We start from the raw sequence: 55107 nt of genomic DNA, 5'->3' as shown, positions 1-55107 counted from the left end.
GTCCGCCCAGGCCGTGGACGACATCCTGGCCCTCGCGGACGAGCACGGCATCGACATCGAGTACCGCCGCGCCACCTGGGCGGCGTTGATCCGGGACTTCCTGACGTCGGTGGTGGAGGCCCCGGGCCGCGTACAGGGGTGACGCGGTCCGGGGAGTCGCCTCCCGGGTTGGAAGGGGCGGCCCGGGAGGCACGAGCGTGGCGGTCGGCCGGCGGTCTAGCCGAGTCGGCCGCTCTCCGGGGCCCGGCCCAGGGCGACCACCAGCAGGGCGGCGAGTGCCAGGCCGCCGCCCAGCCACATCACGGCCTCGATCCCGCACCGTCCGCGGTGAGTCCGCCGACCAGGGCGCCCAGCGCGATCGCCCCGTTGAAGACCCCCACGAAGAGAGAGGACGCCGCCTCGCGGGCCTGTGGCGCGGCCGCCGGCAGCCAGGTCTGGGTGCTCACCGACACGCCGCCGTACGAGATGCCCCACACCGCGAGCAGCACACCGGCCGTCAGCAGCGAACCGCCGAGCAGCGGCAGCAACCCCACGGTGGCCGCCAGGACGAGGGCGATCAGCAGGACCGTGCCGCGCGGGGAGCGGCCCGCGCCGGCGCCTGCCGCGAAGTTCCCCAGGACGCCGGCGACGCCGTAGACGAGGAGCAGGGTGCCGATCATCGTGGGGCTGACCCCGGAGATCTCCTCCAGCGCGGGCCGTACGTACGTGTAGGCGGCGAAGTGGCCGGTGACCAGGAACGCCACCACGGCGAGCCCGGTCGCCACCCGCGGGTTGCCGACCAGCTTCAGCACACCGCCGAGCCGGATGTCCTGCTCGGCCGGGAGTGGCGGCAGCAGGGCCGCGAGCGCGATCAGGACCACCACGGCGAGGACGGCGATGACGACGAACGCCGTTTCCCAGTCCGCCAGTTCGCCGATGTACGTACCGGCGGGGACGCCCAGTACCGAGGCCACCGCGATCCCGCTGAAGATGAGTGAGGTGGCCGGGCCGATGGAGGTCCCGGACACGAGCCGCACGGCGAGACCGGCGGCGACCGCCCAGACCACGCCCATGCCGATGCCGACCAGGACGCGGGCGATCATCATCACCCCGAAGTTGGGGGCCCACGCCGCGAGCAGGTTGCCCAGCGCGAGCAGCGCCATCATGGAGCACAGCAGCACCCGACGGTCCAACCGGCCGAGCAACGGTGTCAGCAGCGGCGCGGAGAGCGCGCCGACGAGACCCGTGACGGTGAGGGTGAGCCCGGCGGTCCCCTCGCTCACTCGGAGCGCGTCGCCGATGGGGGTGAGCAGCCCCACCGGCAGCATCTCGGAGGTGACCACCGTGAACGTCGCCCCGGCGACGGCGGCGACCGCGGGCCAACCGCCGCGTCGTCCCGCCTGCCCCTCTCTTGGTGCCTTGCCTGTGACTTCCTCTGTCTGTGCCATGCAACCAGCCAACCCTCGGGGCCGTCCGGGAACAACGGCCAATCCCTCATCCTTCTATGAGTGGGATTACTCGATCGGGTTGAGGGGGCCGGGATTCCGTGAGCGGTATCGAGATCCGCGAGCTGGAGGCGTTCCTCGTCCTCGCCGAGGAACTGCACTTCGGCCGGGCGGGCGAGCGACTGTACGTCTCCCAGAGCAGGGTGAGCCAGCTGCTGCGTGCCTTGGAGGGACGGATCGGCGCCCCGTTGGTCGAGCGCACCAGCCGCCGGGTACGGCTGACCCCGCTCGGGGAGTCCTTCGTCGGCAGTCTGCGGCCGGCGTACGACGGGCTGCGCGCCACCCTGGACGAGGCGCGGGCCGCCGCCCGGGCGCAGGCGGGCGGGGTGCTGCGGATCGGTTTCCAGGGCACCGTCGACGACTACCTCGCCCAGGCGATGGCCCTGTTCGAGGAGGAGTGCCCGGGCTGCGTCCTGGAGCTGACGGAGATCCCGCTGTCCGACCCGTTCGGGCCGGTGCGCCGCCAGGAGGTGGACTGCGCGGTGGTGCTCCTGCCGGTGGAGGAGGGGGACCTGGTGCTCGGACCGGTCTTCTCCCGGCAGCCGCAGACCCTCGCCGTCTCCGTCCGGCACCCGCTCGCGGCCCGGAACTCGGTGTCGGCGGAGGAGCTGGCCGACTGCCGGCTCATCGGCGTGGGCACGGGCGGGACGCCCGGCCCCGCGCCCGCGTACTGGCGCCAGGCGCAGACCCCGGACCGCACTCCGGAGCTGCGGCCGATCCCGGCGGGTCCGCTGGTCAACACCCTTCAGGAAGGGCTGAGTCTGACGGCGGCCGACCGGGGCGCGATGCTGCTGTGCCGGTCCACGGCCGACTACCACGGGCGGCGCAACGCCATCACCTTCGTCCCGGTCGACGGACTGCCCCCCTCCGAGCTGGGGTTGATCTGGCACCGCTCCCACTTCCCCCCGACCGCCCTCGCCTTCGCACGGGCGGTGGAGAGCGTCACACGGGTTTCCTCCCCGTGAGTCCTCCGGTGGGGGCCCGCGGCGGGGCGGGCCCGGACCGGACCGCGGCACGTTCCCGGCCGCGGGTCAGGGTGTGTTGAGGAACGAGGCCAGCTCCGCCACGAAGGCGGGCGCGCCGACGGCGGTGGAGTGGTCGCCCGGCACGGTCCTGAGGGTGGCGTCGGGAAGGGCGTCGGCGAGAACCTCGGGCCGGGCGGCGAGCGGGTCGTCCTCGCCCGCGATGACGAGGGTGGGGGCGGTGATCCCGGCGAGGGCGATGGGTTCCTGGTGGATGGCCCGCGCGTGGGCGGCGAGGGCGAGGCGGTCGGCGCCCAGGGCGTCGACGAAGGCCCGGAAGCCGGCCGCGGTGGGGTCGGCCACGGTCGAGGGGTCCTCGGTGGTCAGTGCCTCCACCAGGGCGGGCCCGCCGACGACCCTGCTGTCCACTCCCCCGAGCTCGACGACCGCGGCTCCGACTCCGCCGATCGCCAGGCGGCGGATCCGGGTGTCCCGGGCGGCGGTGAGCAGGCTGACGACGGCGCCCATGGAGTAGCCGGCGAGGTCGTAGGCGTCCTCGTCCAGGAGGTCCATCAGCTCGCGCAGGTCCTCCGACATGCGGCTTTCGCCGTAGCGTTCGGGGTCGTGCGGCTTGCCGCTGCGGCCGTGGCCGCGGGCGTCGAGGGCAAGGACCCGGCGGCCGGTCTCGGTGAGCATCCGCACGATGCCGGGGGCGACCCAGTTGACGTCGGCGTCGGCGATGAAGCCGTGGTGCAGGAGGATCAGCGGCCGGTCGGACTCCGCCTCCCAGAGCTGGTAGTGGATCTCGATGTCGTCGGAGGTCTTGAAGAACGGCATGTCGGGCTCCTTCCCGGTCGGTTCGCGCAGGGCGTCGTCCCGGTGGGCCTCCGCACCGCGACCGCGCCGGAGGGCCGCGGGGACGCGGCACAGGGCTCCGGGGCGGCGGACGGCCGGCCGGTGTTCGTCATCGCCGGCCCTCCGTGGTGCGGCGCGGTCGTCGTCGGCGACCGCCCGGAGTGCCGCGCCGGGTCGGTGTGGTGTGATCGCCTGCGCGCATGCCCGAAGCCTCACACGGGCGGCCGGGCCCGCGCCGGGGTTTCGGTCAGTCGGTCCGGGCGGGGTCCAGCCGGGCGTCGAGGAGGGCGCGCAGCCGGTCCCCGGAGCCCTCCTTGGGCAGCACGGCCAGGCAGGGGGCGGCACGGTCGGCGCCGACGAGCAGGAAGAGGCGCGGGGTCTCCAGGTAGCGGGAGATCTCGGTCCAGGCGAACCTGCGCTGTTCGGCACCGGTGGTGAGGCGCACCCCCGCCTCGTCGAGACGGACCTGCTGCCCGCCGTCGGCGGCGGCCTTGGCGGCGGCGCGTCCCGCCTGGGCGCGGGGCAGGGCCACCAGGGCGAAGAACAGGTAGGCGGCGCCCATCAGCAGGGACAGGAGGGTGACCGAGCCGCCGCGGATGCCCACGGCCATCACCGCGACGGTGAGCACGAGGGTGACGGCGAGCCGTCTGCGCCCGGCCGACGTGCCGCGGGCGTGGGCGCGGTGGGCCTCGCGGAAGTCGCGGGCGGTCGGGGTGTGCCGGAGGTCCATGCGCTCCGCGCGCCGGTTCCGGGGCCGGCCGGGGGCCTGCTGGCTGCTGTCGGGGGTCACGTGCGGTTCGCTGCCTGTTCTCTCGTGCGGTTGCCGGTGGCGGGGCGTCCCGAGGGAGGGACCGGTGGAGTGAGACATGCTCACGCGAGGGAACAAATCGGGCACTCCTGCCTCACCCTCTCCTAGTGTGCCCGTGTGAGCGAGTCCAACCCCCCGCCCGTCGCGCCCGGGCCGGCCCGACGCCTCGACCGGCTCTCGGTGACCGGCCGGGCGACCCTGGCGGGCACCGCGGCCGCCGTCCTGTTGATCCTGGCCATCGTGTTCGGCAGCAGACTGCTGCGGGACTTCGACTCGGCGCTGCTGCCGTACGCGGCGGCCTCCGTCTTCCTCGTCTTCGGTCTGGTGTACCGGTACACCGTGTGGGTGTCGGCGCCGGCCGCGCGCCGCCTGTTCAAGCAGGGCTGGCGCTCCTTCTTCTCGGCGGCGAACTTCCGCCGCGCCCCCACCGCGGTGCCCCGGATGATCGCCACCTATCTCGGCTTCCAGAAGTTCCTGGGGGCCCGGTCGCACGCCCGGTGGGCGGCGCACCAGCTGGTGTTCTGGGGCTGTGTGCTGGCCGCGCTGATCACCTTCCCGCTGACCTGGGGCTGGTTCACCTTCACCTCCCCCACCGGCCCCGGCCCGTCCTACGAGTGGCGCATGTGGGGCGTGAAGCTGCTGACCTTCGACTCGCTGAGCTTCTTCGGCTGGCTGCTCTTCCACGGCCTGGACATCGCGGCCGTCCTGGTGATCGCCGGGGCGTCCTACTTCCTGTGGCGGCGGATGCGCGACCGGGGGGCGATGACCGGGCAGCGCTTCGCCTACGACCTGCTGCCCCTGATCGCCCTGGTGGTGATCTCGGTGACGGGGCTGCTGCTGACCTTCTCCGCCATCTTCCTGCACGGCCAGGGCTACGAGTTCCTGATGGTGCTGCACATGATCTCGGTGGTGTTCACCCTGATCTACCTGCCGTTCGGGAAGTTCTTCCACATCGCCCAGCGTCCCGCGGCCGTGGGGATGCAGCTGTTCAAGTACACGGCGCGGCAGGACGAGAAGGTCTTCACCTGCCGCCGCTGCGGCGAGCCGGTGGACACCGACGCGTACGTGGAGAACCTGCGGGGCACCATGCGCGACCTGCGCCTCGACTTCGACGAGTGGACCGAGTACTGCCCCCGCTGCAAGCGGGTGCTGCGCGGGTCCGCCTATCTCGAGAACGTGAAGAAGGGCTACAAGTGACCCGGCCGACCATTCCGCTCGACCCCACGCTGGCACCCCCGGGGGCGCAGGCCTTCCGTGACGCGGGTGGCATTCCCGCCGACCGGTGGCACGCGGACCAGCGGGGCGAGACGCTGGTGCCCACGCACTGCTGCTTCTGCGGCGTGCAGTGCGGCCTGTACCTGCGGGTGAACGAGGCGGGCAAGGTCTTCGGCATGGAGCCCCGCAACCACGACATCAACCGGATGCGGCTGTGCCCGAAGGGCGTCAACGCCTACCAGCAGGTCAACCACCCCGAGCGGCTGACCGCTCCGCTGATCCGCGCCTCCCGTGACGAGCCGTTCCGCGAGGCGAGCTGGGAGGAGGCCCTGGACTTCACGGCCTCGGAGATCCGGCGCATCCAGGCAAGCTACGGGCGGGACGCCTTCGGGATGCTGGGCGGGGCGAGCCTGTTCACCGAGAAGACGTACCTGGTGGGCAAGTTCGCCAGGGTCGCGCTGGGGACCCGGCACGTGGACTACAACGGGCGGCTGTGCATGGTCTCGGCGGCCGCCGCGAACAAGGCGGTGTTCGGGATCGACCGGGCCGGCAACCCGTTCGCCGACATGCTGGTGACCGACTGCCTGCTGGTGGCCGGCGGCAACATCGGCGAGTGCTTCCCGGTGCTCACCCAGTACGTGTGGGGCGGCCGGGACCGCGGCGCGAAGCTGATCATCGTGGATCCGCGGGAGACGGCGATCGCCCGGACGGCGGACATCCACGTGGCGCTGCGGCCGGGCACCGACTCCGCGTTCTTCAACGCGGTGCTGCACGTGGTGATCGCCGAGGGCCTCACCGACCAGGAGTTCGTCGACGCGCACGCCACCGGCTGGGACGAGGTCGTGCGGTGCGTGCAGGACTACCCGCCCTCTCGGGCGGCGGAGATCTGCGGCATTCCCGAGTCGCAGGTGTACGAGGTGGCGCGGATGTTCGCGGGCGCCGAGAACGCGATGGCCTGCCACGCCCGCGGCATCGAGCACCAGACCCAGGGCGTGGAGAACTGCCTGAGCGTGGTGAACCTGATCGTGGCCACCGGCAACGTGGGCCGTCCGGGCGCCGGTTACGGCACGCTGACCGGGCAGGGCAACGGGCAGGGCGGCCGGGAGCACGGGCAGAAGTCGGACATGCTGCCGGGCGGCCGCGACCTGAAGAACCCGGAGCACCGCCGGCAGATCTGCGAGATCTGGGGCATCGACGAATCGGAACTGCCGGGTGTCGGCACGTCGATGATGGAGATGGTCTGGCAGATGCAGCGCGGCGAGATCCGCGGGCTGCTGGGCGTGTGCAACAACCCGCTGGTCTCGCTCCCCAACCACGCCACGGTGAAGGACGGCTACAACCGGCTGGAGTTCCACGTCCAGCTGGACTTCTTCCTCTCGGAGACCGCCGCGGAGGCGCACGTGGTGCTGCCGGTGACGGTCTGGGCGGAGGACGAGGGGGTGACGGCGAACGCCGAGGCCCGGGTGGTCAAGCACAACAAGGCGCAGGATCCGCCACCGGGGGTGCGCACCGACACCTGGGTGCTGTGCGAGCTGGCGCGGCGGCTGGGGGCGGGCGACAAGTTCGCGTTCACCGGGTCGCGGGACGTGTTCGAGGAGCTGAGGGTGGCGACGGCGGGGGCGCTGGTCGACTACTCCGGCATCACCTACGAGCGTCTGGAGGAGACCGGCGGGATCTCCTGGCCGTGCCCGTCCACCGACCATCCCGGCACCCCGCGGCTCTTCGAGGACCTGCGTTCCTACCACCCGGACGGCAGGATGCACCTGCAGACCGTGGAGTGGCATCCGCCCGCGGACGTCCACACGGAGGAGTACCCGCTGACGCTGACCACCGGGCGGACGGTGGCGCACTTCCTGTCGGGCACCCAGACCCGCCGGCTCGGCGGGCTGGTGGAGCAGACGCCGCGGCCGTGGGTGGAGGTGCACCCCTCGCAGGGGTTCCGCAACGGCGACCCGGTGCGCGTGGTGACCCGGCGCGGCAGCGTGGTGTTCCCGGCGCTGGTGACCGAGGCGATCAGGCCGGACACGGTGTTCGTGCCGTACCACTGGCCGTCGCCGGTGGCGGCCAACGTGCTCACCGTGGACGCGCTGGATCCGCGGTCGCGGATCCCGGAGTACAAGGTGGCCGCCGCCCGGCTGGAGCTCGCCGAACGCCTCGACGAGGTGCCGGCGCCGCCGGTGCCGCCCGGCCGGGAGAGCTACGAGGAGGTCCAGGCCGCGCTGTCGGACGTCCTGCCGCCGTCCGCGTCCCAGGGCCGCGGTACCTCGGAGAGGAGCTGAGCGCCGCCATGATGGGCCGCACGATCTTCATCGACCCGGGGCGCTGCATCGGCTGTCAGGCCTGCGTCTCGGCCTGCCGCGAGTGCGACTCGCACCGCGGCAAGTCCCTGATCCATCTGGACTATCCGCAGGAGGGGCAGTCGGTCGCCGCGCTGCCCACCGTCTGCATGCACTGCGAGGACCCGGTGGCGCCGTGCGCGGAGGTCTGTCCGGCCGACGCGATCCTGGTGACGGCCGACGGCGTGGTGCAGGAGGCGGACACCACGCGGTGCATCGGCTGCGCGAACTGCGTCAACGCCTGTCCGTTCGGTGTGCCGAAGATCGACCTGACGGCGAAGCTGCAGCTGAAGTGCAACCTCTGCTACGACCGCACCTCGTTCGGGCTGGCGCCGATGTGCGCGACGGTCTGTCCGACCGGCGCCCTGTTCTACGGGACGGTGGAGGAGTTGCGGGAGGAGCGGCCCGGGGTGGAGGTGGTGGACGAGTTCACCTTCGGGCGGAGCACCGTGCGCACGGGGGTGGCGATGGTGGTCCCCGCCGAGCGGGCCCGGTGGCCGGTACCGGGCGGGCTGCCGGTCGTGGAGGTGAACGGGGTGGACGTGCGATGAGCGTGACCCAGCAGGAGCCGGAGCCGGGGGCGGACCCCGTGGCGGGCCCGCACGCCGACCGGGAGCACGACGCCGCGCAGGAGGCCATGCGGGACCGGATCACGGCCCACTCCCTGACCACCCGCCGGGACTGCCTGCGCCTGGTGGCGACCGTCTCCGGCGGCCTGGCGGTCGGCGGGGTGGCGGTGGCGGCGGGGGTGCTGCACCGGCACGGGGACAGCGGGAACGAGCAGCCGCCGAGGGTGCGGATCGCGGACCGGATCGAGCCCGGGCAGTCGGTGGCGTTCCGCTACCCGGAGGAGGAGGACCGGGCGGTGGCGGTCCGGCTGGGCGACGGGACGCTGGTCGGCTACTCCGCGGTGTGCACGCACCTGGCGTGCGGGGTGATGTGGCGGGCCGACCGGGGCGACGAGGGCGAGCTGTACTGCCCGTGCCACGAGGGGGTGTTCAACGTGCGGACCGGTGAGGTGACGGCGGGGCCTCCACCGCGGCCGTTGCCGAGGGTGTACCTGACCGAGGAGCCGGACGGCAGCGTGTGGGCGTTCGCGACGGCCCGGTCGGGCGAGAACGTGACCGACGCGCTGTGCCGGCAGTTCCGTCAGCCGGATCTGCGGCGGCAGCTGGGCTGTCCGGGAGAGGGTGAGGACGGGTGAGCGAGGACGCGTCGAGGCGCCGCTCGATCGGGTTCGGGCGCGAGGGCTACCGGCCGGGCAGTGCCCGGCCGTGGCTGAACCGCCCGGTGGACGAGCGCTATCCGCAGATCAGGCCGACCAGCGGGTACGGCGACGGCCGTGTCAGGCACACCGGTCCGGGACCAGGCGCCGGCAGTGAGCAGGAACCGGAGCGCGCGTCGAAGCTGACGGCGCGTCTGGTGCTCGCCTTCTCGGTGCTCGCGGGCCAGCTGTGGGCGCTGACGGTGGTGGTGAACGCGTGGATGGCCGGCCGGGTGGGGACCGCCTGGTGGGGCGCGGCCTTCCTGGTGCTGTCGTTCCTGGTGGTCCTCGGGCTGTGGTGGCTGGACCCGGAGGACCGCTGAGCGGCCGGGCGGGTGACCGCCGTCCGGAGTACTCCGCCGGGCGGGCGGGGGCGGGCGTTCCTAGCGTGGAGGCGTGAATCGATCGAAGGGGCCCGCGCGGGACGCGGCGCAGACGGCCGACCCGGTTCCCGGGGCGGCGTACCGGAATCTGCTCACGGCGACGGTCGGGTTCGCGCTCACCTTCTGGGCGTGGAACCTGATCTCGCCGCTGGCGGGCGAATTCGGTCGGCAGCTGTCGCTGTCCTCCTTCCAGCAGTCGTTCCTGGTGGCGGTGCCGGTGCTGGTCGGGTCGCTGGGCCGGATCCCGGTGGGCGCGCTGACCGACCGGTACGGGGCGAAGGTGATGTTTCCGCTGGTCTCGGCGCTGACGATCGTGCCGGTGCTGCTGGTGATCCCGGCGCGGGACTCCTTCCTCGCCATGATCGCGGTGGGCTTCCTGCTGGGTCTGGGGGGCACCACGTTCGCGATCGGCATCCCGCTGGTGAACTCGTGGTTCCCGCCGTCCCGCCGGGGTCTGGCGCTGGGCGTCTTCGGCATGGGCATGGGCGGTGTGGCCCTCTCCGGCTACTTCACGCCGCGGATCGCGAAGCAGGGCGAGACGCTGCCGTTCCTGGTGGTGGCGGCGGCGCTGGCCGTGTACGCGGTGGCGGCCTTCTTCCTCATCAGCGACCACCCGGGCCGGACCGTGCCGACGGCGTCGCTGGCCTCCCGCCTGGGGCAGGCCTCTCGGCTGCGGGTCACCTGGGAACTCTCGGCGCTGTACGCGATCGGTTTCGGCGGGGTGGTGGCGTTCGGCGTCTACCTGCCGTCGTACCTGAAGACCTGGTACGACCTGAGCCCGACCGACGCGGGCGCCAAGGCGGCCGGCTTCGCCCTGGTGACGGTGGTGTTCCGGCCGTTCGGCGGCTGGCTCTCGGACCGGGTCCATCCGGCGATGGTGACGGCCGGGGCGCTGGCGGTGGTGGCGGTGTTCGCCGTGTTCCAGGCCTTCGACCCCCACCTGTACCCGATGGGCACGATCTGCCTGCTGGTGATGGCGGCGGGTCTGGGCACCACCAGCGGCAGTGTGTTCGCGCTGGTCTCCCAGGTGACGCCGCAGCAGCAGGTCGGTTCGGTGACCGGTGTGGTGGGCGCGATGGGCGGGCTCGGCGGGTTCGTGCCGCCGCTGCTGATGGGCGCCATCTACAGCTCGAAGGGTTCCTACTCCATCGGGTTCATGCTGCTGTCCGACCTGGCGCTGGCGGGCTGTGTGTACGCCTACGGGCGGATGCGGACCCTCAAGCCGTCCGCGTAGGCGGCCCCGGCCCGACGGTCCGTCGGTCAGGCCGGCTCGTCGTCCAGGAGGGCCTGGAGGGTGGTGCGGGCCAGGTTCGACATGACCGGGTTGGTCTCGCGGTAGTACCAGAGGCAGCCGATGGCCTGGGCGAAGGCCCAGCCCTTGCCCCGGTCCCAGGTGGCGTCGTCGACCCCGAGCGCGGCACGGAACGCCTCCCGGGCGGCGGGGGCGAAGTAGTTCCACGCGGGCTGCAGGTCGAGCGCGGGGTCGGCCACGTCCGCCTGGCCGACGTCGATCACCCCGGCGAGCCGGCCGCCGTCGGCGAGCAGGTTGCCGGGCATCAGGTCGCCGTGCGACCAGACGTCCGGCCCGCTGCGGGGGGTGTCGCGCAGACGGTCCCAGAGGCGGGCCAGGGCCTGGGTGTCGATCAGTTCCCGGCTCTCCTCCAGCCCCTGGGCGACGTAGTCGTCGTGGTCGGTGAGGAGCCCGCCGCGGCCCCGGCCGCGGAAGACACGGCCCTCGGCGTCGATGGCGCGGACCTCCCGGACGAAGGCGGCCAGGTCCTCGGCGAAGGCGGTGGAGTCGTGCGCGTCCGACGCGGTGGCGGGGGTGCCGGGGATCCAGCGGTAGACGCTCCACGGGAGGGGGTAGCCCGGTCCGGGCTCGCCGAAGGCGACGAAGCCCGGCGTCGGGATGGTGGTGGCGGCCTCGATCGCCGCGGCCGCCTCGGCCTCCCGCCGGATGTCGTTCAGCGTGGCGTCCGGGTCGTCCCCGAGCAGCCGGAGCCTGGCGACCAGGTCGTCACCGATGCGGAACAACGCGTTCTCGGTTCCGTCGGACGGACAGGCCCGCACCGGCAGGTCCTTCCAGCGGGGGAACCGGGTGGCCACCAGAGCGGCCATCTCCGTCTCGGAGACGGTGAGTTGACCTGTGTGCATGGCGGGTGAGGCGGGCATGGGGGCATTCTTCCGCAGCCGGGGTCACGGGCGCCCCGGGTTTTCCCGCCCTCGGTCCGGGGCCGGGAACCGGCTCGACCTCGACAGGAACGAAGCGGCGGACGCGGTGACGCCGGACCGTCCGGCCGGCGGCCTGTGCGGCGGGCGGGGTGACTGAGGCCCCGCCCGCCGCTTGCCGTGACCGAGAACCGGGTTGCCGCGCGGGCGGCGGTCAAACGGGGGATCTCGGGCGGGGTGCCGGGCCGGCCGGGCGCGGGTGTGCTGCGGGGGGCGGTCGCCGCCGGCCGCCCGGTGCGGCGTGATGGCGTCCTGACGCCCCGTTCGGCCCTCTCCGGGCTGCGGGGTCCCGGGGGTGGTGCCGAGCATGAGGGAATGATCAAAGGCTTCAAGAGCTTCCTCACCCGCGCCGACGTGGTCACGGCAGCGGTCGGCCTGATCGTCGCCCTGGCCTTCTCCACGTTGATCAAGGCCTTCACCGACTACGTCGTCAACCCCGTGGTCGCCCGGTTCCAGGGCGGCACGTCCATGGGGCTGGGCTGGCAGCTCGGTGAGAAGGGGAACGAGTCGACCTACCTGAACCTGGGTGAGTTCATCTCCGCCCTGATCTACTTCGTGATCTTCATGGCGGTGGTGTACCTGTTCATCGTCGTGCCCTACCGGAAGGTGCAGGCCCGGCGGGGTCTCGAGGCCTTCGCCGAGGACAAGCCGGTGAAGACCTGCCCGGCCTGCCTGCAGGACGACATTCCCGAGGCCGCGGTCAAGTGCAAGTACTGCGGCACGGAGCAGCGGGTCGACGGGACCGTCTGAGGGGTACGTTCAGGACGATCAGGGTGAGGTGATTCCCCGGGCCAGCAGGTCCCAGAGCGCGTCGGCATCGGCGTCGGCGTCGCGGGCCTCGTGGTCGGTCCCGCCGACGGCCAGGGCGAACGGGTGGAACAGCACGGCCTGAAGCAGCGTGCCCGCCACGAGGCGGTGGTCCAGGCCGGGCCGCACGGCGCCCTCCCGGGCCGCGTCGTGCAGGATCTCCTCCAGCAGGAGCCGCAGCGGGGCGAACGCCCGCGCCGCTGCCCTGGGGTGGTCGGTCAGCAGCCGTCGTGCGAGCTCGGCCGGGGCGCCGCCGCCCTCGGCGTCGGCCCCGTGCTCGCGGTCGGCGGGACGGGGCCGGCACAGGCGGTGGTAGTCGCGGGTGAAGCGGCGCAGCCGGGCCGCCGCGTCGGGTTCCTCGGCGGTGACCTCCCGGAGCCGGTCCGCGGTTCTGCGCGCCGACTCCTCGAGGAGGGCCAGCAGCAGCTCCTGCTTCCCGTCGAAGTACTGGTAGAAGCTGCGCAGGGACTGGCCGGAGGTCCTCACGACGTCCTGGACGGTGAAGTCCTTGCCCCGTGCCCCGGTGACCAGTTCCAGCGCGGCGTCCAGGAAGCGCCGCACCTTCTCCTCTGCCCGGTCGCGGACCGGGTCGTCCGACCGGGCGACCGCGAGCTCCCGCCGGCCGGGGGTGGGGGTCTGCGGCGACGGGGGCTCCGCTGCTGGGTGGTCCGCTGCCATCCGGTCATTCTCGCACGCGGGGGCAGAGCGTTCCCGGTGTCGGGCCGCCGGTTCCGGCGGGTTTCCGAACGGCCGCCGGCCGGTCCTCCGGCGGCGTGGGGCGCCCGGGCGCGGTAGCGTGCCGGTGCCGGACGTCCCTGCTCGTACTCCTCGGAGGGCAGCATGTACGACCCCGTTCCGCACCCGGCCCTGCGGCGGCTGGAGCCCCTGATCGGGATCTGGGAGATGTACGCGCGCGGCGAGGACGTGGGGCCGGTGCGCACCGAGATCGCGTGGCTGGAGGGCGGCGCCTTCCTGCACCAGCGCGCCTTCCTGGGGCCGGAGACCGTCCTGCCCGAGGACTGGCAGGCGCACGCGCCGTTCCCGACGTCGTGCGTCACCGGTTACGACGACACCGCCGACGAGTTCACCGTGCTGTACGCCGACGGGCGGGGCGTGGCCCGTGTCTACCGGGCGGACCTGGTGGACGGCGTGTGGCGCCAGTGGCGGGCCGCGCCCGGTTTCCACCAGCGGTTCGAAGCCGTCGTCGACCCGGAGGGCGGGACCGTCACCGGGGCCTGGGAGTTCTCGGAGGACGGTTCCTCCTGGCGGCGCGACGTCGAGGTCACCTACCGGCGGGTCCGCTGACGGTCCGTCCGCCGTAGGCTGGTCGGGTGCATCTCACGTTCGTCTGCAGCGGAAACATCTGCCGGTCCCCCTCGGCCGCCCTGGTGGTCGGAGAGCGACTGCGCCGGGCCGGCCTCGGCGACCGGGTCCGGGTGACCAGTGCCGGCATCGGCGACTGGCACGTCGGGGAGCCCGTGGACCCCCGTTCGGGCGCCGCGCTGGCCGGGCGCGGTTATCCGACGGGCCACTCCGCGGCCCAGGTCGGTGCCGAGCATCTGGACGCCGATCTGTTCGTCGCCATGGACCGCACGCACGAGAAGGCGCTGCGCGGTCTGGTGGACGACCCCACCCGGATCCGGCTGATGCGCTCCTTCGACCCGGAGGCCGTGGCGGCCGGCGACCTCGAGGTGCCCGACCCCTACTACGGCGGGGAGCAGGGCTTCGAGGACGTGCTGGACATGATCGAGGCCTGCGTGCCCGGGCTGCTCGCCTGGGTCCGCGAGCGCCTGGACGGATGAACGCCGCCGACGGGCCCGCGGCGGCCGCGGAGCGCCTGACCGGCCGACGTGCGGTGTCCGAGGACCGTGGGGCGGCGGGCGCGCTCTTCGTGGTCGGACTCGACGACGGGCGCCGGGTGATGGTGAAGCGCGGCGACGACGCCCGCGCGGTGCTCGCCGAGGCGGCCGGGCTGCGCTGGCTCTCGGAGGCGGGCGCGGTCCGGGTGCCGGTGGTGCACGGCTGGGACGAGCGGTGGCTGGTCAGCGACCGTGTGCCGGAGGGCGTTCCGGACGCGGGGGCGGCGCTGCGGTTCGGCCGCGGCCTGGCCGCGCTGCACACGGCGGGCGCTCCGGCGTTCGGGACCCCGCCGCCCGGTGGTCCGGTGGACGCGTACATCGGTGCGGCTCCCATGCGGAACGTCACCGGTGAGGAGTGGCCCACCTGGTACGCCGAACAGCGGGTGCTGCCGTACCTGCGCCGGGCGGTGGACGACGGCACGCTCGAGGCGGCGGAGGCCGCCGTGGTGGAGCGGGTGTGTGCGCGGCTGCCGGAGCTGGCCGGGCCGCCGGAGCCGCCCGCCCGGCTGCACGGCGACCTCTGGAACGGCAACGTGCTCTGGGGGGCCGACGGGGAGGTCTGGCTGATCGACCCGGCCGCGCACGGCGGTCACCGGGAGACGGACCTCGCCATGCTGGCGCTGTTCGGCTGCCCGCGTCTGGACCGGGTGCTGGCCGGCTACGACGAGGCCGCGCCGCTCGCCGACGGATGGCGGCGGCGGGTGCCCCTGCACCAGTTGTTCCCGCTGCTGGTGCACACGGTGCTCTTCGGACGCGGCTACGCGGAGCGGACGGTGACGGCCGCCCGCGCGGCGCTGGCGGGCTGACACGTCGCCCCGGTGGACACGCCGTGGCGTCCGGCCCGCCGCGCGTGGCGGACCGCCGGGAGTCGGGCCGTGAGGATCAGGGCTGTCGGCAGGCGGGCCGCCAGCGGGCGTGCCGTCAGGAGCAGGGCCGTCAGCAGGCGGCCGTCTTCAGGCGGGCCGTCAGGAGGCCCGGCGGTAGACGGCGGCGGGGCCGATGACCGTGGGCCCGAAGCGGTTCCGGATGCCGTCGGCGGCCTCCTCGGCCGCCAGCCGGGCCTCCCGCGCCTCGTCCAGGCTGATCTGGCGGGCGACCCGCTCCGCGTCCACCAAATCCTCCGCCCTGAGCCCGATCCCGGTCAGCCGCCCGCGTTGCAGTCCGGCCGCGTCCATCAGCTGGTAGGCGAGGGTGCGCAGGTCGTCGTCGTGTCCGGAGGGCTCGGGCAGGCGCCGGGTCTTCTCCCAGACGCCGCCCGCGGCGAACCTCAGCGTCAGCCGCAGACCGCGCGCCGCCTGGCCCCGCCCGCGCAGCAGCAGGCCGAGCCGGACCACCAGGTCGAGCAGGGCCGCCCGGACCTCCGCCCCGTCCAGCGTCTGCCGCGGGAAGGAGTGGCTCACCGCCGCCGAGGCCGGCAGCTCGCGCGGCACCACCGGCCGGGGGTCGACGCCCCGGGCCCGCTCCGACGCCGCCCGGCCGGCCGTGCCGCCCAGCAGGCGCTGCACCGTGGCCGGCGGCAGCTCGGCCAGCAGGCCCACCCGGTCGACGCCGTAGTCCCGCAGCGCCGCCGTCTGGCGACGGCCGATGCCGTGCAGCGCCTCCACCGGCAGCGGAGCCAGCCACGCTGCGACGCCGTCGGGTTCCACCGCCACCACGCCTCCCACGCCGCCTTCGCCCGACGCCTGCCCCGAGGCGGTGGCCGCGACCGCGATCGTGGGGCCTATCCCGATCCGCAGGTCGACGCCCAGCCGGGAGATCGAACGGATGCGCAGCACCTCTCCGAGCCGCCGCACCTCCTCGATCCGGGCGCCGTCCACACCGTGGCACCGCAGCGCTCCCCCGAGGTCCACCAGCGCGGCGGAGGGGGGCGACGCCTGCACGACCGGCGACAGGTCGCCCAGCAGTTCCAGGACCTGCCGGTAGACCGCCTCGGGCAGCCGCTCGGGGCAGCGCACGTGCATCACGCACCCCGTACCGGTCCCGCTCCCGCCGTTGCTGGTCATCGTTCCCACCTCCCCCATCACGTTATCGAACTAAAATTCGAACACGCGAATCACTTACCTCGCCCAGAAGTCGATCTCCTTGCTCTCCACGGTCCCCGCGGTGCGCCCGGGCGCCTTCTGGAAGGACCAGTAGAGGTTGGTGTGGGCGATGACCTCCGCCGGCTCGGGGGCGCCCCACTGCGAGAGGTCCTCGGTGGTGTGCGCGTCCGCGACGAGCATCGCGTCGTACCCGCGGGCCAGGGCGCCGTGCAGAGTCGAGCGGACGCACATGTCGGTCTGCGCCCCGGTCACGAAAACCCGGCCCACCCCCCGCTCGGCCAGCACCGTCTCCAGCGGGGTGTCCTCGAAGGAGTCCCCGTACTCCTTCTCGACCACCGGCTCGCCCTCGGCGGGCCTGAGCTCCGGCACGATCTGCCAGCCGTCGCCGCCCGCCGGCATCCCCTCGTCGTGATGCCGGACCCAGACCACGGGGACCAGCTCCGCGCGCGCCTTCTCGACCAGGGCCCCGATGGCCCCCACCACCGCGTCCCGCTCGTGGGCCTTGGCCACCACGTCGTTCTGCACGTCGATGACCAGCAGCCCGCTCTTCGACCGGCCCTCCAGAGTGCTCATGACGGCAACCCACCTCGACTTCCACGTTCCGATGTGACACTCACCACGCTACTGGCCACCACTGACAACGCGACGGAGCCGCGACGCGTCCTCGCGTCGCGGCTCCGGCCTCTCCTCCGTCAGCGCCCGGAGGCCATCACCAGCGTCCACCAGGGCCCGCCGTTCCCCCGTGCCACGCCGACACCGGCGTGGGTGTACCGGCAGCCGAGGAGGATGGCCCGGTGCGGGGAACTGCGCATCCATGACCGGACCGCCGCGCGCGGCCCGTCCGGACCGGCGACGACGTTCTCCCCCACCATGGAGGGCCGGTACCCGGCGGCGCGCACCCGGTCCCCGGGCGAGCTGCCGCCGCGGCCCCGGTGGCTGAGCCGTCCGATCCGGGAGAGGTGCGCGCTGTGCGCGCCGGCCGCCCGGTGGAGCGCCCCGCGCCCCCGAACGGGGCGGCAGCCGGCCCGGCCGCGGTAGTGGTTGACGGCCGCGATGACCCGGCCGCGCGCGGACGCCCCTTCCGGCGCCTGCGGGCGGGGACGCGAGGGTCCGGCGCCCTCGCCCGGGCGGTACCGACCGTCGTGGTCGCCGCCGAGCAGCCACGGGAGCAGGTGGTGGGGCGTCCACAGCTGCGCGTGCGGCGGGGGCGGCGGCTCCGCCACGGGCCGCGCCGCCCACGACGGCGTCGCCGTCAGGGTCAGCAGCGTCAGCGCGACCCCCACGGCCGCTCCCGCTCTCCATGCACCGGCCATCTGGTCCCCTTCCACCTGTCGTCACGTCCCTCGGATCCGGCCGAGCACGAGGTGGTCGACCGCCGTCCTCCCAACGGCCGGGCCCTGACCAGGTAACGGGCCGTTCCGCCGTCGGAGGGTCGGCACGACCCGCCGGGGTGACGACCAGGGCCAGGAAGCGGCAGCGGTCCGTGACCGTCCCGCCACGTACGGACAGGTGTGCGACCTGGTGACGAGGCGGGTACTCGGGGCGTCGTCCACGGGACCGTCCCGGAACCGTCGGGAGGAGAAGCGATCATGACCACACTCGACTTCCACCGCCACCGCTCCAACGGGCACCGCACCGATACCCGCTCACAGCCCGGCTCCGCCGACGCGCACGCCTCGGTGGGGCATCTCGTGCAGCAGGCCTCGCGGCAGCTCACCGATCTGGTGCGGGCCGAGATGCGGTTGGCGCAGACCGAGATGACCCAGAAGGGGAAGCGGTTCGGCGCCGGCGGAGGCATGCTCGCGGCGGCCGGGGTGTTCGGGTTCCTGGCACTGGCGACGCTGGTGACGGCGGCCATCGCGGCGATCGCCATGGAGCTGCCGCTCTGGGCGTCGGCGCTGATCATCGCCGGAGCGTTGCTGCTGATCACCGGCGTGATGGCACTGGTGGGCAGGTCGATGATCCGTAAGGCGACCCCGGCGGCGCCACGCCGCACCATGGCGAGCGTGCGCACCGACGTGGCCGAGATCAAGGAGAGGAGCCGGCGATGAGCAACACCCACACCCATCACCACTCCCACACCCATGAGGGGCCGCACGGCCCGCACTGCGAGGACGAACTGCGCCGGGACGTCGAGGAGAAGCGGGAGGAACTGGGCCACACGGTCGAGGAACTGGCCGCGCGCGCGGATGTGAAGGCACGGGCCCGGACCAAGCTGCGCGAGACCCGGCAGCAGGCGGAGGCCCGGCGCACCGAGCTCCGGGACCGCGCCGTGCAGGCGAAGGAGCGGGTGCGCAGCAGGTCCTCCTCGTCCGACGACGTGGTCGAGGCCGGCTACCAGCCTTCCGGCATGACGGGGTCCGGCGCCTACCGGGCGGACCAGATCGAGGAGAGCGACCGCCGCAAGCAGCTGATGGCCGTCGGCGGGGCGGCGCTGGCCGCCTACGCGGCGGCGGTGCTGATCCGCAGGAGCGGTCACTCCCCCATGGCGGGGCACACCATGGGCGGACGCCACATGGGCGGCGCCATGGGGAAGCACACCTTGGGCGGTCGCACCCTGGGCAAGCTGCCCGTCGGCGGGCGGTCCATGGGCCGCCACACCATGGGCAAGCACGGCATGGGCAAGTCTTCCCTGGGCGGGCACACCATGGGCAAGCTCCCCATGGGCGGCCACACCATGGGCGGGCACACCATGGGCGGGCACACCATGGGGAAGCACATGGGTGGCCACGCCATGGGTGGCCACGCCATGGGCGGGCACGCCATGAGGTCCATGCACGCCCTGGGGAAGGGCGGCCACCACGGCGCACCCGGCGGGTCGGCGATGCGCGGCATGGCCCTCAAGAAGGGCGCCGCCATGACCGGTGGCGCTCCGCTGCTGGGCGCGAAGGTCGCGCAGCGGGGCGTGTCCATGGGCGGCGCGCTGATGCGGGCCGGCACGGGCGCCGGCGGCGGCCGGTCCTCCGCGACCGGGCTGACGCACTCCCTGGCCCACTCCCTCGCCCAGGACCAGGGCTTGGCCCACCGGCTGGAGCACGCCCTGGGCCACGGCCACCGTCACCACGGTCCCGCGGGCCTGTGGCACTGAACCGGCGTCCTGACGAGGGAGGCGACATGACGGTCCGGCCCGCGATGGCCGCGCTGCTGGCGGCCGCCGGCGCCGCGGCGGGTGCCCGTGCCCGGCTGGCCGCCGTCCGGCGCTCCCGTCACGCGGCGAGCACCGCCCGCACCCCGTGGCGCCGCACCGCGCCGGCCGGGCCCACCGGGCACGCGCCGCCCGCCGGGCCCTCCGGCCCGGTGAGCCGCACCACCGGCCGGGCGGCGCTTCCGGCCCGCCCGGCGACGTCCGCTCCGGCGGCCCCGCCCGCCGCCGGGTCCCCCGCGGACGCGGACGCGCGCCGGGGACCCGTGGATCACGCGCCGCCCCGGCGCGAGACCCCGGAGGTCCAGGTCCAGGACGACCGACAGCCCCAGGAGGCGCGGGAACCGCAGACGATCGAGGAGGTGGGCCAGGACCTGCGGCGGTACTGGGACCGGATCCGGCCCCTGTACCCCCGTCAGTGAAACGGATCCGGGCGACCGGAGCCCGACCCGGCATTCCGGGCCGCCGGGTCGCCCGCCCCCTCCCCCACGACGACCGCGAAGGAGTCAGCGGACTCCTTCGCGGTCGTCGCCGCTCCGGTCCACGACGTCCCGCCGGCCCTCGTTCTCCCGCTCCTCCAGCGCCGAGTGGCGCGGATGGTGCATGTCGAAGGCGGGCGAGTCGGAACGCACCTGGGGCAGGGCGACGAAGTTGTGGCGCGGCGGTGGGCAGGAGGTGGCCCACTCCAGGGACCGGCCGTATCCCCAGGGGTCGTCGACCTCGATCTTCGGCGCGTACCGGGCGGTCTTCCAGACGTTGAAGAGGAACACCAGGGTCGACGCGCCCAGGACGAACGAGCCGATGCTGGACACGGTGTTGAGGGCGGTGAACCCGTCGGCGGAGAGGTAGTCGGCGTAGCGGCGCGGCATGCCCTCGGCGCCCAGCCAGTGCTGTACCAGGAAGGTGGTGTGGAAGCCGGCGAAGAGCGTCCAGAAGTGGATCTTGCCCAGCCGCTCGTCGAGCATCTTCCCCGTGAACTTCGGCCACCAGAAGTGGAAGCCGCCGAACATCGCGAAGACGATGGTGCCGAAGAGCACGTAGTGGAAGTGGGCCACCACGAAGTAGCTGTCGGTCACGTGCCAGTCGAGGACCGGGGAGCCCAGGACGACGCCGGTGAGGCCGCCGAACAGGAAGGTGACCAGGAAGCCGGTGGCCCACAGCATCGGTGTCTCGAAGGACAGCGAGCCGTTCCACATGGTGCCGATCCAGTTGAAGAACTTCACGCCGGTGGGCACCGCGATCAGGAACGTCAGGAACGAGAAGAACGGCAGGAGCACGGCCCCGGTCGCGAACATGTGGTGGGCCCACACCGTGGCGGAGAGGGCGGTGATGGCGATGGTGGCGCCCACCAGCCCCATGTAGCCGAAGATCGGCTTGCGGGCGAACACCGGGATGATCTCCGTGACCACGCCGAAGAACGGCAGCGCCAGGATGTAGACCTCCGGATGGCCGAAGAACCAGAACAGGTGCTGCCACAGCAGCGCCCCGCCGTTCTCCGGGGCGAAGACCCGGGATCCGAACTGCCGGTCGGACATCAGCGCGAAGAGCGCCGCGGCGAGGACCGGGAAGGCCAGCAGGACCAGCACCGAGGTGAGCAGCACGTTCCAGGTGAACAGCGGCATCCGGAACATGGTCATGCCCGGTGCCCGCATGCAGATGATGGTGGTGATGAAGTTGACGGCGCCGAGGATGGTGCCGAAGCCGGAGAGCGCCAGGCCCATGATCCACAGGTCGGGGCCGAGGCCGGGCGTGCGCTGGTCCAGGCTGAGGGGGGTGTAGGCGGTCCATCCGAAGTCGGGGGCGCCCTGCGGGGTGAGGAAGCCGCTGATCGCGATCAGCCCGCCGAACAGGAACAGCCAGTAGGAGAACATGTTGAGCCGCGGGAAGGCCACGTCGGGCGAGCCGATCTGCAGCGGCATCACCGCGTTGGCGAACCCGGCGAAGGTGGGTGTCGCGAAGAGCAGCAGCATCACCGCCCCGTGCATGGTGAACGCCTGGTTGTACTGCTCGTTGGAGAGGAACTGGACTCCGGGGCGGGCCAGTTCGGCCCGCATCAGCAGGGCCAGCACACCGGCGAGCAGGAAGAAGGCGAACGACGTGGCGAGGTAGAGGTGCCCGATCCTCTTGTGGTCGGTGGTCGAGGCCCAGGTGATGACGGCCCGGCCCCGGCCGCGGTGCCTGCGGGGCGCGGGGGTGACCGGTTCTGTCTCTGTCATCGACGTCCTTCGCGTTCGCGTCGCTTCGGGTCCGGCCGGGCCGGGCGCGGACCGGCCCGTCGGCCGCTCCTCAGCCACGGCGGCCCGTCCGTCCCTCCCGCGAGCCGGCGTAGGCGGCGACGCGGGCGGCGCGCAGCGTGCGGGTCGGGCGCAGACCGGGGAGGCAGTGGGCGTACGGCTCGTAGGAGACGGTGTGTCCGGCCGGTTCGGGCCCGGCGGGACCGAGGGTGAGGGTGGCGAACATGCGCCGGGGTTCGCCGGTGGCCTCGGTGCACAGCCGGAACCGGACGTCGCCCCGGTCGAGCGCCTGCCGCAGCCCGGCCAGGGTGACCGGTGTGCCGGCGGGTCCGCCCGCGGGGGTCACGGGGTGGGCCGTCAGCACACGGTCCCGGTCGCCGACCCGGTAGGCGGTGAGGCTGGAGTACGGGCCGTCGAGCGCGTCCCGGCGCGGGAGCGGCAGGCGGCGGCCGAGCCGGCCGCGTCCGCAGGAGGTGAACAGCAGGTCGAGGGTGGCGCCCGCGCCGTCGGCGTCGTCCACCCGGAGCGCGAGGCCGACGCCGTCGGGCAGGCCGCCGGGGAGGCCTGCCGCCCTCGACCAGCGCACGGTGACCCGGTGCACCGCGGGACGGTCCAGCCAGGTCACCTGCCAGCGGCCCTCCGGGTCGCCGGGGACCTCGAGCGTCCCGGAGCACATCACCCCGGCCGGGTGCAGCGCGGGCGCCGCCCGCACCCGTGCCACCCGTCGGGCGACGGCGTACAGCGCGCTGCCGAGCAGCTTGGTCATCTCACACCCCTCTCCCGGCCGGACGACGGCCGGTCTGCGTACCCACCGGGCGCTCCCGGAGACGACTGCGCGGCGGCGGGGCCGGTGGGGCCCCGTCGCCGCGCGACGGCTCAGTGGCCGCCCATGGCCTTGCGCACCGCGTCCCTGGTGCGGTCCATCAGCGCGGCCAGCGGTCCGGCCGCCATGTTGGCGGCACCCGACTCCACGCCCGGGTGGGGGTGGGTCGGCGCCGTGGCCTCGGCCGCCTTCACCGCCTTGGCCATGGCGGCCAGCCGGGCGGGGTCGGCGGTGCGCAGGATGTGCGTGAACTCGTACCGCTCCTCGGCGCGGGCGTGCAGTTGCACGTCCGTCCGGAGGGCCAGCAGCTTCGGCAGGAAGGCCGGGTCCTCCGGGTCCATGCCGTCCAGCTCGGCCAGCGTCTCCTTGGCGAGCCGCTCCTCCTCGAGCCGCTCGGCGACCACCTGCTCCCCTCCGGTGACGTTCCGCCGGGCGAAGGGGTGCACGACCTCCTCCTCGGCGGTCTCGTGGACCGCGAGCAGGCGGACCAGGCGGCGGAACGCGTCGCGGCGCGCGTCGCCGGTGGTCGCCTCGACCTCGTCGAAGAGGTTCCGGATGTCGCCGTGCTGGCGCATCAGCAGGTCGACCACGTTGTCGTCGGGGGCGTTGTCGTCGCCCGCGTGCGGGGTGCGGGCGCCGCTCGTCCCGGTCTCGCTCATCCCGTTCACCCCTGCCGCATCGCCGGGTCGGGGTGCTCGCCCTCGGTCTCCAGGCGGTACTCCCGGCCGAACATCTCGCGGTGCTGGTCGATGACCCGCTCGCTGGCGGGCGCCTCGCCGCCGTGGATGCTCTCCTGGAGCTTCTCGAACCGCTCGTGGGCGTCGCGCACGTAGCCCGCGCCGAGGGTGGTGAGGTCCATCTGGGTGGCGAGGAGTTCCCGCAGGTAGGCCTTGTTGGGCTCGAAGGTGAGGACCGGGGGCAGCTCGGGCGGCAGGACCTCCTCGGGCTCGCGTCCGTCGTGCCGGCGCATCAGGTCGCAGGCGATCCGCAGGTGCTCCAGCTCCATGTTGAGGTGGAGCTCCCAGACCGCCTTCACCTTGGGGTCGGACTCCTGCTCCATGAAGGAGTGGTACAGGTAGCACTCGTTGTACTCGTGGTTGACGAGCTGCTCCCACCACGTCTCCCCCGGGTCGACCAGCGACTCGTAGTGGGTGACGTGCTCCTCCTCGATGAGGCCGATCTCCTGGTAGAGCTGCCGGGCGATCGGCTCCATGTAGGTGGGGCCGACGTTCATGTAGAAGTTCATGGTCTGCTGCTCGGCCGACATGACGGTCAGCGCGTGCAGCTTGGAGAGCGGGTCGGTCCGCGTGCGGTCGTACGGGTCGCGGACGTTGTCGGCCGGGTGGCGGTGGTGGTACTTGGTCGGCCGGCCGGGCATCACCTCGGTGAGCCGGTCGACGATCGCTTCCGCCTTGCGGTGCTCGATGATCTCGTAGAGATTCGCGTACCGGTACAGGTGGTCGAAGTCCTCGAGCACGCCGAACTGGTAGGCCTGCTGGAGGTACGGATCGGGCTCCATCCGGGCGATCCAGGCGGTCAGGTCGACGGCCACCTGCTCGTAGGCGATGGTCGTCTCGAGGACCGAGGCGACTCCGGGGAGCAGCCAGTTGACGGCCTTCTGCTGCTGGGCCTCGATGTAGCGGGTCTCGGCGAGCTGTCGCTTGACCTCGGGGTCGGGGCAGTGCCGGGCGAGCTGGTGGCTGAAGAGGATCGCCTCCACCTCGATGCCGTTCATGGTGATGACGCGGCAGCGGGTGTAGGGGTCGCCGTGGTCCGGGTCGACGGGCTCGACGTCGAGTTCCCGCCAGTTGCGCAGCTGCCGGTCCAACGGGATGCCCCGTTGTTCGAGCGGGTTGAAGCTCACGCGTGCTCCTGGTTCGGGGGCGGTGCCGCGTCCCGGGGAGGGAGCGGGCCGGTCGTCCGTCATGCTCCGTGCCGGGTCCCGCCCCGGCGCCGGTCCACGCCCCGGGCGACCGGTCGTTCATCCGTTCAGGGCACCGGTGCCACGTCCGTGTGGCCGCCCGGTCCCAGGGCCGTGGCGCCGGGGTCCCGTGGCGCCGGGGCTCCGCGGGCGGGCGTCCCGGGGGGAGCGTGCCGAGGAGCGGGCGGTGGGCGGCGCGGCCGTCACCGTCCGCCGTTCGGCGGGCGGTGCGGGGGCTGCGCGGGGGTGGGGCGGTGGACCGGGTTGGGGACCGGGCGGACCACGGGGCCTCCGCCGTTGACCGTCACCCGGACCGGGGTGCCGTGGTGGGTGATGGTCATCGGCTTCCCGCTGACCAGTTTGTACGCCGCCGTCTCCTGGGTGATCTCCACCTTCAGGCAGCGGCCGAGGACCTGCAGGGTGAAGGCGAGCCGGCTGAACTTCTCCGGCAGCCGGGGCGAGAACTCCAGCCGGTCGCCGCGCTGGCGCATCCCCCCGAACCCGGCGACCAGGGCCAGCCAGGCTCCGGCCAGGGAGGCGATGTGCAGGCCGTCGCGGGCGTTGTGCTCCAGGTCGTCGAGGTCCATCAGGGCGGCCTCGGCCGTGTAGTCGTACGCCAGCCGGAGGTGGCCGGCGCGGGCGGCGATGACGGCCTGGCAGCAGGCGGAGAGGGAGGAGTCGCGGACGGTCAGCGGCTCGTAGTAGGCGAAGTTCCGCGCGATCTGCTCCTCGTCGAACATGTCGTCGCACGTGTACATGGCCAGCACCAGGTCGGCCTGCTTGATGACCTGCTTGCGGTAGAGGTCGAAGTAGGGGAAGTGGAGGAGCAGCGGGTACTGGTCGGGGCCGGTCTTCTCGAAGTTCCAGCGCTGGTGGCCGGTGAAGCCGGCCGACTGTTCGTGGACCTGCAGTTCCTCGTTGTAGGGGATGTGCATGGCACCGGCGGCGTCCCGCCAGCCCGCGCTCTCCTCCTCGTCGACGCCGAGCCGGGCGGCCTCGTCGGCGTGGCGCTCCACGGCGTCGGCGGCGGCGAGGAGGTTGGCCCGGGCCATGAGGTTGGTGTAGGCGTTGTCGTCGACGACCGCGCTGTACTCGTCGGGGCCGGTGACGCCGTCGATGTGGAAGTTGCCGTGGTGGTCGTGGTGGCCGAGCGAGCGCCACAGGCGGGCCGTCTCCACCAGCAGTTCCAGTCCCACCTCCCGCTCGAAACGGGTGTCCCCGGTGGCGGCCACGTAGCGGACCACGGCGGCGGCGATGTCGGCGTTGACGTGGAAGGCGGCGGTGCCGGCCGGCCAGTAGCCGGAGCACTCGGAGCCGTCGATGGTCCGCCAGGGGAACGCCGCCCCCCGCAGGCCCAGCGTGGCGGCGCGCTCCTTGGCGACGGCCAGGGTGTTGTAGCGCCAGCGCAGCGCCTCGGCCACCGCCTTGGGCGAGGTGTAGGTGAGCGGGGTGAGCACGAAGGTCTCGGTGTCCCAGAACGCGTGCCCGTCGTAGCCCGATCCGGTGAGTCCCTTGGCGGGGATGGCGCGTTCCTCGGCCCGGACGCCCGCCTGGAGGACGTGGAAGAGGGCGAAGCGGACGGCCTGCTGGATCTCCTCGTCGCCGTCGACCTCGACGTCGGCGCGTCCCCAGAAGTCCGCGAGGAACTCCTCCTGCTCCTGGAGCAGCCCGTCCCAGCCGCTGTGCCGGGCGGCGGCCAGGGCGGCGTCGACCTGGTCGCTCATCGCGGGCAGCGAGCGGGTGCGGGACCAGCCGTGGGCGACGACCTTGTGCAGCACCAGCCGCTGCCCGGGCTCCAGCACCGAGGTGACGGTGAGCCGGGCGAGGTCGTCCTCGCTCTCGCTGTCGGTGACGACCGGCTGGTGCCCGCTGATCACGTGGTCGGCGGCGACGGCCACCCGGATGCCGCTGCGCCGCGTGCGGTGCACCAGACGCAGCCGGTTGCCGGAGGCGAAGTTCTGCTCGGGCTCCAGCGGCGACTGGAGCGCCTTGGCGGCCCGGGGGTCGCTGCCGGTGCCGTCCGGCAGCTGCTCGTTGGCCACCAGTTCCGACTGGAGGACGACGCGGACCCGGGCGTCGACCGGTTCCACCTCGTAGGAGACGGCGGCGATGGCGCGCTGGGTGAGGGAGACCAGGCGGGTGGAGCGGATGCGAACCCGCGAGCCGGCCGGGGACACCCAGTCGCAGCTGCGTTCGAGGACGCCGCGGCGCAGGTCCAGGTTCCGCTCGTGGGCGACCAGCCGGCCGTGGCGGAGGTCGAAGGGCTCGTCGTCGACGAGCAGCCGCAGCACCTTGCCGTTGGTGATGTTGATCGCCGTCTGGCCGGACTCCGGGTAGCCGTAGCCCGCCTCGGCGTACGGCAGCGGGTGGAGCTCGAAGACGCCGTTGAGGTAGCTGCCGGGCAGGCCGTGGGGCTCCCCCTCGTCGAAGTTGCCGCGCCAGCCGACATGGCCGTTGGAGAGTGCGAAGACCGATTCGCTCTGCGCCAGGACGTCCAGGCTGAGCTCGGTCTCCCGGACGGTCCAGGGCTCGACGGCGTACGAACGCTGGCTGATCACCTCTCACCTCCCACGGTGCGGGTCGCCTCCGCGGGACCGGCGAGTTCGGCCAGGTCCTGGACGACGACGTCCGCGCCGTGCGCGCGCAGCGCCTCGGCCTGCCCCACCCGGTCCACGCCGATCACCCGGCCGAAGCGTCCGGCGCGCCCCGCGTCCATGCCCGCCAGCGCGTCCTCGAACACGGCGGCCTGGGAGGGTTCCACGCCGAGGTCGGCGGCGGCGGCGAGGAAGGTGTCCGGCCGTGGCTTGCCCGGCAGCCCGCGCTCGGCGGCGACCACGCCGTCGATGCGGACGTCGAAGAGACCGACGGCGTCCACCGCGCGGAGTACGTCGAGGCAGTTCTTGCTGGAGGAGACGATCGCGGTGGCGAGCCCTCGGGCGCGGACCTCGCGGATGTACTCGAGGGTGGTGTCGTACGCCTCCACCCCGCCCTCGCGGATCTTGCGCAGCACCAGGTCGTTCTTGCGGTTGCCGAGTCCTTGCACGGTCGTGGCGTCCGGCGGGTCGTCGGGCGACCCTTCGGGGAGCGTGATGCCGCGTGAGGCGAGGAAGGAGCGCACGCCGTCGGCACGGGGCAGGCCGTCCACGTACTCGTCGTAGTCGTGCGCCGCGTCGAAGGGCCGCTGGCCGCCTCCGCCGTGTTCCCTCAGGAAGGTGTCGAAGGTCTCCTTCCAGGCCGCCGCGTGGACCACGGCGGTCCGGGTGACGACACCGTCGAGGTCGAACAGGCAGGCGCGGATCTGTGCGGGGAGGCCGAGATCGCTCATGCCGACCACCTTCCCACCGGGCGCCGAACCTTGCCTGCCGGCTTTCGTCGGGGTGGGTGAAAGGGAACCCGGGGAAGGTTTTCGGCCGAACCCGCCCCCGGAGGCGGACGGGGGGATTCCACACTGCCCCGGCACGGGGCGGGGCACCAGGGCCGAAGGTCCCTCATGGATGCGCTGACGTGGGCGTCCGCGTGATCCGGCCGCACCGGATGTGCCATGCTCATCACGTGACAACCGATCCAGCCCGTTCCGCCGAAGCAGGCGCCGTCCCCGACGTGGTGGCGCCCGAAGCCGTGCTGGAGCGTGCCAAGGGTGTGGTCATGGCCCTGACCGGCGTGACGGCCGACGCGGCGCACGCGGAACTGCTCCGCCGGGCCCGCGACGCCGGTCGTACGCTGCTGGACGAGTGCTGGATCACGCTGGACCGGGCCATGGACCGTCCTCCTGTCGCCGCGGCTTCCCGCCGTACCCCCTCCATCCCCTCCCCCGCCTCGCCCGGCCGCGATTCCTCGCCCGCCTCCTGGGGATCGGCGCCCGCGCCCACCGAGGACGCGGGCGCCGCGCTGCTGCGGCAGGTGGGGCGCGCGCTGGTGAGTGTGCGCACCCCGATGGAGCTGGCCCGTCGCCTGCGGGAACACCTGGCCGGCTCGCTGGGCGTGGAGGCCGTGGCGGTCTTCACGGCCCTGCCGGGCGGAGGGCTGGAGCTGAGCGGACACGCGGGCGTCGCGGGCGAGTTGGCCGACCGCTGGCGTGAGACCCCGCCGCCCGAGGGGTCCCCGGTGGCCGCGGTGGTCGAGACCCGCGAGCCGTACTGGCCGGTCGGCTCCGCCGGGGCGGCGCCGTCGCCGCGGCCGGGCGACCCGGCCGGCGCGTGGGACTCCGGCGCCTGGCTGCCGGTCGGCACGGGTGACCGGCCGGCGGCCGCGCTCGGTCTGCTGCCGCACGCCGGGAGGCCGTTTCCGCCGCGGACGCGCGAGCTGCTGCGCGCGGTGGCCCGGCTCTGCTCCGGCGCGCTCGGCGCCTCCGGCCCCCGGACGCGGCTCTCCGAGGACGCCTCACGGCCGACGGTGCAGGCGGTGCTGGGCGCGCTGCCGGAGGCGGCGCTGGCCCTGGCCCCGCTGCGCGCGGCGTCCGGGCAGGTCGAGGACTACCGCATCGAGGCCGCCAGCCCCGCGGTCGTCGGCCTGACCGGTCTCGGCGGCCAGGACCTGGTGGGGCTGCGGCTGCTGGAGTCCTTCCCGGCGCTGGCCGACGAACACACCTGGCAGGGACTGCTCCACGCACTGGCCACCGGGGAGCCCTTCGAGGGCGACCCGATGGCGTACCCCTCGCCGGACGGCGACTCGGCGGAGCTGCCCACGTTCGCGGTGCGGGCCCGGCGGCTGGGTGACGGCCTGCTGCTCACCTGGTCCCGCTACGAGATCGCCGAACGGCAGGAGCAGCGGCTGTCCGACGTGCAGCGCCTGGGCAACCTGGGCTGGACCAACTGGAACCTGCTGACCGGCGAGGTCAACTGGTCCCCGCAGGTCTTCCGGATCTTCGACCGCTCCTCCGCCGACGGCCCCGTGCCGTACCACGAGCTGCCCGACCAGGTGCTGGCCGAGGACCGGCCGGCCCTCGGCCGTGCCGTGCGCTCCCTCGCGTCCGAGGGTGAGGCGTTCGACGTCCCCTTCCGCATCCGCACCGCGCACGGGGTGCGGCACCTGCGGGCGGTGGCCGAGGCGGTCACGGACCCGCAGGGCACGCCGGTGGAGGCGCACGGCTTCGTGCAGGACCTCACCGCCCAGCGCAGCGCCGAGCTCGCCCTGATGGAGAGCGAGCGCATGATGCTCACCCAGCACGGCATGCTGCGCGCCGAACGGAGTCTGGCCGGCCGGCTCCAGCAGGCGCTGCTCCCGCTGCCGCACAAGCCGGTGCGGCCCGCGGGCCTGCGGGTGGACGTCGCCTATCTGCCCGCGCAGTCCGGCATACAGGTGGGCGGTGACTGGTTCAGCGCCATCGAGCTGCCCGACGGGGACGCGCTGTGCGTGGTGGGCGACGTGGCCGGGCACGGCATCGACGCGGTGGCCACCATGGCGCAGCTGAGGTTCACCGCCAAGGGCATGGTGATCACCGGTTCCTCGCTGACCGGCGCCCTGTCCCGGCTCAACGCCCTGCTGCTGCACACCGGGGAGCCCCGCGCCACGGCCACCATGGTGCTGGCCCGCTACAACCCGCGGGAGCGGAAGCTGGTGTGGGCGCAGGCGGGTCATCCGCCGCCGCTGCTGCTGCGCGACGGCGAGGCGCGGTTCCTGCAGCGCCCGACGGGCATGCTGCTGGGCGCCGTGCAGAGCCCGCCGTTCCAGGAGGCGGAGTGCCTGCTGGAGCCGGGCGACCGGATCCTGCTGTACACCGACGGGCTGATCGAGCGGCCCTCGGAAGGCATCGACGCCGGTCTGCAGCGGCTCGCCGCCGCGGCCGCCGGGCACGACGAGCAGCCGGGGTCCGCGTCGCTGGGGCCGCTGCTCGCCGAGATGCTGGAGGGCGAGCGGCGGGACGACGTCTGTGTGCTGGACATCCGGGTGGAGCAGGAGCAGGAGGAGCGGCCGGACGTCTGATCCGCGCGGGCCGGGGTGCCGTCCGGGCGGGCGGGCCGGTCAGGCCGGGTGCCCCGGCTCGATGTCCAGGGCGTCTCCGAGCCTGAGGAGACTGCCGCGCCGTCCGGGACGCTCGCCGCTCTGCTCGGGCGCGAGCACATGGGCCACGTGGTCGCCGGTGTCCAGCCGTTGTTCGACCAGACCGACGGTCCAGGCCGCAGCACCGGTCAGCACGACGCTGCCGCCGGGCCCCTCCCGCCAGTCCACGTCGGCGAACTTGTCGACGTCGTCACCGGTCCGGCCGCCGAACAGGGCGGCCAGGTCGTGCTGGTCCCGGGTGAGCAGGTGGACGGTGAGACGCTCGGCCCGTCGCGCCACGCGGTAGGTGTGGTTCGCCTTGGAGATCCAGACGGTGAGCCGCGGCGGGTCGATGGAGCACTGGGCCCAGAACCCGACGAGGCAGCCGGAACGCTCCCCGTCGGCGGCGGCGGTCACCACGCACATGTCGGGGTCGATCCGCTTCATGAACGCGTCGGTGGATCGCATGCGTGCCCTGCTGCCCCGGAAGCCCCGGTCCAACCCACTCCTCCTCCGGACCCGTGGCCGCACCAGGGGCGGCGGGGCGCGGCGGGTCCGGCGCCGCGCGCCGGGGCGCGGCGGCCCGGCGCGGGTCAGCCGCTGCGCAGGAGCCGGTGCAGCGCGGCCCGGAGGGCGTCGACGAAGGCATCGCGGCGGTCGGCGGGGACCGCGTCGAGGGAGAGGTAGGGGTTGAGGTCCTCGAGTTCGACCAGCAGCAGCCTGCCGTCCCCGTCCCGGCAGGCGTCGACGCGCTGGATGCCGTGGGAGACGGTGTTCCACTCGACGAAGCGGCGCGCGAACGCCAGGTCGGCGGGCGTGGGCTCGTAGGGGACCAGTTCCCAGCGCCGGGCGGGGTCGGGGGCGTACAGGGCGTACTGGAAGTCGTGGTCGACGAAGTAGAACGACACCTCGTACGCGAAGTCGACGCGGGGCTGCACGAGGACGTCGCCGTACTCGACGCCGTCGAGTTCCTCCGGGGCGAGGACGCGCAGGCCCACGGAGTCGGCGCCGAGCCGGGGCTTGACCACGTAGGCGTCGGCGGCGGGCAGGCGGCCGAGGTCCTCGGGGCGGTCGACGGTGGGGATGACGGGGTGACCGGCCGCGGTGAGGTCGAGCAGGTACTGCTTGCCCGCCATGTCGCCCCTGCCGGTGAGCTCGTTGTAGACGAGGGTGCCGGCGGCGAGCGCGCGTTCCCGGAAGTCCTGGTAGGCGTCCCGGTGGCCGAGGACGGGGCCGCTGTTGCGGACCAGTACGGCGTCGAAGGAGTCCATCAGGGCCGCGGCCTGGCGGGGGTGGCAGAGGGCGACGTCGAAGTCCTCGGCCAGCCGGGCGGAGAGGTGGATGTCCTCGTCGCAGTAGCGGCGGCCCGCGGCCGGGTAGGCGAGGTCGGTGACGTGCAGCAGGCGGGGACGGGCGGCGGGCATGGGCTACTCCTCGGGCGGGCGTCGGCGCAGGTCAACCTAGCCGGTGCACTCCGTACCCCCACGGAGGGGACGCGGTGCCGCGGGTCCGTGGGCGGTGCTACGTTCGCGGCATGAGTTTCCCGTCGAAGCCGCCGATGCGTGACGCGCTGGTCGAGGCCGCCTTCCGGCTCTTCCTGGAGCGGGGGTACGAGCAGACGACGGTGGAGGACATCGTCACCCTGGCCGGGGTGGGCCGTCGTTCGTTCTTCCGGTACTTCCCCTCCAAGGAGGGTGTGGTCTTCCCGGACCACGAGCGCCGGCTCGCCGAGGTGACCGAGTTCCTCGCGGGGGGCGACAAGGGCGAGGACCCGGTGGCGCGGGTCTGCGAGGCGGTCCGGCTGGTGCTGCGGCTCTACACCGACAACCCGACCTTCTCGGTGCAGCGCTACCGGCTGACCAAGACCGTCCCCGGCCTGCGCGCCTACGAGTTGTCGGTGGTGTGGCGCTACGAGCGGACCTTCGCCGGGTACCTGCGGGACCGGCTCTCCGACCGCCCGGACGGGGCGCTGCGGGCGGACGTGATCGCCGCGGCGGTGGTGGCGGCCCACAACAACGTGCTGCGGTCGTGGCTCCGGTCGGAGGGGCAGGGCGACGCCTGGGAGGCGGTGGACCGGGCGCTCGGGTACGTGCGCGAGGCCTTCGGGGACGGGGCGGACCGGGACCGCCCGGACGACGACGTGGTCGTGGTGGTGGCGCGCCGGAGGGCGCCGATGTGGCGGGTGGTGCGGGAGGTCGAGTCCGCGCTGGAACCCCGGCCGGAGCACCAAGAATGACGGTACGCAGTACCTTTACGTGTGACACTGGGTGCCATACGCTGTGCTTCGCGCGCGGGGGCGCCGCGCGCTTCGGATTCCGTCCGAGCGCAGGGAGATGACAGTCGTGTTCCAGTCAGGATTCGCCTCTCACGCGGCCACCGGCTCCTCCGCGACGGGTGTGCTCGATCACGGCACCCAGGAGACCGAGGCCTTGAGCTACCAGCGGTGCACCTGGTGCGGTACCGCGATGTACCACCGGCTGCTGTGCCCGGTCTGCGCGGGGAGCGACCTGGTGACGGAGCGCAGCGCGGGCGCCGGAACGGTACTCCGGTCGACGGTGGTCCACCGGAACACCCCGTCGGCGCGGAACGTGTCGCTGATAGAGATGGCCGAGGGCTTCGTGGTGCGCGGCCGGGTGACCGGCCCCCCGGCGGGTGTGCACACCGGTGACCGGGTCCGGCTGGTCACGGCGAAGGATCCGGTGCGGGGCGAGCCGGTCTTCCAGCTCTCGGAGGACACGCACCGGTCCTGGCACTGACGCCCTGCCGGTCCTGGGGCCGATACCGGACTCCCGTGTCCCCGCGGGGCGGGAACACGGGCAACGGACACGAAGGGTTCAGGAGGCGCGGGCCGGGCGGCGGCGGGGCTTGGGCCGCGGGGTGGCGGCGGCCCACTCCCCCACCAGGCGCTGATACCTGCGGCGCTGCTCGTGGTCGAGCCGGCCGCCGGACTTCATCAACAGGTCCCGGATCTCCTCGTTCACCTCTGCCGCCGTACGCCGGCGGGCGGTTTCAGGAGTGGTGGACATGTTGTGAAGCATACGGGGAGAGCCGCCGGGACAATGTGAGCAATCCGGCGAAAACGCACTTGTCCGACGTGGCAATGATCACGTGCCGGGTTTGCGGCCCCAGACGAAGACCTCGTCGCCGGTCCGCAGCGAACTCCAGTACTTCTTGGCGTCCTTGGGCGTCATGTTGACGCATCCGTGCGAGCCGGGCGGGGCCCAGACGCTCATGGTCACCGAGTGGAAGGCCTGGCCGCCGTCGAAGAACTGGCTGTACGGCATGGGCACGTGGTAGATCGTCGAGACGTGGTCGATGTTCCGCCACGAGATCTTCTTGAGCCCGGTGCGGGTCTCGTAGCCGTCGCGGCCGGTGCGCACCGGGACGGGGCCGTACACCAGCTTGCGCCCGTCCTGGATCCAGCTCAGCTGCCGGGTGAGGTCGACGCAGGCGATGCGGCCCTTGTCGACCGGGCAGCGCCCCGCCGCGTTGGGGTTCTTTCCCGCCGCCCGCTGCCGGTTCATGAGGTCCATCACGCGCCACGTGATCGGGCCCGCGTAGCCCGCGCTGGGGGTGATCAGGTGCTTCTTCTGGAAGGCGCGGACGGCCTCGCAGTCGGCGCGCGACTGCCGGCCGTCCACGGGGCGGCCGAGGAAGCGCTCGGCCTGCCGCTGGTAGGGACCCGCGCCGGCGGTGCAGGCGGCGGCGGCGACGGGCGCGGTCTCCGCCGCCCCGGCCGGTGCGGCGCCCACGGTGAGGGCGAGCGGTGCGGTGAGCACGGCGGTGAGCAGGGCCGCGGCCCGTCTGCGGATGTCCCCCATGAGCCGGAGCCTTCCTCTGTCGGTGTGCCGGGTACGCCGACAGGGGTCCACGCCCCAGGAGCGCCCGGGGGTGGGAGACGTCGGTGAGGAAATGATGACATCACCGGCACCGTCACCGGAAGCCCGGAGACGAGCGCCACGCCGCGAGGGCGTGCCGCGCTCACCGTCCCGGCCCCCGGGTGACGGGGGCGCCCTGTGCCGGCCGGTGCCCCGGCCGACGAGGGCGCCGTGTGCCGGTCAGTGCCCCCGGGCGATCCATTCGTCGAGGTGAGGGGCCTCTTCGCCGATGGTGGTGGCGTCGCCGTGGCCGGTCAGGACCTTGGTGTCCGGCGGCAGGGTGAGCAGTTTCCCGCGGATGGATTCGATGATGTCCGGGAAACTGGACCAGGACCGGCCGGTGGCTCCCGGGCCTCCCTGGAAGAGGGTGTCGCCGGTGAGGACGACCCCCAGGCCGACGGCGCGCAGGCAGACGGCGCCCGGGGCGTGGCCGGGGGTGTGGATCACCTCGAGGTCGGTTCCGGCCACCTCGATGCGCAGGCCGTCCTCGAGCCAGGCGTCGGGGAGCCGGTCGGGGTGGGTCTGCTTCCACAGGTGCAGGTCGTCGGGGTGCAGCCAGATCGTGGCCCCGGTGCGCTCGGCGAGCTCGGGGGCGGCGCCGATGTGGTCGTTGTGGGCGTGGGTGCAGATGATGCCGGTCAGGCGGCGGTCGCCCACGGCCCGCAGGATCGCCTCCGCGTCGTGCGCGGCGTCGATCACCACGGCCTCGTGGTCGTCGCCGACGATCCAGACGTTGTTGTCCACGTCCCAGGTGCCGCCGTCCAGGCTGAACCGGCCCGAGGTCACCAGGTGTTCGATGCGGGCGACCATCAGAGGACCACCACCGAACGCAGGACGTCACCCTGGTGCATCCGCTCGAACGCCTTCTCCACGTCGGTGAGTTCGATGGTCTCGGTGACGAACTTGTCCAGCGGCAGGCGGCCCTGGAGGTGCAGGTCGACCAGCATCGGGAAGTCCCGGGACGGCAGGCAGTCGCCGTACCAGGAGGACTTCAGCGAGCCGCCGCGGCCGAAGACGTCGAGCAGCGGGAGCTCGAGCTGCATCTCCGGGGTGGGCACGCCGACCAGGACGACGGTGCCGGCCAGGTCGCGGGCGTAGAAGGCCTGCCGGTAGGTCTCCGGGTGACCCACGGCCTCGACGACCACGTCGGCGCCGAAGCCGCCGGTGAGCTCGCGGATCGCCTCCACGGGGTCGGCGTTGCGGGAGTTGACGGTGTGGGTGGCGCCGAAGGTGCGGGCGGTCTCCAGCTTCCGGTCGTCGATGTCGACGGCGATGATCTTCGCGGCGCCGGCCAACTGTGCCCCCGCGATGGCCGCGTCGCCGACGCCGCCGCAGCCGATCACGGCGACGCTGTCGCCCCGGCCGACGCCGCCGGTGTTGATGGAGGCGCCGATGCCGGCCATCACGCCGCAGCCGAGCAGGCCGGCCACGGCCGGGGAGACGGCCGGGTCCACCTTGGTGCACTGGCCGGCCGCGACCAGGGTCTTCTCGGCGAAGGCGCCGATGCCCAGGGCGGGGGTCAGTTCCGTGCCGTCGGCCAGGGTCATCTTCTGCCGGGCGTTGTGGGTGTCGAAGCAGTACCAGGGGCGCCCGCGCAGGCAGGCACGGCACCGGCCGCACACCGCCCGCCAGTTGAGGACGACGAAGTCGCCCGGGGCGACGTCGGTGACGCCCTCGCCGACGGACTCCACGACGCCGGCGGCCTCGTGGCCGAGCAGGAAGGGGTAGTCGTCGCCGATGCCGCCCTGCTTGTAGTGCAGGTCGGTGTGGCAGACCCCGCAGGCCTGCACCTTCACCACGGCCTCGCCCGGGCCCGGGTCGGGCACCAGGATGGTCTCGACCCGCACCGGCTCGTTCCTGCCGGGGGCGACTACGCCGCGTACTTCCTGCGCCATGGAGTGACCTTTCGTGGGTGACCTGACCAGCCGTCCAACGGTACGTCACGCGGCCTCCCACGAGGCGCAGCGGTCGGGCCCGTCGCACGGATCGCCGTGGGCCGGGCCGCCCCCGGAGTGGGGGGCGGACCGGCACGGCGGGAGGGGCTAGAAGGGGTAGTGGGCGTGCTCGGTGGCGACGGTCACCCAGCGGGTGGCGGAGAAGGCCTCGATGCCCCAGCGCCCGCCGAACCGGCCGTAGCCGGACGCCTTGACGCCGCCGAAGGGCGCCTGCGGCTCGTCGCCGACGGACTGGTCGTTGACGTGGACGATGCCGGTGCGGATCCGCCGGGCGAGGTTCAGGCCGTGGGTGGCGTTCTCGGTGATGATGCCGCAGGTGAGCCCGTTCTCGGTGTCGTTGGCCAGTGCGACGGCCTCGTCGTCGGTGGTGAAGGTCCGTACCACGCACACGGGGCCGAAGGCTTCCGCGTAGTAGAGGTCGGCGTCCTCCGGGACGTCGGTGAGCACGGTCGCCGGGTGGACGGCGCCCTCGGGTTCGCCGCCGCCGGTGAGGACGGTGGCGCCCTTGTCCACGGCGTCCCGGACCAGGGCGGCCACCCGGCGGGCGGCGTCGGCGGTGACCAGCGGGCCGATCACCGTCTCCGGGCGGGTCGGGTCGCCGGACGGCAGCGAGGCGACCTTGGCTGCGAAACGGCGGCAGAACTCCTCGGCCAGCGACGCGTGGACCAGGACCCGGTCGCCCGACATGCAGATCTGGCCGGCGTTCATGAAGACGCCGAAGGTGGCGGCGTCGACCGCGTAGTCGAGGTCGGCGTCCTCCAGGACGATCACGGCGTTCTTGCCGCCGAGTTCCAGGACCGCGGGCTTGAGGTGGCGGGCGGCGTGGGTGCCGATGATCCGGCCGACGCCGGTGGAGCCGGTGAAGTTGACGGCACGCACCCGGGGGTCGGCGATCAGCGTCTCGGCGATCTCGGCGGCGTCCTCGCGCGCGTTGGTGACGACGTTGAGGACGCCGTCCGGCAGGCCGGCCTCGCGGAGCACGTCCGCGACGAAGAGGGCGCAGGCGACCGGGGCGTCCTCGCTGGCCTTGACCACCACGGTGTTGCCGGAGGCGAGCGGCGCGGCGACGGCCCGGACGCCGAGGATGACCGGGGCGTTCCAGGGGGCGAAGGCGGCTATGACGCCCAGCGGCTCGCGGACCGCCATGCCCAGCACGCCCTCCTGCTGGGAGCTGAGGACCTCGCCGCGGGGCGCGGTCACCGCGGCGGCCGCCTCGCGCAGCATGTTGGCTCCGAGACCGGCGTTGAACATGGCCCAGGGGCGGGTGCCGCCGGCCTCGTCCGCCATCATCGCGGCGACCTGCTCCGCCTTGCCGTCCATGATGTCGGCGGCCTTGAGCAGGATGGCGCGGCGGGCGAAGGGCGGGAGCGCGGCCCACGACTCGAAGGCGGCGTCCGCCGCGTCCACGGCGCGCCGTACGTCCTCCGGTCCGGCGGCGGCGACGTGTGCGTACACCTCACCCGTGTACGGATTGACGTCCTCGGTGGTCCGCCCGGAGGCGGCGGGCACGTCCTTGCCGCCGATCAGCAGGTCACGGGTGAGGGTCATGGTGCGGTTCCCCATCGTTCGTGGATGTACGGAGCGATCGGGTGAACACGTGTTCACCCGTCCAGGCATGCTCCGTGTACTGACGATCGGAAGTCAAGACGTCACCGCCTCCGACCCCGGCATCGTCCACGCCGCGCCACCGCCCGCACACGGGCGGTGAGCGTCCGGGCCACCGGAACCCCGGTCCAGGAAATCTGCACACCCGCTGCCCGAAGCGGGCACCGCCCGCGCCTCCCCCGCACCGCCCGCCGCGGGCCGCGGCCCGGAATGACCCGTTCCGGGAAGACCACGTACGAAGGGTCCGCGGCCATGGCGTGCCGCTTGTGGGGATGCGATCACCGAGCGGTGACGGCGGGTTCACGCTTCCCGCCGACATCCGGCCGAATGCCCAGCTCAGGGGGGATGTTGATTGGAGGGCGGCGTCGGCGCCGTGCTTTGATCCCACCGCGCCGCAGGTCCCCGCCGGCTCCGTCCGGGCGTCGGCGGACGCGGTGCGATTCCCCCTGTGAAGGTCCTTACGAAGGGAAGTCCCTCATGAGCTTCGTCCCCCAGGTCGAGACCGCCGAGATCTCCGACGCCGAGCTGGACAACGTCTCCGGCGGCCTCGTCGGCGAGACCCTCGGCGCCGTGACGGGCATCGTGGACGGCATCGTGCCGGTCTCCGGCATCCTGAACACCGCTGTCGCCACGCTCGAGGGCGCCACCGGCCTGAACACCGCCCCGATCACCGGCCTGGTCAACGGCCTCTGATCGCACCCGGTGCCGCCGGGTCCCGGAGCCGCCCCGCGGTTCCGGGGCTCCCGGCGTTCCGTCCCGGTCCCCCGCACGGGGGCGCCGGTTCCGTACAGGCGAAAGAAGTCCCGTGCAGTTCCGCCAGCAGGCTCTCGACAAGCTGCGGTCACCGGAGGATCTCGAGCTCCCCGCCCGGCTCGCCCGCCCGCAGGGCCGGCTGGCGCTCTCGGTGACCCTGGCCGTGATGGCCGCCGCCTCCGTGTGGGCGGTGACCGGATCGGTCACCACCACGGTCGGCGCGCCGGCCGTGCTCTCGCACGGGCGGGGAAGCTACGTCCTGCAGAGCCCCGTCACCGGACAGGTGACCGAGGTGCTCGCCGGGGAGGGCGACCGGCTCGCCGCCGGGGCGCCGGTCCTCGAGGTGCGCACGGCCGGGGGCGACGCCCTGGTGCGGGCGGTCGAGGCCGGCCGGGTCACCGCCCTCGCCGTGACCGCCGGGGCGGTCCTGCAGACCGGCGCCGACGTGGCCGCGGTCGAGAAGGTCTCCGACCCGGACGCCCCGCTCCTGGCCACCGTCTACGTCCCGGCGGGCAGGGCCGCCGAGGTCCGCGAGGGCGACCGGGTGGACCTGACCGTGCAGACCGCCCCCGCCTCCCGGTACGGGGTGCTGCGCGGGACGGTGACGTCGGTGGAACGGCGTGCCCGGTCCGCGCGGGCCGTCGCCTCCTTCCTGGGCGACGCGCAGCTCGCCGCGCGGCTCACCGAGGACGGCGCGCCCGTCGCCGTCACCGTGGCGCTCACCCGCTCGTCCTCGACGCGGAGCGGCTACGCCTGGTCCACCGAGGACGGCCCGTCCTTCCGGCTCGACTCCATGACCCCAGCCACCGCCTCGGTCCGCGTCGCCGACCAGCACCCCGTCGATTGGCTCCTGCCGTGACCGCCCCGCCCCGGAACGAACCGGCGCCGCCCGTCCGCGGCCGGCGCCGGGCCGCCCCGAGGAAGCCCCCGGTCCGCCGGTCGCGCCGCCGGCCCGTGCGCACCCCCACCGTGCTGCAGATGGAGGCCGTCGAGTGCGGCGCCGCCGCGCTCGCCATGGTGCTCGGCCACCACGGTTGCCATGTGCCGCTCGAGGAGCTGCGCATCGCCTGCGGTGTCTCCCGTGACGGCTCGCGGGCCGGCAACCTGCTGAAGGCGGCCCGGAGTCATGGCATGACCGCCAAGGGCATGCAGATGGACACCGCGGCCCTCGCCGGGGTCGCGGCCCCGGCGATCCTGTTCTGGGAGTTCAACCACTACGTCGTCCTCGACGGCATGGGCCGGCGGTTCGGCAGGCGCGGGGCGTACGTCAACGATCCCGCCGAGGGCCGGCGGTTCGTGCCCCTGGAGGACTTCGACACCAGCTTCACCGGCGTGGTGCTGGTGATGGAACCCGGCCCGGACTTCCGGCGCGGCGGTCGCCGTCCGGGGGCGCTCGGCGCGCTGCCCGCCCGGCTGCGCGGCACCGCGGGGGCGCTGCCGGCCGCGGTGCTGGCGAGCCTGCTGCTGGTGCTGGTCGGCGCGGCCGTCCCGGCCCTCGGCCGCACCTACATCGACACTTTCCTCATCGGCGGGCAGACCTCGCTGCTGGGCGTGCTGTTCACGTCGATGGGGGCCTGCGTGCTCCTCACCGCGGTACTGACCTGGCTCCAGCAGGGCAACCTGCTGCGCGGGCGGATCATCTCCTCCACGCTCTCCAGCGCCCGGTTCCTGCGCCATCTGCTGCGGCTTCCGGTCACCTTCTTCTCCCAGCGCGGCCCGGCCGACCTGGTGCAGCGGCTGGAGTCCAACGACTCGGTGGCCGAGACCCTCTCGCGGGACCTCGCCTCCGCGGGCGTGGACGCGGTGGTCGTGGTGCTCTACGCGGTGCTCCTCCACACCTACGACCCGCAGCTCACCGCCGTCGGCGTCGGGGTGGCCCTGCTCAACGTGGTCGCCATGCGGGTGGTCGTCCGGCTGCGGGCGACCCGCACCGCCAAGCTGCGCGCCGACTCCGCCCGGCTCACCAACACCGCGTACACCGGGCTCCAGCTCATCGAGACCATGAAGGCGACCGGCGGCGAGGACGGCTACTTCCGCAGGTGGGCGGGGCAGCACGCCATCACCTTGGAGGAGCAGCAGCGCCTGGGTGTCCCCACCGCCTGGCTCGGCGTGGTGGCGCCGACGCTCGCCACCCTCAACAGCGCCCTGATCCTCTGGATCGGCGGCCTGCGGGCGGTGGAGGGCCACATCACGGTGGGTCTGCTGGTGGCCTTCCAGGCGCTGGTCACCCGCTTCACCGCGCCGCTGACCCGGCTCAACGGGGTGGCCGGGCGGATCCAGGACTTCGCGGCCGACGTGGCCCGGCTGAAGGACGTGGAGAACTTCGCGCCCGATCCGCTCCACACCCGCGGCGGCGAGGACTCCACCCGCCGCCTGCGCGGGCACGTCGAGCTGCGGAACGTCGCCTTCGGCTACAGCCCGCTCGACGAGCCGCTGCTCAGCGGGTTCGACCTGACGGTCGGCCCGGGGCGGCAGGTGGCCCTGGTGGGCGGGTCCGGCAGCGGGAAGTCGACGGTGGCGCGGCTGCTGTCGGGGCTGTACGCCCCCTGGGAGGGGGAGATCCTGATCGACGGCCGGCGGCTGGAGGACATCCCGCGCGGCGCGCTGGCCGCCTCGGTGTCCTTCGTCGACCAGGACGTCTTCCTCTTCGAGGGCACGGTCCGTGACAACGTCGCGCTGTGGGACCCGTCGGTCCCCGACGAGGCGGTGGTCGACGCCCTGAAGGACGCCGCCCTGTACGACGTGGTGATGCGCCGCCCCGGCGGCATCCACAGCCCGGTCGAGCAGGACGGCCGGAACTTCTCCGGCGGTCAGCGGCAGCGGCTGGAGATCGCCCGCGCCCTCGTCCGCCGCCCCAGCGTCCTGGTCCTCGACGAGGTGACCAGCGCGCTGGACGCCGAGACGGAGCTGGTCGTGATGGACAGCCTGCGCCGCCGCGGCTGCGCCTGCGTGGTCGTCGCCCACCGGCTCAGCACGGTCCGGGACAGCGACGAGATCGTGGTGCTCCGGCACGGCGCGGTCGTGGAGCGCGGCACCCACCACCGGCTGGTGGCCGCCGGCGGGGCCTACGCACAACTGGTCAGGGAGCGGTAGATGACGTCCGTGAACGACGGGGACCACGCCTTCCGGGACACCGGTCTCGCGGCGCTCGACGGTCTGGGCGCCCCCGTGGACTGCTCCGGCCCCCGGCTCGACCTGGAGGGTCCGCAGGTGCTGTGGCTGGTCGCCGCGGGAGCGCTCGACGTGTTCGCGGTGGACGCGGTGGGCCAGGGCCACTGGCACCACCTGGGCCGGCTGGAGGCCGGCTCGCTGCTGCTCGGACCGGTCCCCGGCCCCCGGCACACGCTGGTGGCGCGGCCCCTGCGGGACTGCGCGGTGCGCCGGATCCAGCTGCGCGAGCTGTACCAGCCGGTCACCGGGCGGACCTGGACGTACGACGAGTACGGCAATCCGCTCCACCTGAGCCCCGGGTACTCCGCCGCCGACGCGGGCCCGCTGGAGCACGCCCTGGCCCTCGGCGTGGGACGGGGCCTGTCGGTGCTCTTCCAGGCCCCGATGGCGGCGGTCCTCACCGCCGAGTTCACCGAGGGCTTCTCCACCGGGCCGGACTTCCAGCAGGCCGCGGAGCACCTGGCGCGCAGGGCCGACGAGGACGTCCTCTGGATGCACGTGCCGCCCGGCGGTGTCGCCCCCGGTTCCCTCTACGGCGCGGAGGCCGCCGCCGACCTGCTGATGGACCCGTCCCTCTGGCAGGGCATGGTCGACCGGCAGTTCCGTCTGCTCTCCGCCCTGGACCGGTGGATCGAGCAGCGGGAGAGGACCCACGAGAGCCGGGCGGCGGCGGGCATCAGAGCGGGCCAGGAGGCCCGCGACCGGGCCGACCGCACCCTGCTGGCCTCCCTCGGCGGCCGTTCGCGCCGCCGGATCACCGACGTCGACGAGGACGCCACCTGGGCGGCCTGCCGGCTCGTGGCCGGGGCGGCGGGCGTCACGCTGACCGATCCGGCGCGCGGGGACGCGGGCGCCGAACGGCTGGACCCGGTGGAGCGGATCGCCGCCGTCTCCCGGGTGCGGACGCGGACCGTGCGGCTGGGCGGGGGCCGCTGGTGGAAGGAGGACGTCGGGCCGCTGCTGGGCTTTCGCGCGCTGTCCGGCGCGCCGGTGGCGCTGCTGTGGCGGCGCGGGGGCTATGCCGCGGTGCATCCGACCACCGGCCGGGAGACCCGGATCGGCGCGGGGAACGCCGGCGACTACGACACCCGCGCGGTGATGTTCTTCCGCCCCCTGCCCGAGCGGCGCACCACCCCGCTGCGGCTGGCCCGGTTCGTGCTGTCCGGCGCCCGGGGCGACCTGGCCGCGCTGCTGCTCGGCGGGCTGGTCACCGTCGCCGTGGGCGTGACGGTGCCGGTGGTCACCGGCAAGGTGCTGGGCGCGTACGTGCCGCAGGCGCGGACCGACCTGATCGCCCTGGCCTGCACCGCCGTGCTGGTGGCCGCGGTGGTGTCGGCGGTGTTCCTGCTGCTGCAGAACCTCACCATGCTCCGCCTGGAGGGCCGGATCGAGGCCGTGCTCCAGCCCGCGGTGTGGGACCGGCTGCTGCGGCTGCCGGCGGGGTTCTTCACCGGGCGCTCCACCGGCGAGCTGGCCGGCGCGGCGATGGGCATCAGCCGGATCCGGCAGCTCCTGGCGGGCGTGGGCCCGGTGGCGGCCCAGTCGCTGACCGTCGGCACCGTCAACCTGGGGCTGCTGCTGTGGTACGACGTGAGGATGGCGCTGGCCGCGATCGGCCTGCTGCTGGTGCTCGCCGCGGTGTTCCTGGCGCTGGGCCTGTGGCAGGTGCGGTGGCAGCGCCGGCTGGTCCGGCTCACCCACAGGCTCAACAACCAGGCGTTCCAGACGCTGCGCGGCCTGCCCAAGCTGAGGGTCGCGGCGGCCGAGAACTACGCCTACGCGGCCTGGGCGGGCGAGTTCGCGCGCAGCCGCGAGATGCACCGGCGGCTGGGCGGCATCAAGAACCTCAACGCGGTGCTCGGCTCGGTGGCCCTCCCGGTGTGCTCGCTGCTGATGTTCATGCTGCTGGCGGGTCCGGCGCGGGGTTCGATGCCGCCCGCGGACTTCCTCGCCTTCAACACGGCGGTGACGATGCTGCTGGGCTCGGTCACCCAGCTGACCGGCGCGGCGGTCTCGGTGGTGGCGGCGCTGCCGCTGTTCGAGGAGCTGCGGCCGGTGCTGGACGCGGTGCCGGAGGTGCGGCGGGCGAGCACCCCGCCGGGGCGGCTCTCCGGGGCGATCGAGGCGCGGCGGCTGTCGTTCCGCTACTCCGACGACGGGCCGCCGGTCCTCGACGACGTGTCCTTCGAGGTCGGTCCCGGCGAGTTCGTGGCGATCGTCGGTCCTAGCGGCTGCGGCAAGTCGACGCTGCTGAGGCTGCTGATCGGCTTCGACCGGCCGGCCTCGGGGAGCGTCCTCTACGACGGTCAGGACCTGGCCGCGCTGGACCGGGCGGCGGTGCGGCGGCAGTGCGGGGTGGTGCTGCAGCACGCCCAGCCGTTCACCGGGTCGGTGCTGGACGTCGTCCGCGGGCACGAGCCGTACACCCCCGAGGACGTGATGGAGGCGGCGGAGCTGGCCGGGCTGGGCGACGACATCCGGCAGATGCCGATGGGGCTGCACACCCTGGTGGCCGGCAGCGGATCGCTCTCCGGCGGTCAGCGGCAGCGCCTGATGATCGCCCAGGCGCTGATCCGGCGGCCGCGGATCCTCTTCCTCGACGAGGCCACCAGTGCCCTGGACAACGAGACCCAGCGGCGGGTGATCGAGAGCACCCGGGCGCTGCGGGCCACCCGGGTGGTGATCGCGCACCGCCTGTCCACGGTGATGGACGCCGACCGCGTGATCGTGATGGACGACGGGCGGGTGGCGCAGACCGGGTCCCCGGCGGAACTGCTGGCCGACACCGGCGGGCGTCTGCACGAGCTGGTGCGCCGCCAGATGGCGTAGCCGGAGGAGTCCGCGCCTGTTCCCGGCGGTGCCGGGTACCCGCAGGTCCGCCCCCTCCGGGGGCACGACACGCAGACACCTGTGAGACCGAGGAGACGACGGTGAACCATCACCACAGCGACCGCGACCGCGAGGACGACCAGCCGCGCACCGCGCTGGCCGAGGCGTTCCGGGAGGCCGAGGAGGCCGCCGCCCGCGCGGACGGCCGGAGCCAGGACGGGCAGGAGCGCTCCGGTGAGGCCGGCGACGCGACGTCACCGAACCCCGCCGCCCAGGAGCAGGCGCGGCAGGAGCGCTGACCTGGCGGTCCGCCCGGGTACCCGGCGTCGCGGCGGGTACCCGGGCCGCATGAGTCACGACCGCGACGATCTTCACGACCTGCACGCACCCGCGTTGCCGTCCTCCCGGGGCCCGCTGTCCGCGGGCGTCCTCGCCCTGCTGCGCGGCGAGGGCCCGCCGCCCCCGACGGCGCTCGCCGAGGAGGCCGACCCGTACGGGGACGACCTCCAGCTGGCCCTCTACTGCTGCTACGAACTCCACTACCGCGGCTTCGCCGGGGTGGACCCGGCCCTGGAGTGGGACCCGGACCTGCTGGCCGTGCGCCGGGCGATGGAGAACCGGTTCCTCGCGGCGCTGCGCCGTGACGTGCCGGTGCACGGGGACGTGCGGTCCGCCGTGAAGGAGCTCCTGGTGGAGCCGTCGGAGGGCACGGGGGTCACCTGGTTCCTGCGGGACGAGGGCGAGCTGCGCCACCTGCGGGAGTACGCCGCGATGCGGTCGGTGTACCACCTGAAGGAGGCGGACCCGCACGCCTGGGTGCTGCCCCGGCTGTGGGGGCGCGCCAAGGCGGCCATGGTCTCGGTGGAGTTCGACGAGTTCGGCGGCGGCCGTGCCGAGCGGGTGCACGCCAAGCTCTTCGCCGACCTGATGGCGGACCTGGGCCTGGAGACCGCCTACGGCCGCTACCTCGACCCCGCCCCCGCCCCCGCCCTGGCCGTGGTCAACCTGATGTCGCTGCTGGGCCTGCACCGCGCCCTGCGGGGCGCGCTGGTGGGCCACTTCGCGACCGTGGAGATCACCTCCTCGCCCGGGTCGCGTCGCCTGGCGGAGGCCATGCGCCGCACCGGCGCCGGACCGGCCGCCGAGTTCTTCTACGACGAGCACGTCGAGGCGGACGCGGTGCACGAGCAGGTGGTCCGCCACGAGGTGATCGGCGGCCTGCTGGAGGAGGAGCCGTACCTGGAGGCCGACGTCGTGTTCGGCATCGACGCGACGGTGTTCCTGGAGGACCGGCTGGCCGACCACGTCATGGACCGCTGGCGCGGGGACCGCACGGCGCTGCGTTCGCCGCTCGCCGAGCCGGTCGGGGCTTCCGCGTGAGCGGGGCGGTGGCCGGCGCGGGCCGCGCCGAGGGACGGAACCGGCCGGGTGACGGTGACCCGGAGTTCGGCCATGCACCGGCCCGACCTGGGTATTCGGCCCGTGTGAAGCGACCTTTGGTGATCCCCGGCGTGTACGCGCCCCAGGACGACACCCGCCTCCTTCTCGAGGCCCTGGACGACGAAGCCCTCTCCCCGGGCGCCCGTGTGCTCGACGTGGGCACCGGCTCGGGCGCCCTGGCCCTGGCGGCCGCCCGGCGCGGCGGCGAGGTCACGGCCGTGGACGTCTCGCGCCGCGCGGTGGCCGGTGTCCGGATCAACGCCCTGCTGCACCGCGTCCGGGTGCGCGCGGTCCGCGGCGACCTGTTCGCACCGGTGCGGGGCCAGGCGTTCGACGTGATCACGGCCAATCCCCCGTACGTGCCGACGCCCCCGGGCGGTCTGCGCGGGCGGCCGCGCGAGGCGCGGGCGTGGGACGCCGGGGACGACGGCCGGCTGGTGGTCGACCGGATCTGCCGGGAGGCCCCGGACCTGCTGCGTCCGGGCGGCGTCCTGCTGATGGTGCACTCCGCGCTGTGCGGTCCCGCCGCCACGGAGGAGCGGCTGCGGGCGGCCGGGCTCAAGGCGTCCGTGACGCTCCGGCGGCAGGTGGCCTTCGGGCCGGTGCTCCGTGACCGGGTGAACTGGCTGCGGCACCGGGGGCTGATCTCCCCGGAGCAGGCCCGTGCGGAGCGGGAGGAACTGGTGGTGGTCCGTGCCGAACGACCCGAGTGAGCAGACCGGCGCCCCGGCCGCGGACGGCCGGACGGCGGACGGCCGGACGGCGGACGGCCGGACGGCGGCCGGGCGGGCGCCCGAGGCGCGACGGATCGTGGTGCCCCGCCGGGGGCCGATGCTGGTCGAGGGACCGGTGGAGGTGGAGCTGGAGGACGGCACGGTGGCGTCCTCGGACCGGTTCCGGGTGGCCCTGTGCACCTGCCGGCTGAGCGAGCGCTACCCGTGGTGCGACACCAGCCACCGAAGGCGGCGCTGACCGTGGCCCGCGCCGCCGCCGGGTCACAGCTGCCACTCCCGCAGGCGGTCGGCGGCGGCGTAGACGTCGGCCTTGCCCGTGACCAGGTCGCGGGCGAGGTCGACGAGCGCGCCGTACGGCGGGTCGATGCCGGCGCCGCTGGCGTACATGTAGGCGACCGCGGTGGCGCAGGCGAACCGGGCGTTGGAGGCGGGCAGCGGCCTGAGCACGACGAGCGTGTGCAGCAGGGCCGCGGCGCGCCAGGCCGGGTCGGAGTCGACGCCGAGGCGCGGCGGGTCCACCCGGTGCCGGGCCACGGCGGCCACCAGGGCGGAGAAGTCGGTGATGGTCGGCTGGTCCGGCAGCACCTCCTCGTGGCGCTGCAGCAGCCAGGGCACGTCGATGTGGAGGACGGCGGCCATGGGTCAGGCGGCCCGCCCGGCTCCCCGCAGGGGCGGCTCGTCGTCGGGGAAGGCGGCGGCGAACTCGGCGGCGTGGGCGGTGAAGAAGCGGCGGAACGCCTCGGCGCCCTCCTGGAGCGCCCGGTGACGGGCTATGTCGGCCGCCGCCGCCTCGCGGACCAGGGCCTTCATGGAGGTACCGCGCTCCTTGGCGATCTGCCGCAGGTCCTCGAGCTCGCGGTCGCTGAACTCGACATTGAGTGCTGGCATGGCGCCAAGGTACCGCCGACCCGACCGGCCGTAAATATCCGCAGGTCAGAGCAGTGGGAACGTCCTTTCGAGCCGGTACCGCGAGGAGGACGGCCGCGGGGCGCCGCGGCCGCCCGCCGCCCGTGCGGGGACCGGACCGCCGCCCGCCCGGCCCAAGGCGGCGGCACGCGCCCGTGTCCGAACGACTACGCTGGGACCGACGTGACGCGACGGTCACGGAATGTGCCCTCGATGGAGTGCCGACCATGAGCCCGGTCAATCCGCTCGACGATGCCGCGACGGCACGGGTCGTCGTCGACGACGACGGCGTCGTGCTCGAGTGGAACGAGGGAGCCACGCGGCTCCTCGGCCACACCGCGAGCGACGTCGTGGGCGGCCCGGTCTCCGCGCTGTGCGCCCCGGGGGGCGGCTGCGGCGGCCTCCTCACCGGCGACGCGGCCTCCGAGCAGCGGCTCGTCTCGACGGTCCCGGTGCGCCACTGTGACGGCCGTACCGTGCCGGTGGGCCTGATCGCCCACCGCAGACCGCCGCGCGGCGACCGGCCGGGCCGGTGGGTCATCGTCGCCCCGGTCGGCGAGACCTCCCGGCCGCTGCAGCCGGACGACCCGCTGGCCACGGTGGAGCTGGTGCAGTCACCCTGCGCGATGGCGGTCTTCGACGCCGGTCTGCGCCTGCGCGCGATGAACACCGACATGGCGAGGGTGATGGGCGCCCCCGCCGAACGGCTGCGCGGTCTGCGGGTGACCGAGATCGGCGGGCGCGAGGAACTGGCCGAGGTCGAGCAGACCATGCGCCAGGTCCTGGACACCGGCAAGCACTACTCGGTGCGGACGTACCTGCCGCAGCTCGGCGGGAGCGGGGTGATCCGCGCCTGGCTGACCAGCATGGCCCCGGTCCTGAACGGCTCGGGGGCGGTCTGCGGCGTCTCGCTCGCCGCCCACGACTTCACCGAGCAGCTCAGGGCCCGGGAGCGTCTGGAGCTGGTCAACGAGGCGAGCACCCGGGTGGGCACCACGCTGGACGTCCGCCGGACCGCGCAGGAGTTCGCGGACGTGCTGGTGCCGGCGCTGGCCGACTTCGTCAGCGTGGACCTGCTCGACCCGGAGCACGGCGGCGACCCGCCCTCGGAGCCGCCCTCGCCGGGGGTGCCGGTGAAGCTCCGCCGGGCGGCCGACCGCTCGGTGCTGGGCCGGGCGGACGCCTTCCCGGAGATCGGCGAGCTGGACTCCTACCCCGGCACCACCCTGCAGTCCGACGCGCTCAGCCAGGCCAGGACGCTGATCGTCACCGACACGCCGGAGGGGATGGCGCGCCGCTTCGCCTACCGCGACGGCCTGGCCCGCCGGGTGGTGGAGGTCGGGCTGCACTCGGCGCTGGCGGTGCCGCTGCGGGCCCGCGGCATGATCCTCGGCGTGGCCCTGCTGGCCCGCCACCGGCACCAGGAGCGGTTCTCCCGCGACGACGTGCTGCTGGCCGAGGAGGTCGCGGCGACGGCCGCCGTCTGCATCGACAACGCCCGCCGCTACTCGCGGGAGCGGGAGGTGGCGCTGGCGCTCCAGCGGAGCCTGCTGCCGCGCTCGCTGCCGGTCACCGCCGCCCTGCAGGCCGCCTCGCGCTATCTGCCGGCGGCCCGGGCGGGCGGCGTCGGCGGCGACTGGTTCGACATCATCCCGCTCTCCGGCATGCGGGTGGCGATGGTGGTCGGCGACGTGGTGGGCCACGGCGTGCAGGCGTCCGCCACCATGGGCCGTCTGCGCACCGCGGTGCGCACCCTGGCCGACATCGACCTGGCCCCCGACGAGCTCCTGACCCATCTGGACGACCTGGTCGTCCGCCTCTCCGAGGAGGCGGGCAACGACGGCAGTCCGGGCGAGGTCGGCGCGACCTGCCTGTACGCGGTCTACGACCCGGTGTCCCGGCGCTGCTCCATGGCCCGCGCGGGGCACCATCCGCCCCTGATCGTCCGCCCGGGCGGCCTGCCCGAGCCGGTCGAGATGCCGGCCGGCCCTCCGCTGGGGGTGGGCGGGCTGCCCTTCGAGGTGGCCGACCTGGAACTGCCCGAGGGCACGGTCCTCGCCTTCTACACCGACGGTCTGGTGACGCATCACGGTCAGGACGTCGACACCGGCCGCGCCCGGCTCCAGGAGGCGCTGGCGGAGCCCGCGGAGTCCCTGGACGCCAGTTGCGAGCACATCCTGGCGCGGCTGCTCCCCAAGGGCGACGTGGCCGACGACGTCGCGCTGCTGCTGGCCCGCACCCGCGGCCTGCCCTCGTCCAAGGTGGCCACCTGGGACATCCCCGCCGATCCGGCCCTGGTCGCGGCGATCCGCAAGCAGTCGGTGAAGCAGCTCGAGCACTGGGGGCTGGAGGAGGCGACCTTCACCGCCGAACTGGTCGTCAGCGAGCTGGTCACCAACGCCATCCGGTACGGGGCCCGACCCATCCGGCTGCGGCTGATCCACGGCGCCTCCACCCTGATCTGCGAGGTCTCGGACACCAGTCACACCGCCCCGCACCTGCGCCGCGCCCGGACCTTCGACGAGGGCGGCCGCGGTCTGCTGCTGGTGGCCCAGCTGACCCAGCGCTGGGGCACCCGGCACACCCCGGAGGGCAAGACGATCTGGGCCGAACTGACGCTGCTCGAGGGCGAGTAGCGCGTCCCGGAGGCGGTCTTTCCGAATCCGGTCCTCGGGAGGACGATGACGGGACATCCGTCCCGACGTTCTCCGGGGAGTGTGGACGACCATGGGCATCTCGCGTGCGAAGCGGTACCGCGGCGCTCTGTGGACGGCGGCCGCCCTGCTCCCGGCCCAGCTGCTCCTGGCGGGCTGCCGGGGCGGGGAGTCCGAGGCGTCGCCGGCCGGCCCGGCCGCGGCGACCGGCTCGGAACCGGCCGCCGTCACCACCCGGTGCCGCACCTCCGGCCTGTCGGCGTCGGTGGGCCCCGGCGACGCGGGAGCGGGGCAGCGCGCCTTCTCGGTGGCTCTCACCAACCAGTCGGGCAAGGCCTGCTTCCTGCGCGGCTACCCCGGCGCGGCGTTCACGGACGCCGGGGGCGGGCAGCTGGGGCCGGACCCCGAGCGGATCCCTGACGCGCCGGCGGCCAGGGTCACCCTGGCTCCCGGGGAGAGCGCCTGGGCCGCGCTGTCGTACTCCAACCCGGAGCTCACCGACGCGAGGACCGCCGTCCCGGAGACGCTGCTGATCACCCCTCCGGACGAGCACAGGCCGCTGAGCGTGCGCTGGGAGGGCGGCAAGGTGCCGGTCTCGGGCAGGACGACGCTCTCGGTGACGGCGTTCACCTCGCGGACGGGCCGCTAGCCGGGGCGCCGGACGGGACGGTGTGCGCGCCTCGGCGGCCCGTCGTTGGTGCCCCCAGGTGAGGGGGCGGCGTGTCCGGTGCCCGGCGGCGGCCCGCGGGGCACCGGGGGGCCATGCTCGTCGGCGGACCCGACGCCGCTGACCCCCGGAGGAACCGGTGCCGACATCGCCGACCCCGCCGTCCCGTACCCCGCTCACCCGGCGGGCCCGTGTCGCGCTGACCGTGGGAGCCGTGGGCCTCACGCTGACCGCGGTCGCCCAGCTGCCGGGCTCCCCGCCCGCCGACGGCCGCGGGCCCGCCCGCGCGGCGGCGCCCTCGCCCTCCGCCACGCCGACCGCCCCGGGCGCCGCGGCGCCCGCCCCGGAGACCCTGTGCGCGCCGGCCGGAGTGCTGGAGGGCGCGGGCGGCCGGAGCGCCTCGGTCTCGCTGTGCACCTCCACCGGCGGCCCCTCGCTGGCCCTGTCCGCCCCCGCCTCCTGCACGGCCGGCGGGGAGACGCGCGCCTGCCGCACCTCGGGCACCTGGACCGCCCGCCGCGACGGCGAGGTGGTCGCCCGGGGCACGCTGCCCGGCTCCGCCGACTACCCCGGCCCGGGCACGTACGAGATCACCGCCGAGGTGCGGGTGCGCTCGACGCCCGAGGGTGTGGACCTGGCGGGCGACGTGAGCGCACCGCTCACCCTCACCCAGCCGCTGCGGGAACCGACGCACCGCATCGTGGTGGACCGGGAGCGGCTGCGCCCCGGGCGCACCACGGTGCTGACGTACACCGTCCACCGGGACAGCGAGGCGGGTGACGGCAGCGGACGGTTCGGGCTGATCGGCGAGGAGGAGTCCGGTGTCCGCCTCACCACCGAGGACCCGCGGTGCGTCAACCCGCTGATCGGCCGCCACCCGTCGAAGAAGCGTCTGAACCACGCGCTGGACTGCGCGCTCACCGACCTCCAGCCGGGCAACCCCTCCACGGTCGTCGTCCGGGCCACCACCACCGGCACGTGCTCGACCGTCGTGTCGAAGCTGGGGTACTGGATGCCCCAGGGCCAGACCTTCCGCACCGGGGGCATGGTGGCCGGGCCCACCGTCACCTGCGCCGGGTGACCGCGCGCCTTCCGGCCGGGTGTCGCCCGCAGGGGTGATTTCCGGCTGTCCCCGGGTTTTCCCCGGGGCCGTCACGCATGAAGCCCTGAGGGCGGGGCAGACGCTTGTCGGGTCCCGCCGCGCTCCCCCGTCGTGGCGGGGCCCACCAGCGTCTGCGCCCGCTCCTCGCGCGGCGGCCCCCGGCGCCTCCTCCCCTCCCCCGCCTCCCGCGGACGCCCCTCGGCCGCGGGCCGGCCCGGTTCCCCGTCGCCCCGGCACGGTGCCGATCACGAAAAAGGGGGAACGCGTCCCTGGGAGCGGACCTGCCGGTCCGCGGAGGCCACCCGGGAAGGCGGACGCAGATGGGCGAGGGGAACGCCGAGTACGGCCGCAAGAAGTTCAAGCGGTCGCGAAGCCACTTCGCGGACCGGATCACGGCCGACGGCGCGGACGGCTGGCCGGTGGAGCCGGGCCGCTACCGGCTGGTGGTCAGCCGGGCCTGCCCCTGGGCGAGCCGCGCGGTGATCTCCCGGCGCCTGCTGGGGCTCGAGGACGCCGTCTCGCTGGCGGTCACCGACCCGATCCAGGACGACCGGAGCTGGCGTTTCACCCTCGACCCGGACGACCGCGACCCGGTGCTGGGCATCCGGTTCCTCCACGAGGCCTACGACCGGCGCGAGAGGGACTACCCCGGCGGCGTCAGCGTCCCGGCGATCGTCGACGTGCCGAGCGGGAAGCTCGTCACCAACGACTTCCAGCAGATCACCCTGGACCTCGCCACCGAGTGGACGGCCCACCACCGGGAGGGGGCGCCGGACCTGTATCCGGAGCCGCTGCGGGCGGAGATCGACGAGGTCATGGAGGGCGTCTACCGGGACGTCAACAACGGTGTCTACCGGGCGGGCTTCGCGACCACGCAGGCCGACTACGAGGAGGCGTGCCGCGCGGTCTTCGACCGGCTGGAGCGGCTCGCCGGGCGGCTGGAGCGCCGGCGCTACCTGGTGGGCGACACCGTCACCGAGGCCGACATCCGCCTCTTCACCACACTCGTACGTTTCGACCCGGTCTACCACGGTCACTTCAAGTGCAACCTGTGGAAGCTGGCGGAGAACCCGGTGCTCTGGGCCTACGCACGCGACCTGTACCAGACCCCCGGGTTCGGCGACACGGTCGACTTCGACCACATCAAGCGGCACTACTACGTGGTGCACCAAGGCATCAACCCCACCCAGGTGGTGCCACTCGGACCGGACCTGTCGGCCTGGCTGACCCCGCACCACCGGGAGCAGCTCGGCGGCCGGCCGTTCGGCGACGGAACGCCCCCCGGCCCGGTGCCGCGGGGCGAGGAGGTTCCCCCGTCGGGGCGGCCCTGACCGGCCCGGCGACCTCGGACACGACCGCGAGAACACAAGGAGAGACCTCTTGGCCACCTACGCGCAGAAGAAGCAGACGCTGCCCACCGTCTACAAGCCGCTCGGATTCGCGGTCAGCTGGGGCGGTGGACGGCTGGCCACCGCCGCCTTCCAGAAGACGTGGAAGGCCATCAAGCACGAGGACAACGCCCCCGACGCCCTCGACCGGGACCGCCGGTGGGGCGAGATCCTGCTGGCCGCCGCGATCCAGGGCGCCATCTTCGCCCTGGTGCGGGCGGTCATCGACCGGAGCAGCGCCCAGGCGCTGGAGCGCAGGACGGGCGTGTGGCCCGAGAAGGCGAAGGGCCAGGGCCGGGACTGACACCGGCCCGCCCGCCCCGCCGCCGGGGCTCCGGGACTCGTCCCGGGGCCCCGGTTCCTCGTGTTCGGGGGTGCGTTCTCTCTTCCGGCATGTGACGCGCGAGAGTGATCCGGGTCACATGTCCGAGGGGTATGCGCGCCTGACCGGAAGGGCAGCTTCGAAACGGCTCGCGTTTCAACTTGGCCGATTTGAAACGCACTTGAGCCCCCTTCCGTCCCGAAAGGACCCCCCATGCCTCAGGACGTCACGTTCGACCTCCCCTTCTCCACGCCGGTCAGCCCGCACCTGGAGTACGCCAGGGAACGGCATCTGCGCTGGGTCCGTGACCGGGGGCTGGTCCGCAGCGAGGCGGGGTTCGAGGAGTACTGCTCGTGGGATCTGCCGCAGGCGGCGGCGCGTACCTATCCGTACGCCTCGGCCGAGGACATGACCGTTCTGATGAACTGGTTCTCGCTGGCCTTCCTCTTCGACGACCAGTTCGACGCCAACCGGCCGGACCGGGCCGACCGGATAACCGAGGTGGCGCGCGAGCTGATCGTCACGCCGCTGCGCCCCGCCGGGACGGCGCCGCGGGTGGTGTGTCCGATCACCGAGGCGTGGGCGGAGGTCTGGGCGCAGCTGTCGCGCGGCATGTCCCTCACCTGGCAGACCCGGTTCGCCGCCTCCTGGGGCAGATTCCTGACCGCCCACTGCGAGGAGGTCGACCTGGCGGCCGCCGGCCTGGAGGGCACGCTCGGGGTGAAGGAGTACGCGGAGTTCCGCCGCCGCACGGTGGGCATCCACCACAGCATCGACGCGGGTGAGCGCAGCCGCGGCTTCGAGGTCCCGGCCCAGGTGCAGGCGCACCCGGTCATGGAGCGGATGCGGGACCTGGCCGCGGACGTCATCGGCTTCATGAACGACATCCACTCCTTCGAGCGGGAACGGCGCCGGGGGGACGGGCACAACCTCATCGCCGTGCTCCGCCGGGAGCAGGGCTGTTCGTGGGAGGAGGCCGCCGACGAGGCGTACCGGATGACCGCCGCCTGCCTGACCGAGTACCTGGCGCTCGAGGCCCGGGTGCCCGCGATGTGCGACGAGCTGGCGCTGACGGAGGACGAGCGCCTGCGCACCCGGATGGGTGTCGAGGCCGTGCAGCACTGGATCAACGGCAACTACGAGTGGGCCCTGGTCACCGGCCGCTACGCGGCGGACAAGGACACCCTGGCGGCGGCGGCCGAGCGGGCGGGCCGGGGCTCGGTGGACGACCTGCTGTCGGTGGGCTGACCCGCCGGTCGCCGAGGGGTCCGGCACCGCGGACGACTCGGCGGGGGGGGGGGGGGGGGGGGGGGGCCGGGGGGGGGCCCCCCCCCCGGGGGGGGGGGGGCGGGGCCCGCAC

Annotated in this window: 54 protein-coding genes and 1 pseudogene (1 of these 55 only partly in view); 32 read left to right on the top strand and 23 right to left on the bottom strand. The window is 73.9% G+C overall.

Translation table 11 applies throughout. From position 1 onward, the window contains the following. Positions 1-142: the 3' portion of an FAD-dependent oxidoreductase gene (locus ABZ836_RS20680; RefSeq protein WP_361144164.1), read on the top strand. It extends 227 nt beyond the left edge of the window; only the last 142 of its 369 coding nucleotides appear in the window; its start codon lies off the left edge, out of view; the stop codon is at positions 140-142. Between the two features lie 74 nt (positions 143-216). On the opposite strand, the pseudogene ABZ836_RS20675 reads toward ABZ836_RS20680, so the two are convergent. Continuing rightward, a pseudogene (locus ABZ836_RS20675) lies at positions 217-1427 on the bottom strand (MFS transporter). A gap of 98 nt (positions 1428-1525) precedes the next feature. Here ABZ836_RS20675 and ABZ836_RS20670 point away from each other — a divergent pair. Further along, positions 1526-2449 (top strand): LysR family transcriptional regulator, encoded by a 924-nt coding sequence (locus ABZ836_RS20670; protein WP_356133270.1) that lies wholly within the window; start codon positions 1526-1528, stop codon positions 2447-2449. Positions 2450-2515: 66 nt separating this feature from the next. Here ABZ836_RS20670 and ABZ836_RS20665 read toward each other — a convergent pair whose 3' ends face one another. Together ABZ836_RS20665 and ABZ836_RS20660 are read right to left on the bottom strand one after the other, a co-directional pair. Continuing rightward, positions 2516-3283 carry an alpha/beta hydrolase gene (locus tag ABZ836_RS20665; RefSeq protein WP_361144161.1) on the bottom strand — a complete coding sequence of 256 codons (768 nt, stop codon included), beginning with the start codon at positions 3281-3283 and terminating at the stop codon, positions 2516-2518. Positions 3284-3548: 265 nt separating this feature from the next. Beyond that, positions 3549-4091, bottom strand: coding sequence for a YcxB family protein (locus ABZ836_RS20660; protein WP_361144158.1), 543 nt, complete (start codon positions 4089-4091; stop codon positions 3549-3551). 135 nt (positions 4092-4226) lie between these two features. On the opposite strand from ABZ836_RS20660, the gene ABZ836_RS20655 reads away from it, so the two are divergent. The 6 genes from ABZ836_RS20655 to ABZ836_RS20630 all read left to right on the top strand — a co-directional run bounded on the left by ABZ836_RS20655 (position 4227) and on the right by ABZ836_RS20630 (position 10541). After that, positions 4227-5306 (top strand): MFS transporter, encoded by a 1080-nt coding sequence (locus tag ABZ836_RS20655; protein WP_361144155.1) that lies wholly within the window; start codon positions 4227-4229, stop codon positions 5304-5306. Continuing rightward, the gene (locus ABZ836_RS20650) at positions 5303-7603 is read left to right on the top strand and encodes a molybdopterin oxidoreductase family protein (RefSeq protein WP_356133262.1); all 2301 of its coding nucleotides are present in this window, start codon (positions 5303-5305) and stop codon (positions 7601-7603) included. Before ABZ836_RS20655 ends, ABZ836_RS20650 begins: the two co-directional genes overlap by 4 nt. An 8-nt stretch (positions 7604-7611) precedes the next feature. Beyond that, entirely contained in the window at positions 7612-8211 is a 600-nt protein-coding gene (locus tag ABZ836_RS20645) for a 4Fe-4S dicluster domain-containing protein (RefSeq protein WP_361144152.1), read from the top strand. Then, the gene (locus ABZ836_RS20640; protein WP_361144150.1) at positions 8208-8864 is read left to right on the top strand and encodes a Rieske (2Fe-2S) protein; all 657 of its coding nucleotides are present in this window, start codon (positions 8208-8210) and stop codon (positions 8862-8864) included. The genes ABZ836_RS20645 and ABZ836_RS20640 overlap by 4 nt, the downstream gene beginning before the upstream one ends. Beyond that, positions 8861-9247, top strand: coding sequence for a hypothetical protein (locus tag ABZ836_RS20635; protein WP_356133256.1), 387 nt, complete (start codon positions 8861-8863; stop codon positions 9245-9247). The genes ABZ836_RS20640 and ABZ836_RS20635 overlap by 4 nt, the downstream gene beginning before the upstream one ends. A 73-nt stretch (positions 9248-9320) precedes the next feature. Continuing rightward, entirely contained in the window at positions 9321-10541 is a 1221-nt protein-coding gene (locus ABZ836_RS20630; RefSeq protein WP_356133254.1) for an MFS transporter, read from the top strand. 26 nt (positions 10542-10567) lie between these two features. On the opposite strand, the gene ABZ836_RS20625 is transcribed toward ABZ836_RS20630, so the two are convergent. After that, positions 10568-11479 (bottom strand): aminoglycoside phosphotransferase family protein, encoded by a 912-nt coding sequence (locus tag ABZ836_RS20625; RefSeq protein ID WP_361144146.1) that lies wholly within the window; start codon positions 11477-11479, stop codon positions 10568-10570. A gap of 372 nt (positions 11480-11851) precedes the next feature. Here ABZ836_RS20625 and ABZ836_RS20620 point away from each other — a divergent pair, with 372 nt between their 5' ends. Next, positions 11852-12286 carry an MscL family protein gene (locus ABZ836_RS20620; protein WP_356133251.1) on the top strand — a complete coding sequence of 145 codons (435 nt, stop codon included), beginning with the start codon at positions 11852-11854 and terminating at the stop codon, positions 12284-12286. An 18-nt stretch (positions 12287-12304) separates the two neighbouring features. On the opposite strand, the gene ABZ836_RS20615 is transcribed toward ABZ836_RS20620, so the two are convergent. Continuing rightward, entirely contained in the window at positions 12305-13021 is a 717-nt protein-coding gene (locus ABZ836_RS20615; protein ID WP_361144143.1) for a TetR family transcriptional regulator, read from the bottom strand. Between the two features lie 162 nt (positions 13022-13183). Between ABZ836_RS20615 and ABZ836_RS20610 the strand changes: the two genes are divergently transcribed. From ABZ836_RS20610 to ABZ836_RS20600, 3 genes are read left to right on the top strand one after another with little or no spacing between them, the layout of a single operon-like run. Next, positions 13184-13648, top strand: coding sequence for a hypothetical protein (locus ABZ836_RS20610; RefSeq protein WP_361144140.1), 465 nt, complete (start codon positions 13184-13186; stop codon positions 13646-13648). A gap of 26 nt (positions 13649-13674) precedes the next feature. After that, positions 13675-14145: a low molecular weight protein-tyrosine-phosphatase gene (locus tag ABZ836_RS20605; RefSeq protein WP_356133247.1), complete on the top strand. Its 471-nt coding sequence runs from the start codon at positions 13675-13677 to the stop codon at positions 14143-14145. Then, the gene (locus tag ABZ836_RS20600) at positions 14142-15008 is read left to right on the top strand and encodes a fructosamine kinase family protein (protein ID WP_361144136.1); all 867 of its coding nucleotides are present in this window, start codon (positions 14142-14144) and stop codon (positions 15006-15008) included. Before ABZ836_RS20605 ends, ABZ836_RS20600 begins: the two co-directional genes overlap by 4 nt. Before the next feature lie 159 nt (positions 15009-15167). Here ABZ836_RS20600 and ABZ836_RS20595 read toward each other — a convergent pair whose 3' ends face one another. From ABZ836_RS20595 to ABZ836_RS20585, 3 genes are all read right to left on the bottom strand, one after another. After that, a complete protein-coding gene (locus ABZ836_RS20595; protein ID WP_361144133.1) occupies positions 15168-16205 on the bottom strand; it encodes a hypothetical protein in 1038 nt (345 codons plus the stop codon). Between the two features lie 54 nt (positions 16206-16259). After that, positions 16260-16817 (bottom strand): cysteine hydrolase family protein, encoded by a 558-nt coding sequence (locus tag ABZ836_RS20590; RefSeq protein WP_361144130.1) that lies wholly within the window; start codon positions 16815-16817, stop codon positions 16260-16262. Between the two features lie 119 nt (positions 16818-16936). Then, positions 16937-17527, bottom strand: a complete 591-nt coding sequence (locus ABZ836_RS20585) for a CAP domain-containing protein (protein ID WP_361144127.1) — start codon at positions 17525-17527, stop codon at positions 16937-16939. 306 nt (positions 17528-17833) lie between these two features. Here ABZ836_RS20585 and ABZ836_RS20580 point away from each other — a divergent pair, with 306 nt between their 5' ends. From ABZ836_RS20580 to ABZ836_RS20570, 3 genes are read left to right on the top strand one after another with little or no spacing between them, the layout of a single operon-like run. Continuing rightward, the gene (locus tag ABZ836_RS20580; protein ID WP_356133240.1) at positions 17834-18295 is read left to right on the top strand and encodes a phage holin family protein; all 462 of its coding nucleotides are present in this window, start codon (positions 17834-17836) and stop codon (positions 18293-18295) included. Beyond that, positions 18292-19332, top strand: coding sequence for a DUF3618 domain-containing protein (locus ABZ836_RS20575; RefSeq protein WP_361144124.1), 1041 nt, complete (start codon positions 18292-18294; stop codon positions 19330-19332). The genes ABZ836_RS20580 and ABZ836_RS20575 overlap by 4 nt, the downstream gene beginning before the upstream one ends. Before the next feature lie 26 nt (positions 19333-19358). Further along, positions 19359-19808 (top strand): hypothetical protein, encoded by a 450-nt coding sequence (locus tag ABZ836_RS20570; protein ID WP_361144121.1) that lies wholly within the window; start codon positions 19359-19361, stop codon positions 19806-19808. A gap of 84 nt (positions 19809-19892) precedes the next feature. Here ABZ836_RS20570 and ctaD read toward each other — a convergent pair whose 3' ends face one another. From ctaD to ABZ836_RS20540, 6 genes are all read right to left on the bottom strand, one after another. Beyond that, positions 19893-21602, bottom strand: a complete 1710-nt coding sequence (gene ctaD, locus ABZ836_RS20565; protein ID WP_361144118.1) for a cytochrome c oxidase subunit I — start codon at positions 21600-21602, stop codon at positions 19893-19895. A 70-nt stretch (positions 21603-21672) separates the two neighbouring features. Further along, complete coding sequence (locus ABZ836_RS20560; protein ID WP_361144115.1) at positions 21673-22386, bottom strand: phosphodiesterase; 714 nt, start codon at positions 22384-22386, stop codon at positions 21673-21675. Between the two features lie 110 nt (positions 22387-22496). Further along, entirely contained in the window at positions 22497-23102 is a 606-nt protein-coding gene (locus tag ABZ836_RS20555; protein ID WP_356133230.1) for a hemerythrin domain-containing protein, read from the bottom strand. Between the two features lie 5 nt (positions 23103-23107). Beyond that, positions 23108-24307 carry a hypothetical protein gene (locus ABZ836_RS20550; RefSeq protein ID WP_361144112.1) on the bottom strand — a complete coding sequence of 400 codons (1200 nt, stop codon included), beginning with the start codon at positions 24305-24307 and terminating at the stop codon, positions 23108-23110. Between the two features lie 260 nt (positions 24308-24567). After that, entirely contained in the window at positions 24568-26922 is a 2355-nt protein-coding gene (locus ABZ836_RS20545) for a glycosyl hydrolase family 65 protein (RefSeq protein ID WP_361144109.1), read from the bottom strand. Continuing rightward, entirely contained in the window at positions 26919-27689 is a 771-nt protein-coding gene (locus ABZ836_RS20540) for a beta-phosphoglucomutase family hydrolase (protein WP_361144106.1), read from the bottom strand. The genes ABZ836_RS20545 and ABZ836_RS20540 overlap by 4 nt, the downstream gene beginning before the upstream one ends. A 227-nt stretch (positions 27690-27916) precedes the next feature. Between ABZ836_RS20540 and ABZ836_RS20535 the strand changes: the two genes are divergently transcribed. After that, the gene (locus tag ABZ836_RS20535; RefSeq protein WP_361144104.1) at positions 27917-30286 is read left to right on the top strand and encodes a SpoIIE family protein phosphatase; all 2370 of its coding nucleotides are present in this window, start codon (positions 27917-27919) and stop codon (positions 30284-30286) included. Between the two features lie 39 nt (positions 30287-30325). Here ABZ836_RS20535 and ABZ836_RS20530 read toward each other — a convergent pair whose 3' ends face one another. Both ABZ836_RS20530 and ABZ836_RS20525 read right to left on the bottom strand, forming a co-directional pair. Continuing rightward, the gene (locus tag ABZ836_RS20530; protein WP_356133220.1) at positions 30326-30811 is read right to left on the bottom strand and encodes a flavin reductase family protein; all 486 of its coding nucleotides are present in this window, start codon (positions 30809-30811) and stop codon (positions 30326-30328) included. Between the two features lie 125 nt (positions 30812-30936). Next, complete coding sequence (locus tag ABZ836_RS20525; RefSeq protein ID WP_356133218.1) at positions 30937-31767, bottom strand: hypothetical protein; 831 nt, start codon at positions 31765-31767, stop codon at positions 30937-30939. Positions 31768-31877: 110 nt separating this feature from the next. Here ABZ836_RS20525 and ABZ836_RS20520 point away from each other — a divergent pair, with 110 nt between their 5' ends. Beyond that, on the top strand, positions 31878-32579 hold the full coding sequence (locus tag ABZ836_RS20520; RefSeq protein ID WP_356133216.1) for a TetR family transcriptional regulator: 702 nt from the start codon (positions 31878-31880) through the stop codon (positions 32577-32579). A gap of 97 nt (positions 32580-32676) precedes the next feature. Continuing rightward, positions 32677-33099 (top strand): OB-fold domain-containing protein, encoded by a 423-nt coding sequence (locus ABZ836_RS20515; protein WP_361144099.1) that lies wholly within the window; start codon positions 32677-32679, stop codon positions 33097-33099. Between the two features lie 78 nt (positions 33100-33177). On the opposite strand, the gene ABZ836_RS20510 is transcribed toward ABZ836_RS20515, so the two are convergent. The 5 genes from ABZ836_RS20510 to ABZ836_RS20490 form a co-directional block, all read right to left on the bottom strand. Next, positions 33178-33381, bottom strand: coding sequence for a hypothetical protein (locus ABZ836_RS20510; RefSeq protein ID WP_356133213.1), 204 nt, complete (start codon positions 33379-33381; stop codon positions 33178-33180). 66 nt (positions 33382-33447) lie between these two features. Next, positions 33448-34164 (bottom strand): L,D-transpeptidase, encoded by a 717-nt coding sequence (locus ABZ836_RS20505; RefSeq protein WP_361144096.1) that lies wholly within the window; start codon positions 34162-34164, stop codon positions 33448-33450. Positions 34165-34401: 237 nt separating this feature from the next. Further along, entirely contained in the window at positions 34402-35031 is a 630-nt protein-coding gene (locus tag ABZ836_RS20500) for an MBL fold metallo-hydrolase (RefSeq protein WP_356133209.1), read from the bottom strand. Further along, positions 35031-36116 (bottom strand): S-(hydroxymethyl)mycothiol dehydrogenase, encoded by a 1086-nt coding sequence (locus tag ABZ836_RS20495; protein WP_356133207.1) that lies wholly within the window; start codon positions 36114-36116, stop codon positions 35031-35033. Before ABZ836_RS20495 ends, ABZ836_RS20500 begins: the two co-directional genes overlap by 1 nt. A 147-nt stretch (positions 36117-36263) precedes the next feature. Next, positions 36264-37724, bottom strand: a complete 1461-nt coding sequence (locus ABZ836_RS20490; protein WP_361144092.1) for an aldehyde dehydrogenase family protein — start codon at positions 37722-37724, stop codon at positions 36264-36266. A 534-nt stretch (positions 37725-38258) separates the two neighbouring features. Between ABZ836_RS20490 and ABZ836_RS20485 the strand changes: the two genes are divergently transcribed. From ABZ836_RS20485 to ABZ836_RS20450, 8 genes are all read left to right on the top strand, one after another. Continuing rightward, positions 38259-38474, top strand: coding sequence for a type A2 lantipeptide (locus tag ABZ836_RS20485; protein ID WP_356133203.1), 216 nt, complete (start codon positions 38259-38261; stop codon positions 38472-38474). Positions 38475-38586: 112 nt separating this feature from the next. Further along, complete coding sequence (locus ABZ836_RS20480) at positions 38587-39393, top strand: HlyD family efflux transporter periplasmic adaptor subunit (RefSeq protein WP_361144089.1); 807 nt, start codon at positions 38587-38589, stop codon at positions 39391-39393. Then, positions 39390-41627 (top strand): NHLP family bacteriocin export ABC transporter peptidase/permease/ATPase subunit, encoded by a 2238-nt coding sequence (locus ABZ836_RS20475; protein ID WP_361144086.1) that lies wholly within the window; start codon positions 39390-39392, stop codon positions 41625-41627. The genes ABZ836_RS20480 and ABZ836_RS20475 overlap by 4 nt, the downstream gene beginning before the upstream one ends. Further along, positions 41628-44534: an NHLP bacteriocin export ABC transporter permease/ATPase subunit gene (locus tag ABZ836_RS20470; protein WP_361144083.1), complete on the top strand. Its 2907-nt coding sequence runs from the start codon at positions 41628-41630 to the stop codon at positions 44532-44534. It begins immediately after the preceding gene. Between the two features lie 101 nt (positions 44535-44635). Next, positions 44636-44833: a hypothetical protein gene (locus tag ABZ836_RS20465; protein WP_361144080.1), complete on the top strand. Its 198-nt coding sequence runs from the start codon at positions 44636-44638 to the stop codon at positions 44831-44833. A 49-nt stretch (positions 44834-44882) separates the two neighbouring features. Further along, entirely contained in the window at positions 44883-45914 is a 1032-nt protein-coding gene (locus ABZ836_RS20460; protein WP_356133194.1) for an iron-containing redox enzyme family protein, read from the top strand. 104 nt (positions 45915-46018) lie between these two features. After that, on the top strand, positions 46019-46687 hold the full coding sequence (locus ABZ836_RS20455; protein WP_361144077.1) for a HemK2/MTQ2 family protein methyltransferase: 669 nt from the start codon (positions 46019-46021) through the stop codon (positions 46685-46687). A 118-nt stretch (positions 46688-46805) separates the two neighbouring features. Beyond that, positions 46806-46946: a CDGSH iron-sulfur domain-containing protein gene (locus ABZ836_RS20450; protein ID WP_356133344.1), complete on the top strand. Its 141-nt coding sequence runs from the start codon at positions 46806-46808 to the stop codon at positions 46944-46946. A gap of 23 nt (positions 46947-46969) precedes the next feature. Here ABZ836_RS20450 and ABZ836_RS20445 read toward each other — a convergent pair whose 3' ends face one another. After that, complete coding sequence (locus ABZ836_RS20445) at positions 46970-47347, bottom strand: toxin Doc (protein ID WP_356133190.1); 378 nt, start codon at positions 47345-47347, stop codon at positions 46970-46972. A gap of 3 nt (positions 47348-47350) precedes the next feature. After that, positions 47351-47596, bottom strand: a complete 246-nt coding sequence (locus tag ABZ836_RS20440; protein ID WP_356133188.1) for a hypothetical protein — start codon at positions 47594-47596, stop codon at positions 47351-47353. Positions 47597-47841: 245 nt separating this feature from the next. Between ABZ836_RS20440 and ABZ836_RS20435 the strand changes: the two genes are divergently transcribed. The 6 genes from ABZ836_RS20435 to ABZ836_RS20410 all read left to right on the top strand — a co-directional run bounded on the left by ABZ836_RS20435 (position 47842) and on the right by ABZ836_RS20410 (position 54995). Further along, positions 47842-50250, top strand: coding sequence for a SpoIIE family protein phosphatase (locus ABZ836_RS20435; protein WP_361144073.1), 2409 nt, complete (start codon positions 47842-47844; stop codon positions 50248-50250). Between the two features lie 91 nt (positions 50251-50341). Continuing rightward, positions 50342-50917 carry a DUF4232 domain-containing protein gene (locus ABZ836_RS20430; protein ID WP_361144070.1) on the top strand — a complete coding sequence of 192 codons (576 nt, stop codon included), beginning with the start codon at positions 50342-50344 and terminating at the stop codon, positions 50915-50917. 157 nt (positions 50918-51074) lie between these two features. Beyond that, positions 51075-52016: a hypothetical protein gene (locus ABZ836_RS20425; protein WP_361144067.1), complete on the top strand. Its 942-nt coding sequence runs from the start codon at positions 51075-51077 to the stop codon at positions 52014-52016. 341 nt (positions 52017-52357) lie between these two features. Next, positions 52358-53368 (top strand): glutathione S-transferase C-terminal domain-containing protein, encoded by a 1011-nt coding sequence (locus ABZ836_RS20420; RefSeq protein ID WP_361144064.1) that lies wholly within the window; start codon positions 52358-52360, stop codon positions 53366-53368. Positions 53369-53417: 49 nt separating this feature from the next. Then, entirely contained in the window at positions 53418-53729 is a 312-nt protein-coding gene (locus ABZ836_RS20415) for a DUF4235 domain-containing protein (RefSeq protein WP_356133178.1), read from the top strand. 231 nt (positions 53730-53960) lie between these two features. Continuing rightward, complete coding sequence (locus tag ABZ836_RS20410; protein ID WP_361144060.1) at positions 53961-54995, top strand: 7-epi-alpha-eudesmol synthase; 1035 nt, start codon at positions 53961-53963, stop codon at positions 54993-54995. Positions 54996-55107: the final 112 nt, after the last annotated feature.

The sequence above is a fragment of the Streptomyces sp. NPDC047130 genome, assembly GCF_040643475.1.
Lineage (GTDB): Bacteria > Actinomycetota > Actinomycetes > Streptomycetales > Streptomycetaceae > Streptomyces.
Note: the sequence above shows the minus strand (reverse complement) of the source record. Positions and strands in the feature narration are given on the sequence as shown.

What these genes read in the sequence shown, in the direction of transcription:
- ABZ836_RS20665 (WP_361144161.1), bottom strand. Translation starts at nt 3,283, where the DNA reads ATGCCGTTCTTCAAGACCTCCGACGACATCGAGATCCACTACCAGCTC.
- ABZ836_RS20645 (WP_361144152.1), top strand. Translation starts at nt 7,612, where the DNA reads ATGATGGGCCGCACGATCTTCATCGACCCGGGGCGCTGCATCGGCTGT.
- ABZ836_RS20640 (WP_361144150.1), top strand. Translation starts at nt 8,208, where the DNA reads ATGAGCGTGACCCAGCAGGAGCCGGAGCCGGGGGCGGACCCCGTGGCG.
- ABZ836_RS20625 (WP_361144146.1), bottom strand. Translation starts at nt 11,479, where the DNA reads ATGCCCGCCTCACCCGCCATGCACACAGGTCAACTCACCGTCTCCGAG.
- ABZ836_RS20620 (WP_356133251.1), top strand. Translation starts at nt 11,852, where the DNA reads ATGATCAAAGGCTTCAAGAGCTTCCTCACCCGCGCCGACGTGGTCACG.
- ABZ836_RS20615 (WP_361144143.1), bottom strand. Translation starts at nt 13,021, where the DNA reads ATGGCAGCGGACCACCCAGCAGCGGAGCCCCCGTCGCCGCAGACCCCC.
- ABZ836_RS20610 (WP_361144140.1), top strand. Translation starts at nt 13,184, where the DNA reads ATGTACGACCCCGTTCCGCACCCGGCCCTGCGGCGGCTGGAGCCCCTG.
- ABZ836_RS20600 (WP_361144136.1), top strand. Translation starts at nt 14,142, where the DNA reads ATGAACGCCGCCGACGGGCCCGCGGCGGCCGCGGAGCGCCTGACCGGC.
- ABZ836_RS20595 (WP_361144133.1), bottom strand. Translation starts at nt 16,205, where the DNA reads ATGACCAGCAACGGCGGGAGCGGGACCGGTACGGGGTGCGTGATGCAC.
- ABZ836_RS20590 (WP_361144130.1), bottom strand. Translation starts at nt 16,817, where the DNA reads ATGAGCACTCTGGAGGGCCGGTCGAAGAGCGGGCTGCTGGTCATCGAC.
- ABZ836_RS20580 (WP_356133240.1), top strand. Translation starts at nt 17,834, where the DNA reads ATGACCACACTCGACTTCCACCGCCACCGCTCCAACGGGCACCGCACC.
- ABZ836_RS20575 (WP_361144124.1), top strand. Translation starts at nt 18,292, where the DNA reads ATGAGCAACACCCACACCCATCACCACTCCCACACCCATGAGGGGCCG.
- ABZ836_RS20570 (WP_361144121.1), top strand. Translation starts at nt 19,359, where the DNA reads ATGACGGTCCGGCCCGCGATGGCCGCGCTGCTGGCGGCCGCCGGCGCC.
- ctaD (WP_361144118.1), bottom strand. Translation starts at nt 21,602, where the DNA reads ATGACAGAGACAGAACCGGTCACCCCCGCGCCCCGCAGGCACCGCGGC.
- ABZ836_RS20560 (WP_361144115.1), bottom strand. Translation starts at nt 22,386, where the DNA reads ATGACCAAGCTGCTCGGCAGCGCGCTGTACGCCGTCGCCCGACGGGTG.
- ABZ836_RS20555 (WP_356133230.1), bottom strand. Translation starts at nt 23,102, where the DNA reads ATGAGCGAGACCGGGACGAGCGGCGCCCGCACCCCGCACGCGGGCGAC.
- ABZ836_RS20540 (WP_361144106.1), bottom strand. Translation starts at nt 27,689, where the DNA reads ATGAGCGATCTCGGCCTCCCCGCACAGATCCGCGCCTGCCTGTTCGAC.
- ABZ836_RS20530 (WP_356133220.1), bottom strand. Translation starts at nt 30,811, where the DNA reads ATGCGATCCACCGACGCGTTCATGAAGCGGATCGACCCCGACATGTGC.
- ABZ836_RS20525 (WP_356133218.1), bottom strand. Translation starts at nt 31,767, where the DNA reads ATGCCCGCCGCCCGTCCCCGCCTGCTGCACGTCACCGACCTCGCCTAC.
- ABZ836_RS20520 (WP_356133216.1), top strand. Translation starts at nt 31,878, where the DNA reads ATGAGTTTCCCGTCGAAGCCGCCGATGCGTGACGCGCTGGTCGAGGCC.
- ABZ836_RS20515 (WP_361144099.1), top strand. Translation starts at nt 32,677, where the DNA reads ATGACAGTCGTGTTCCAGTCAGGATTCGCCTCTCACGCGGCCACCGGC.
- ABZ836_RS20510 (WP_356133213.1), bottom strand. Translation starts at nt 33,381, where the DNA reads ATGCTTCACAACATGTCCACCACTCCTGAAACCGCCCGCCGGCGTACG.
- ABZ836_RS20505 (WP_361144096.1), bottom strand. Translation starts at nt 34,164, where the DNA reads ATGGGGGACATCCGCAGACGGGCCGCGGCCCTGCTCACCGCCGTGCTC.
- ABZ836_RS20500 (WP_356133209.1), bottom strand. Translation starts at nt 35,031, where the DNA reads ATGGTCGCCCGCATCGAACACCTGGTGACCTCGGGCCGGTTCAGCCTG.
- ABZ836_RS20495 (WP_356133207.1), bottom strand. Translation starts at nt 36,116, where the DNA reads ATGGCGCAGGAAGTACGCGGCGTAGTCGCCCCCGGCAGGAACGAGCCG.
- ABZ836_RS20490 (WP_361144092.1), bottom strand. Translation starts at nt 37,724, where the DNA reads ATGACCCTCACCCGTGACCTGCTGATCGGCGGCAAGGACGTGCCCGCC.
- ABZ836_RS20485 (WP_356133203.1), top strand. Translation starts at nt 38,259, where the DNA reads ATGAGCTTCGTCCCCCAGGTCGAGACCGCCGAGATCTCCGACGCCGAG.
- ABZ836_RS20470 (WP_361144083.1), top strand. Translation starts at nt 41,628, where the DNA reads ATGACGTCCGTGAACGACGGGGACCACGCCTTCCGGGACACCGGTCTC.
- ABZ836_RS20460 (WP_356133194.1), top strand. Translation starts at nt 44,883, where the DNA reads ATGAGTCACGACCGCGACGATCTTCACGACCTGCACGCACCCGCGTTG.
- ABZ836_RS20450 (WP_356133344.1), top strand. Translation starts at nt 46,806, where the DNA reads ATGCTGGTCGAGGGACCGGTGGAGGTGGAGCTGGAGGACGGCACGGTG.
- ABZ836_RS20445 (WP_356133190.1), bottom strand. Translation starts at nt 47,347, where the DNA reads ATGGCCGCCGTCCTCCACATCGACGTGCCCTGGCTGCTGCAGCGCCAC.
- ABZ836_RS20440 (WP_356133188.1), bottom strand. Translation starts at nt 47,596, where the DNA reads ATGCCAGCACTCAATGTCGAGTTCAGCGACCGCGAGCTCGAGGACCTG.
- ABZ836_RS20435 (WP_361144073.1), top strand. Translation starts at nt 47,842, where the DNA reads ATGAGCCCGGTCAATCCGCTCGACGATGCCGCGACGGCACGGGTCGTC.
- ABZ836_RS20430 (WP_361144070.1), top strand. Translation starts at nt 50,342, where the DNA reads ATGGGCATCTCGCGTGCGAAGCGGTACCGCGGCGCTCTGTGGACGGCG.
- ABZ836_RS20420 (WP_361144064.1), top strand. Translation starts at nt 52,358, where the DNA reads ATGGGCGAGGGGAACGCCGAGTACGGCCGCAAGAAGTTCAAGCGGTCG.
- ABZ836_RS20410 (WP_361144060.1), top strand. Translation starts at nt 53,961, where the DNA reads ATGCCTCAGGACGTCACGTTCGACCTCCCCTTCTCCACGCCGGTCAGC.